The organism is Pseudomonas sp. ZY71, from assembly GCF_036542145.1.
Classification (GTDB): Bacteria; Pseudomonadota; Gammaproteobacteria; order Pseudomonadales; family Pseudomonadaceae; genus Aquipseudomonas; species Aquipseudomonas koreensis_A.
Genome location: NZ_CP144274.1, coordinates 5448281 through 5503879, shown reverse-complemented (window position 1 = coordinate 5503879; position 55599 = coordinate 5448281). Strand labels below are relative to the sequence as shown.

Annotated in this window: 59 protein-coding genes, 1 tRNA gene and 1 pseudogene (2 of these 61 only partly in view); 39 read left to right on the top strand and 22 right to left on the bottom strand. The window is 58.1% G+C overall.

All coding sequences use genetic code 11. From position 1 onward, the window contains the following. Both VY732_RS24340 and VY732_RS24335 read right to left on the bottom strand, forming a co-directional pair. Positions 1-1463: the beginning of a multidrug efflux RND transporter permease subunit gene (locus VY732_RS24340; protein ID WP_331692021.1), read on the bottom strand. Its footprint begins 1639 nt before the window's first position; the window shows 1463 of its 3102 coding nt (coding positions 1-1463); its start codon is at positions 1461-1463; its stop codon lies off the left edge, out of view. Next, a complete protein-coding gene (locus tag VY732_RS24335; protein WP_123595733.1) occupies positions 1460-2620 on the bottom strand; it encodes an efflux RND transporter periplasmic adaptor subunit in 1161 nt (386 codons plus the stop codon). Before VY732_RS24335 ends, VY732_RS24340 begins: the two co-directional genes overlap by 4 nt. Positions 2621-3796: 1176 nt before the next feature. Here VY732_RS24335 and VY732_RS24330 point away from each other — a divergent pair. The 3 genes from VY732_RS24330 to VY732_RS24320 all read left to right on the top strand — a co-directional run bounded on the left by VY732_RS24330 (position 3797) and on the right by VY732_RS24320 (position 5091). Then, positions 3797-4159: a DUF6124 family protein gene (locus VY732_RS24330; protein ID WP_123595730.1), complete on the top strand. Its 363-nt coding sequence runs from the start codon at positions 3797-3799 to the stop codon at positions 4157-4159. A 274-nt stretch (positions 4160-4433) separates the two neighbouring features. Continuing rightward, on the top strand, positions 4434-4739 hold the full coding sequence (locus tag VY732_RS24325) for a hypothetical protein (RefSeq protein ID WP_077574467.1): 306 nt from the start codon (positions 4434-4436) through the stop codon (positions 4737-4739). A 112-nt stretch (positions 4740-4851) separates the two neighbouring features. Further along, on the top strand, positions 4852-5091 hold the full coding sequence (locus tag VY732_RS24320) for a hypothetical protein (RefSeq protein ID WP_102901568.1): 240 nt from the start codon (positions 4852-4854) through the stop codon (positions 5089-5091). Positions 5092-5195: 104 nt separating this feature from the next. Here the strand turns inward: VY732_RS24320 and VY732_RS24315 are convergent, their stop codons facing one another. The 5 genes from VY732_RS24315 to norR all read right to left on the bottom strand — a co-directional run bounded on the left by VY732_RS24315 (position 5196) and on the right by norR (position 9765). After that, positions 5196-5945, bottom strand: a complete 750-nt coding sequence (locus tag VY732_RS24315) for a YkgJ family cysteine cluster protein (protein WP_077574466.1) — start codon at positions 5943-5945, stop codon at positions 5196-5198. Positions 5946-6028: 83 nt separating this feature from the next. After that, entirely contained in the window at positions 6029-6355 is a 327-nt protein-coding gene (locus VY732_RS24310; RefSeq protein WP_331692017.1) for a hypothetical protein, read from the bottom strand. Positions 6356-6504: 149 nt separating this feature from the next. Continuing rightward, positions 6505-6963 carry a GNAT family N-acetyltransferase gene (locus VY732_RS24305; RefSeq protein WP_077574464.1) on the bottom strand — a complete coding sequence of 153 codons (459 nt, stop codon included), beginning with the start codon at positions 6961-6963 and terminating at the stop codon, positions 6505-6507. A 27-nt stretch (positions 6964-6990) separates the two neighbouring features. Then, positions 6991-7893 carry a chemotaxis protein CheV gene (locus VY732_RS24300; RefSeq protein WP_034156080.1) on the bottom strand — a complete coding sequence of 301 codons (903 nt, stop codon included), beginning with the start codon at positions 7891-7893 and terminating at the stop codon, positions 6991-6993. Between the two features lie 312 nt (positions 7894-8205). Continuing rightward, the gene (gene norR, locus VY732_RS24295) at positions 8206-9765 is read right to left on the bottom strand and encodes a nitric oxide reductase transcriptional regulator NorR (RefSeq protein WP_331692015.1); all 1560 of its coding nucleotides are present in this window, start codon (positions 9763-9765) and stop codon (positions 8206-8208) included. Between the two features lie 164 nt (positions 9766-9929). Between norR and hmpA the strand changes: the two genes are divergently transcribed. From hmpA to VY732_RS24255, 8 genes are all read left to right on the top strand, one after another. Continuing rightward, the gene (gene hmpA / locus VY732_RS24290; RefSeq protein WP_331692013.1) at positions 9930-11111 is read left to right on the top strand and encodes an NO-inducible flavohemoprotein; all 1182 of its coding nucleotides are present in this window, start codon (positions 9930-9932) and stop codon (positions 11109-11111) included. 255 nt (positions 11112-11366) lie between these two features. Next, positions 11367-11876, top strand: coding sequence for a disulfide bond formation protein B (locus VY732_RS24285; protein WP_331692011.1), 510 nt, complete (start codon positions 11367-11369; stop codon positions 11874-11876). Positions 11877-12718: 842 nt separating this feature from the next. After that, positions 12719-13660 carry a ubiquinol oxidase subunit II gene (gene cyoA / locus VY732_RS24280; RefSeq protein WP_007916947.1) on the top strand — a complete coding sequence of 314 codons (942 nt, stop codon included), beginning with the start codon at positions 12719-12721 and terminating at the stop codon, positions 13658-13660. Positions 13661-13663: 3 nt separating this feature from the next. Continuing rightward, on the top strand, positions 13664-15694 hold the full coding sequence (gene cyoB / locus VY732_RS24275; protein ID WP_007916945.1) for a cytochrome o ubiquinol oxidase subunit I: 2031 nt from the start codon (positions 13664-13666) through the stop codon (positions 15692-15694). A 3-nt stretch (positions 15695-15697) separates the two neighbouring features. Beyond that, a complete protein-coding gene (gene cyoC / locus VY732_RS24270; protein WP_016985612.1) occupies positions 15698-16321 on the top strand; it encodes a cytochrome o ubiquinol oxidase subunit III in 624 nt (207 codons plus the stop codon). Continuing rightward, entirely contained in the window at positions 16321-16656 is a 336-nt protein-coding gene (cyoD, locus tag VY732_RS24265; protein ID WP_007916940.1) for a cytochrome o ubiquinol oxidase subunit IV, read from the top strand. The genes cyoC and cyoD overlap by 1 nt, the downstream gene beginning before the upstream one ends. 11 nt (positions 16657-16667) lie before the next feature. Then, entirely contained in the window at positions 16668-17555 is an 888-nt protein-coding gene (cyoE, locus tag VY732_RS24260; RefSeq protein WP_007916939.1) for a heme o synthase, read from the top strand. Between the two features lie 321 nt (positions 17556-17876). Beyond that, a complete protein-coding gene (locus VY732_RS24255) occupies positions 17877-18368 on the top strand; it encodes a RidA family protein (RefSeq protein WP_034156086.1) in 492 nt (163 codons plus the stop codon). Between the two features lie 287 nt (positions 18369-18655). On the opposite strand, the gene VY732_RS24250 is transcribed toward VY732_RS24255, so the two are convergent. The 5 genes and pseudogenes from VY732_RS24250 to VY732_RS24230 all read right to left on the bottom strand — a co-directional run bounded on the left by VY732_RS24250 (position 18656) and on the right by VY732_RS24230 (position 21621). Then, positions 18656-19357 (bottom strand): hypothetical protein, encoded by a 702-nt coding sequence (locus tag VY732_RS24250; protein WP_123595720.1) that lies wholly within the window; start codon positions 19355-19357, stop codon positions 18656-18658. A gap of 117 nt (positions 19358-19474) precedes the next feature. Then, a pseudogene (locus VY732_RS24245) lies at positions 19475-19639 on the bottom strand (ATP-binding protein); the annotation flags it as partial. A gap of 39 nt (positions 19640-19678) precedes the next feature. Then, positions 19679-20194, bottom strand: coding sequence for a hypothetical protein (locus tag VY732_RS24240; RefSeq protein WP_331695892.1), 516 nt, complete (start codon positions 20192-20194; stop codon positions 19679-19681). A 60-nt stretch (positions 20195-20254) separates the two neighbouring features. Then, positions 20255-20659 carry a GNAT family N-acetyltransferase gene (locus VY732_RS24235; RefSeq protein WP_077574458.1) on the bottom strand — a complete coding sequence of 135 codons (405 nt, stop codon included), beginning with the start codon at positions 20657-20659 and terminating at the stop codon, positions 20255-20257. 56 nt (positions 20660-20715) lie between these two features. Further along, a complete protein-coding gene (locus tag VY732_RS24230; RefSeq protein WP_137218395.1) occupies positions 20716-21621 on the bottom strand; it encodes a LysR family transcriptional regulator in 906 nt (301 codons plus the stop codon). A 102-nt stretch (positions 21622-21723) separates the two neighbouring features. Between VY732_RS24230 and VY732_RS24225 the strand changes: the two genes are divergently transcribed. After that, positions 21724-22905, top strand: coding sequence for an aspartate aminotransferase family protein (locus VY732_RS24225; RefSeq protein WP_331692004.1), 1182 nt, complete (start codon positions 21724-21726; stop codon positions 22903-22905). On the opposite strand, the gene VY732_RS24220 is transcribed toward VY732_RS24225, so the two are convergent. The 5 genes from VY732_RS24220 to VY732_RS24200 form a co-directional block, all read right to left on the bottom strand. Further along, the gene (locus VY732_RS24220; RefSeq protein WP_331692003.1) at positions 22883-23137 is read right to left on the bottom strand and encodes a Txe/YoeB family addiction module toxin; all 255 of its coding nucleotides are present in this window, start codon (positions 23135-23137) and stop codon (positions 22883-22885) included. The two genes, VY732_RS24225 and VY732_RS24220, sit on opposite strands and share 23 nt — an antisense overlap. After that, a complete protein-coding gene (locus tag VY732_RS24215; protein WP_086791676.1) occupies positions 23134-23388 on the bottom strand; it encodes a type II toxin-antitoxin system prevent-host-death family antitoxin in 255 nt (84 codons plus the stop codon). Before VY732_RS24215 ends, VY732_RS24220 begins: the two co-directional genes overlap by 4 nt. A 228-nt stretch (positions 23389-23616) precedes the next feature. Beyond that, positions 23617-25536: an alkaline phosphatase D family protein gene (locus VY732_RS24210; protein ID WP_331692002.1), complete on the bottom strand. Its 1920-nt coding sequence runs from the start codon at positions 25534-25536 to the stop codon at positions 23617-23619. A 72-nt stretch (positions 25537-25608) separates the two neighbouring features. After that, positions 25609-26346 carry a hypothetical protein gene (locus VY732_RS24205; RefSeq protein WP_331692001.1) on the bottom strand — a complete coding sequence of 246 codons (738 nt, stop codon included), beginning with the start codon at positions 26344-26346 and terminating at the stop codon, positions 25609-25611. 116 nt (positions 26347-26462) lie between these two features. Beyond that, the gene (locus VY732_RS24200; protein ID WP_331692000.1) at positions 26463-26921 is read right to left on the bottom strand and encodes a hypothetical protein; all 459 of its coding nucleotides are present in this window, start codon (positions 26919-26921) and stop codon (positions 26463-26465) included. A gap of 25 nt (positions 26922-26946) precedes the next feature. Here VY732_RS24200 and VY732_RS24195 point away from each other — a divergent pair, with 25 nt between their 5' ends. Further along, positions 26947-27693 carry a hypothetical protein gene (locus tag VY732_RS24195; RefSeq protein WP_331691999.1) on the top strand — a complete coding sequence of 249 codons (747 nt, stop codon included), beginning with the start codon at positions 26947-26949 and terminating at the stop codon, positions 27691-27693. 207 nt (positions 27694-27900) lie between these two features. On the opposite strand, the gene VY732_RS24190 is transcribed toward VY732_RS24195, so the two are convergent. The 4 genes from VY732_RS24190 to VY732_RS24175 form a co-directional block, all read right to left on the bottom strand. Further along, positions 27901-28521, bottom strand: coding sequence for a hypothetical protein (locus tag VY732_RS24190; protein ID WP_331691998.1), 621 nt, complete (start codon positions 28519-28521; stop codon positions 27901-27903). Next, positions 28514-29404 carry a hypothetical protein gene (locus VY732_RS24185; RefSeq protein WP_116031622.1) on the bottom strand — a complete coding sequence of 297 codons (891 nt, stop codon included), beginning with the start codon at positions 29402-29404 and terminating at the stop codon, positions 28514-28516. The genes VY732_RS24190 and VY732_RS24185 overlap by 8 nt, the downstream gene beginning before the upstream one ends. Positions 29405-29577: 173 nt before the next feature. Further along, entirely contained in the window at positions 29578-29907 is a 330-nt protein-coding gene (locus VY732_RS24180) for a hypothetical protein (RefSeq protein WP_331691996.1), read from the bottom strand. 136 nt (positions 29908-30043) lie between these two features. After that, positions 30044-30128: transfer RNA gene (locus VY732_RS24175), tRNA-Leu, on the bottom strand. Positions 30129-30235: 107 nt separating this feature from the next. Between VY732_RS24175 and queA the strand changes: the two genes are divergently transcribed. From queA to VY732_RS24145, 6 genes are all read left to right on the top strand, one after another. Further along, positions 30236-31300 (top strand): tRNA preQ1(34) S-adenosylmethionine ribosyltransferase-isomerase QueA, encoded by a 1065-nt coding sequence (queA, locus tag VY732_RS24170; protein WP_077574434.1) that lies wholly within the window; start codon positions 30236-30238, stop codon positions 31298-31300. 14 nt (positions 31301-31314) lie between these two features. Further along, positions 31315-32430 (top strand): tRNA guanosine(34) transglycosylase Tgt, encoded by a 1116-nt coding sequence (gene tgt, locus VY732_RS24165; protein WP_163004798.1) that lies wholly within the window; start codon positions 31315-31317, stop codon positions 32428-32430. Between the two features lie 43 nt (positions 32431-32473). Beyond that, entirely contained in the window at positions 32474-32812 is a 339-nt protein-coding gene (gene yajC / locus VY732_RS24160) for a preprotein translocase subunit YajC (protein ID WP_007916913.1), read from the top strand. 64 nt (positions 32813-32876) lie between these two features. Beyond that, positions 32877-34745 carry a protein translocase subunit SecD gene (gene secD / locus VY732_RS24155; protein ID WP_077574432.1) on the top strand — a complete coding sequence of 623 codons (1869 nt, stop codon included), beginning with the start codon at positions 32877-32879 and terminating at the stop codon, positions 34743-34745. Positions 34746-34754: 9 nt separating this feature from the next. After that, a complete protein-coding gene (secF, locus tag VY732_RS24150; RefSeq protein WP_038362953.1) occupies positions 34755-35669 on the top strand; it encodes a protein translocase subunit SecF in 915 nt (304 codons plus the stop codon). Between the two features lie 121 nt (positions 35670-35790). Then, complete coding sequence (locus VY732_RS24145; protein ID WP_007956693.1) at positions 35791-36339, top strand: glycine zipper 2TM domain-containing protein; 549 nt, start codon at positions 35791-35793, stop codon at positions 36337-36339. A 250-nt stretch (positions 36340-36589) separates the two neighbouring features. On the opposite strand, the gene suhB is transcribed toward VY732_RS24145, so the two are convergent. Continuing rightward, positions 36590-37408, bottom strand: a complete 819-nt coding sequence (suhB, locus tag VY732_RS24140) for a type III secretion system regulator SuhB (RefSeq protein WP_016984379.1) — start codon at positions 37406-37408, stop codon at positions 36590-36592. Between the two features lie 145 nt (positions 37409-37553). Here suhB and trmJ point away from each other — a divergent pair, with 145 nt between their 5' ends. The 20 genes from trmJ to VY732_RS24040 all read left to right on the top strand — a co-directional run. Further along, complete coding sequence (trmJ, locus tag VY732_RS24135; RefSeq protein ID WP_331691993.1) at positions 37554-38324, top strand: tRNA (cytosine(32)/uridine(32)-2'-O)-methyltransferase TrmJ; 771 nt, start codon at positions 37554-37556, stop codon at positions 38322-38324. A 3-nt stretch (positions 38325-38327) separates the two neighbouring features. Continuing rightward, positions 38328-39104 carry a serine O-acetyltransferase gene (gene cysE, locus VY732_RS24130; RefSeq protein ID WP_007916901.1) on the top strand — a complete coding sequence of 259 codons (777 nt, stop codon included), beginning with the start codon at positions 38328-38330 and terminating at the stop codon, positions 39102-39104. Positions 39105-39342: 238 nt separating this feature from the next. After that, positions 39343-39834, top strand: coding sequence for a Fe-S cluster assembly transcriptional regulator IscR (iscR, locus tag VY732_RS24125; RefSeq protein ID WP_003227911.1), 492 nt, complete (start codon positions 39343-39345; stop codon positions 39832-39834). Between the two features lie 47 nt (positions 39835-39881). Beyond that, positions 39882-41096, top strand: coding sequence for an IscS subfamily cysteine desulfurase (locus tag VY732_RS24120; protein ID WP_077574430.1), 1215 nt, complete (start codon positions 39882-39884; stop codon positions 41094-41096). Between the two features lie 101 nt (positions 41097-41197). Continuing rightward, on the top strand, positions 41198-41584 hold the full coding sequence (iscU, locus tag VY732_RS24115; protein ID WP_007916892.1) for a Fe-S cluster assembly scaffold IscU: 387 nt from the start codon (positions 41198-41200) through the stop codon (positions 41582-41584). Positions 41585-41618: 34 nt separating this feature from the next. Then, entirely contained in the window at positions 41619-41942 is a 324-nt protein-coding gene (gene iscA, locus VY732_RS24110; RefSeq protein WP_003227904.1) for an iron-sulfur cluster assembly protein IscA, read from the top strand. Between the two features lie 8 nt (positions 41943-41950). Then, positions 41951-42472: a co-chaperone HscB gene (hscB, locus tag VY732_RS24105; RefSeq protein ID WP_007916889.1), complete on the top strand. Its 522-nt coding sequence runs from the start codon at positions 41951-41953 to the stop codon at positions 42470-42472. 51 nt (positions 42473-42523) lie between these two features. Next, entirely contained in the window at positions 42524-44389 is a 1866-nt protein-coding gene (hscA, locus tag VY732_RS24100) for a Fe-S protein assembly chaperone HscA (protein WP_331691975.1), read from the top strand. Next, the gene (gene fdx / locus VY732_RS24095; RefSeq protein WP_007916885.1) at positions 44389-44730 is read left to right on the top strand and encodes an ISC system 2Fe-2S type ferredoxin; all 342 of its coding nucleotides are present in this window, start codon (positions 44389-44391) and stop codon (positions 44728-44730) included. Before hscA ends, fdx begins: the two co-directional genes overlap by 1 nt. Positions 44731-44744: 14 nt before the next feature. Continuing rightward, on the top strand, positions 44745-44945 hold the full coding sequence (gene iscX / locus VY732_RS24090; RefSeq protein ID WP_077574428.1) for a Fe-S cluster assembly protein IscX: 201 nt from the start codon (positions 44745-44747) through the stop codon (positions 44943-44945). An 87-nt stretch (positions 44946-45032) separates the two neighbouring features. Continuing rightward, on the top strand, positions 45033-45458 hold the full coding sequence (gene ndk / locus VY732_RS24085) for a nucleoside-diphosphate kinase (RefSeq protein ID WP_007916882.1): 426 nt from the start codon (positions 45033-45035) through the stop codon (positions 45456-45458). Between the two features lie 28 nt (positions 45459-45486). Then, positions 45487-46635, top strand: a complete 1149-nt coding sequence (rlmN, locus tag VY732_RS24080; RefSeq protein ID WP_077574427.1) for a 23S rRNA (adenine(2503)-C(2))-methyltransferase RlmN — start codon at positions 45487-45489, stop codon at positions 46633-46635. A gap of 12 nt (positions 46636-46647) precedes the next feature. Continuing rightward, positions 46648-47406, top strand: coding sequence for a type IV pilus biogenesis/stability protein PilW (pilW, locus tag VY732_RS24075; RefSeq protein WP_331691971.1), 759 nt, complete (start codon positions 46648-46650; stop codon positions 47404-47406). After that, positions 47406-48458: a RodZ family helix-turn-helix domain-containing protein gene (locus tag VY732_RS24070; RefSeq protein ID WP_331691970.1), complete on the top strand. Its 1053-nt coding sequence runs from the start codon at positions 47406-47408 to the stop codon at positions 48456-48458. The genes pilW and VY732_RS24070 overlap by 1 nt, the downstream gene beginning before the upstream one ends. 3 nt (positions 48459-48461) lie before the next feature. Then, positions 48462-49571 (top strand): flavodoxin-dependent (E)-4-hydroxy-3-methylbut-2-enyl-diphosphate synthase, encoded by a 1110-nt coding sequence (gene ispG / locus VY732_RS24065; protein WP_116033199.1) that lies wholly within the window; start codon positions 48462-48464, stop codon positions 49569-49571. Between the two features lie 23 nt (positions 49572-49594). Continuing rightward, entirely contained in the window at positions 49595-50884 is a 1290-nt protein-coding gene (hisS, locus tag VY732_RS24060) for a histidine--tRNA ligase (protein ID WP_016984369.1), read from the top strand. A gap of 41 nt (positions 50885-50925) precedes the next feature. Next, entirely contained in the window at positions 50926-51567 is a 642-nt protein-coding gene (locus VY732_RS24055; protein WP_007916865.1) for a YfgM family protein, read from the top strand. Next, a complete protein-coding gene (gene bamB, locus VY732_RS24050) occupies positions 51560-52711 on the top strand; it encodes an outer membrane protein assembly factor BamB (RefSeq protein ID WP_034156262.1) in 1152 nt (383 codons plus the stop codon). The genes VY732_RS24055 and bamB overlap by 8 nt, the downstream gene beginning before the upstream one ends. 237 nt (positions 52712-52948) lie before the next feature. Then, entirely contained in the window at positions 52949-54418 is a 1470-nt protein-coding gene (gene der / locus VY732_RS24045) for a ribosome biogenesis GTPase Der (RefSeq protein WP_331691968.1), read from the top strand. Between the two features lie 214 nt (positions 54419-54632). Next, on the top strand, positions 54633-55599 hold the 5' portion of the coding sequence (locus VY732_RS24040; RefSeq protein WP_212621113.1) for a pyridoxal phosphate-dependent aminotransferase. 182 nt of this gene lie beyond the right edge of the window; the window shows 967 of its 1149 coding nt (coding positions 1-967); it begins with the start codon at positions 54633-54635; its stop codon lies off the right edge, out of view.

Genomic DNA, 55599 nt, shown 5'->3' with positions numbered 1-55599 from the left:
GTCGGCGCCAGGGTCAGCGACACCACCACGGAAATCATGATGGTCGAGGTCGCGGTCAGGGCAAATTCCTTGAACAGGCGCCCAACCACGCCGCCCATGAACAGCAGCGGAATGAATGCCGCCACCAGCGAGAAACTGATCGAGACCACGGTGAAACCGATCTCGCCGGCACCTTTGATGGCCGCCTCGCGCATGTCGTCGCCGGCCTCCAGATGTCGGTGGATGTTCTCCACCACGACGATGGCATCGTCGACCACAAACCCCACGGCCACCACGATCGCCACCAGCGTCAGGTTGTTCAGACTGAAACCGAGGATATACATCAGGGCGAAACTGGCGATCAGCGACACGCCGAGTACCGCCGAGACAATCAGTGTCGCTGACAATTGGCGCAAGAACAGCGCCATCACCGCGACCACCAACATGATCGCAATCAACAGGGTGATCTCGACTTCATGCAGGGATGCACGAATGGTCTGCGTACGGTCGATCAGGGTTTTCACCTGCACCGACGCCGGCAGCATCGCTTCGAGGCCGGGCAGGGCGGCTTGAATACGGTCGACGGTTTCAACGATGTTGGCGCCGGGTTGGCGCGAGATCACCAGGTTCACACCGGGTTGATCACCGGCCCACGCTTGCACGTAGGCATCTTCCGAACCGTTGACGACTTTGGCGACATCGCGCAGGTGAACCGGCGCGCCGTCCTTGTAGGAAACGATGAGTTGGCTGTAGTCCTCGGGGTGGAACAACTGGTCGTTGGTCGACAGCGTCGAGATGCTCGATTCGCCGTACAGCGCACCTTTGGCGAGGTTGAGGCTGGTCTGCTGGATCGCCAGACGAATGTCGGCGAGGGTCAGGCCGATCGCCGCCAGTTTGTCTGCCGAGGCTTGCACGCGAATCGCCGGACGTTGCTGACCGGTGATGTTGATTTGGCCTACGCCGTCGATCTGACTGATCTGACGCGAGAGCAGGGTTTCCACCAGGTCGCTGAGTTCGGTGCCGGGCATTTGCGTCGAGCTGACGCTGAGGATCAGCACCGGGCTGTCGGCCGGGTTGACCTTCTTCCAGGTTGGCAGGGTTGGCATGTCCTTGGGCAGTTTGCCGGCGGCGGTGTTGATCGCCGCCTGGACTTCCTGCGCGGCAGTGTCGATGCTTTTATCGAGGGTGAATTGCAGGGTCAAAAGGCTGGAGCCCAAGGCGCTGCTGGAGGTCATCTGGGTCATGCCGGGGATGGCGCTGAATTGCACCTCCAGCGGCGTGGCCACGGACGAGGCCATGGTGTCGGGGCTGGCGCCGGGCAATTGCGCGGAGACCTGGATTGTAGGAAATTCCGCTTCCGGCAGTGGGGCGATTGGCAGACGCGGGAAGGCAATTGCGCCGACCAGTACCAGGGCGATGGTCAGCAGAATCGTCGCCACCGGGTGATCGATACACCATGTGGAGACGCCTTTGTGCGCCTTCATGGTTTCGGCTCCGCTTGCACCACCTGCGCCGGCTCGGTCATCACTTGTACGGTCGAGCCTGGCTTGAGCCGCGACTGGCCGTCGGTGACCAGCACGTCACCGGCCTTCACGCCTTTGATGATGTCCTGACCGCTGCCTTGGTAAACCATCTGCACTTGCACGGCTTCGACCTTGTCGCCGTTGACCCGGTAAACGAAGTGTTGGTCGAGACCACGTTGTACGACGGTGGGCGGGACCACCAGCGCATCTTTGTCGAGGGCTGTCTGAATTTTTACCGTGACCAGCAGGCCGGGCCAGAGTTTCTGGCTGGCGTTGGCGAATTCGGCCTTGGCGCGGATGGTGCCGGTGTTGGCGTTGATCTGGTTGTCGATCAGGGTCAGATGACCTTCGCCGAGCAGGTTGCCGGTTTCACCGTCGGTGTCGGCGCCGATGTACGCCTTGACCTGTGCGCGTTGCGGATCGTTGATCAGGCCTTGCAGGGTCGGCAGCATTTGCTGCGGCAGCGAGAACTCGACGGCAATCGGGTCGATCTGGGTGACGGTGAACAGGCCGGCGGTGTCGGTCATGCGCAGGAAGTTGCCTTCGTCGACTGTGCGAATACCGACGCGGCCGGTGACGGGGGAGCGGATCTGCGTGTAGGAAAGTTGTACTTGCGCGGCGTCGATCGAAGCCTGGTTGCCTTGGGCGGTGGCCTTCAGTTGGTTGACCAGGGCTTGTTGCTGGTCGTAGGTCTGCTTCGAGATGCCGTCGTCGACGGTGAGCAGTTTGTAGCGTTTGAGGTTGACCAGGGCGACTTGCAGTTGCGCCTGGCTTTCGCCCAGTTGGGCGCGGGTCTGGTCGAGGCTGGCGCGGATGGAGCGGTCGTCGATGGTGGCCAGCAGGTCGCCTGCTTTGACGAGTTGGCCTTCTTTGACGAGGATTTTGGTGAGGATACCGTCGATCTGGGGGCGCACGACGACGCTGTGTAATGAGAGTACGGAACCGATGCCGCTGGTGTAGCGGGGGACGTCTTTTTCGCTGACCGCTATGACTCGCACCGGGATGGCGGTGGGGGTGGCGAGTTTGGTCGGGGCGGGTTTCAGGGCGTACCACAGACCTGCGCCTGCGAGGACGATCAATAGGGTGGCGAGCAGGGCTTTGTTCTTTTGGATTCGCATGCGGGGTGGGCGCCGGACGGATTTTGGGCAGGGTTAGGGTCTTTATAAACTTGTTTGGGGGTCAGGAGGGTGACGGCTAGCTGTCGGCGCTGTCAGTTTCGCTGGGTGCATATCCGTTGCTGCGGTAACGGCGGCTTAGGGTTCCGCCCTTACGGCGGGTCACTTTTTCCAGACGCCGAAAAAGTAACCAAAAAGGCTTGCTCCTGCGTGCGGCCCGCTCGCTGGGGCTCGGGGTTCCTTCGCTGCGGGATCGATCCGGGCGCAGCGTCTACGGTTTGCTTCGCTGCACCTCCTCTCGCTGTGTTTGGCTGCGCCAAACGGTCGCTGCGCTCCCACGCCCGGATCAATCCCTCCACTCAGCCTTCCGACGTCGCCCTACAGATCAAGAGCTGCAGCCGAGCTAACGCTCATCCTGTTGAGTGGTGAAGAGCGGGGCGTGGTCGGCTTTGGATTTGTGGTGGATTTGCCCCTCACCCCAGCCCTCTCCCGAGGGAGAGGGGGCCGATTTGTGGTCTTTTCAAGGCTGGAGTTCAACGCGGTATCGCACGTCGGCGTAGTTCTACCAAACAACTAGGTCAGTCCCCTCTCCCTCCGGGAGAGGGCTAGGGTGAGGGGCTTTTGATCTGATTCAGAATCTGAGTCCGGCTCGGTATTTCACGTCGGCGTACTTCGCTCAAACACCCCGGTCAGTCCCCTCTCCCTCCGGGAGAGGGCTAGGGTGAGGGGCTTTTGATCTGTTTCAAAACCTGAGTTCAACACGGTATCGCACGTCGGCGTAGCTCTGCCAAACACCCCGGTCAGTTCCCTCTCCCTCTGGGAGAGGGCTAGGGTGAGGGTTGGCTTTTGGCTGTTTAAATTTGTGTCAAATAACCAGAACCTTCCCACAATGTTTTCAGGTTGTCCGTCGGACGTGCGCTCTCTAGTCTTGGGTTGTCGCCGAAAACTCGGTGATCGGGTGTGAGAACCCTGAAAAATTAGTGAATCAGTCCATCAGTCCGCATAATTGCCGGCGGCTTGTCCGCTGCTTGCAAATGCTTCATGGCGGCTGTGTGCGGGCAGACTTCGGTCTGGCCGGTTTCCTATTTTTCCGGTTTCTCACCCCGCACATAGCTGCCACCCACTTCGCCGCGTGAGAAACGGCAAGGGATGGCTCCCATTTGCAAAATAGGGTTTCCAATGACTAAGCCAGTTCCAGATCCACCCATCGATCCCACAACCCCACTCGAAGACGCCCTCCGCGCCGACGACCAGATCAAAACCCGCGAAGCCATCAAGCGCGCCCTCGATTTCTACCTCTGTCCCGAACCGGTCAAACCGCGTCAGCCCAGTACGATGTTCCTCATCCACCCGAACATCGACACCGAAAGCCTGCTCGCCCACGCCTGCGAATCGCTGGCTTCAGCCAATGTCATGGCCGGTGATCTGGCTGATCAGCTCAGTCGCCCGCAGCGCAGTACGGCGCTGGCGATCCAGCAGATCGTCATGCTTGCCGAGCTTGCGGTGAACCGGGCGCTGGATCGGGTTGATCCACAAACGTAATCCGTCTGAGCACCGCGTCATCGTTCTTCGCGAGCAGGCTCGCTCCCACCGTTTGAAACGCAGTCCCCCTGTGGAAGCGAGCCTGCTCGCGAAGACGTCTGATTGGGCACCCCATCGCTAACGGCCATTTTTTGTTAAGCAGTCCCAAAAAGGGACCGATCAGTCCCAATCAGGGACTTATTTGCCCACTACGCTTCTCAAGATCCGTCCCAGTACGCGGATAACATTGTGTAGCCCGGGTTCTCTGGGCCGCTCACCCCGGGAGTGTCTTGAAATGAAGCTGAAAACCGCTCTGCCGTCTGTGCTTCTCTTGCTTCCACTCACAGCCTTCGCCGCGCCGGCCAGTCAATCCGGCGAGATCCGCTTCACCGGGCAAATCGTTGATTCGGGCTGTCAGGTCGGACCGGTCGGGGCGTTTGCGTCTCGTGAGTCTCGCCAGATCGAAATCAAGCCCGGCGTGAGCGTCGATGTCGACACTGATCGCAACGCCTGCAGTCATCAGGCGCTGCCGATTTCCATGCGCTACGAAGCGCTGAAGACCACAACCGACAAAGGCATCGTCATCATCAGTTACCTGTAAACCGTTCGGCGTGCGCTGCAAAATCTTCAGGTGCCGAGTCAAGGCGCACAGGTATACTGCGCGCCTTCGCGGCTCACTGATCGGGCCCGACTTTTTGCTTTCCGGAGCTTTTATGACTTCCCCGACCCTGCCGCCGGTTGACGACGCCGTGAGCGATGTCCCGGCTGAACTGGCCGACACCAGCGATACCAAAGCCGATATCCCGGCGTTCAAGTTCCCGTTCAAGCCGGGCGAACTGGCTTCTGCCAAAGGCTCGAACCAGCCGTGGTACAAGAACGGCGCCAAGAATGGCCACACCAAGACCCCGGGCATGGCGCCGCCGGGCACCCGTCGTTCGATGGGCAAGCGCTGAGTTTTAATCCCGCCTGCGCTCAACGCGGCGATTGATACTGCCTGTGCCGGACCTTTCGCTGGCTTGCCAGCGATGAGGCCCGGGCGGACGCTAAAGAAACTGGATCAAGCCGCCCGCAGCGAAATGAACGCATACGTCTGCGCCGGTTCAGTCACCACCTGCGCCCCGGCCGCCACCACTTGCCCGGCTACATCATCCCCGGACACATGAAACACCCACTCACTCGGAGCAGTTGCCAGCGGTTGCGCGGTCACCTGATCAATCACCGAAGCAAAAGCGCTCATATTCGGCAAGTACGCAGTAAACCCGTCACCCTTCAGCGCCGTGGTACGAATGCCGAGCATCGCGCAAATCGCATCCTTGATGCCGATGTCATCCCGATCGGCCTGGCGCGAGCGTTGAATCAACTCCACCAGCTCCTGATCCACCAACTCACCACCGGCAATCAGCACCGGCCCCTGTTGCCAGGACTCCGGCGGACAATCCTTGGCGGCAGGGTTGAGCGGGATATGCGGATTGATTTCCGCCGGATAAATCCTGCACACCAGCGGCCGGCGCTCGTAGATCCGGCACAGCTTGTCTTCGTCAAGATTCCGACAGGGGCCGACATTGTACGCGGCGAAGGTGATCGCCACATGGGCGTCTGTCGCGCCGCTGCGAACGACCGCTGAACGCCGTTCGGCATGTTCACGCTGCTGCGCTGGCAAACCCAGGCCATTACCAAGAAAGGCCTCGACCAGCACGATCACCTGACCGCCATCCGCCGCCCACATGCGGGCTTCGGCCAGGGTCAGCGGGACATGGTGGTCGGTGCAGCATTTGCCGCAGCCTACGCAGGAAAACGTCGTATTCATTGAGCGATCTGTCTTCAATCAGGGTGTGAAACGGTGGCGGAAAACCACCGCACAGGCGCGGATCGAAGCAAGTTATGCGCCACTCACTGGGATTTGGCGGTCGGACGGATCGAGTCCCACTCGCTGACGAAGGCGGTTTTCGACTGTTTGTTGTACAGGCACAGCTCGGTGCCTTGCTGGCCTTTCATGTGTTTTTGCGGGTATTGGCCTTGCAGCAACACGGCGGTGTAGCCGACGCGGTCGTCGAATTGTGCGGGGGCGCCGACCGGTTTGGCGTTTTTCAGGCCACTGGCTTTGGTGCAACTGGCGAGCACGGTTTTGTCGTAAGCGGCCCAGGCATCGGGGCTGGAGGCGTGGGCCTGGGAGGCGAGGGCGGTGAGGCAGAGCAGGCTTGCGGTGATGGCTTTCATGGTGGGGCGTCCTTGGTTGTGGGTGGCCAAGGTTTGAGTCTGCCTGAGTGTTAGAAGTTGCCTGTGCCGGCCCTTTCGCGAGCAGGCTCGCTCCCACAGTTTGAAATGCATTCCAGGGTGGGAGCGAGCCTGCTCGCGAAGACGGTCTATCAGTCCGGCACCAGCTCGCGGCGGACCACATACATCCCGGCACTTTCATACAACCGCTGCGCCCGCCGGTTGTCTTCCAACACCTTCAGATCAACAAACCCTTCGCGCCGTTGCTGAAACACCTTGAATGCATTGAGCAACAACGCCCGGCCCAATCCGCGGCCCTGCATGCGCGGATGCACCACCAGATTCTTGATATAGGCGCTGGTCCAGCATTGCGCCACACCGACTACGCCTTCGGCATCACGGGCAATCAAACACAGGCTCGGATCATATTCAGGATCGGTTTCGAACTGCCGCTGCCAAGCGTCCAGCGCCGGCACTCGGCCGCCGCCTTCGCGATAACCGAGTTGCATCAAATGATGCACGTCCGCCGCCATTTCGACGGAGTACGTGCGCAGTTCAATGTCTTGTGGCCAAGGTGCATCCGGTGCGTCTTTGCCAAGATCGCGCCGCATCAAAAAACAATACGTCTCGGCCAAGACTCAGTGCCCTTGGGCGGCGACGTGTTTGGCCGCTTCGATCAGGCAGTGGGTCAGTTCCGGCGAGGAGAACTTGGTCAGTACGCCGTTCGCCCCGGCCAAACGCGCTTTCTCGCTGTTCATCGCGCTGTCGAGCGAGGTGTGCAGCAGCACGTACAGATGGGCGAAGTCCGGGGTTTCGCGCAGGGTGCGGGTGAAGGCGTAACCATCCATCTCGGACATCTCGATGTCGGAGACAATCAGGTTGATCTGCTGAGCCGTGCCTTGCAGGTCGAGCAGGCAGTCGATGGCCTCCTTGGCACTGCGCGCGGTGTGGCATTGCAGGCCGAGATTGCGCAGGGTGTGTACCGATTGCTGCAGCGCCACCTGGCTGTCGTCGACCACCAGAATCCGCGCGTTGCCGAGCACATCAGCGTCTTCCATGCTCAGGTCGGTCGGGGCCATTTCGATCTGTGCCGGGGCGATGCTGTGGATAACCTTTTCGATATCCAGCACCTGCACCAGTGTGCCGTCCACCGAGGTCACGCCAGTGATGTAGGCGCGCGAACCGCCGGAACCGAACGGCGGTGGTTTGATGTCGGTGGTCAGGCAATGAACGATTTTGCTCACCGCCTGCACGTGCAGGCCCTGCTTGGAGCGGCTGACGTCGGTGACGATCAGGCAGCCGCCGTTCGGGTCTTCCAGCGGGCGCTCGCCGATGGCGCGGCTGAGGTCGATGACCGACAACGAGGCGCCACGCAGGGTGGCGATGCCTTTCACGTGCGGGTGCGATTCCGGCAGTTTGGTCAGCGGCGGGCAGGGGATGATTTCACTGACTTTCAGCAGGTTGATCGCCATCAACTTGCCGCTGCGCAAGGTAAACAGCAGAAGCGAAAGTGAGTCTGCGCGGGCTTTGGTGGAGGACATATGAACCTTCTGTGGAAAGGTGGTGGGCGAGGGGGCAAATCGCCAGAAACTATTGATGCCGGGTTATCGGCGTTAAAGGGGTGGGCTTTAGGTTAGTTGTCGGGTGGCGTTTCAATCAAAAGCCAAAGCCCCTCACCCCAGCCCTCTCCCAGAGGGAGAGGGAGCCGATTGGGGGATATTGTAGTAATTCACTGACCTGAACCTGCTCTGCTGAATCCATAATCGACTCGATATTTCAGGTCGGCGTATGGCGAAAGACACATCGGTCAGTCCCCTCTCCCTCAGGGAGAGGGCTAGGGTGAGGGTGTGCTTTTAGCTCTTCATGCCTAGTCGTTTGGCCATGCGGCCGAGGTTGGCTCGGTCCAGCCCCAACTCCCGCGCCGCACTCGCCCAGTTATCCTGATTACGCTCCAGCGCCGCACTGATCAAACGCCGCTGATACTGCTCGGTCGCACTGCGCAAATCTCCAGTGATCAACGGCATCTCAGCCACGACACCGACACCAGCCTCAACCGAGTTATCCACAACCTCGCGCGGCAAATCCAGATCCGCCGCGCTCAAACTGAGAATCTTCGGCCGCACCTTGCAATTGCCCAGCGCCTTCAGCGCACTGCGGCCGATCAAGTGCTCCAGCTCGCGCACGTTGCCCGGCCAAGTGTAGGCGAGCAGTGCTTCCTGGGCGTCGCTGTTCAGGCGCAGGCTGTTTAGGCCCATGCGCGAGCGGTTCTGTTCGAGGAAGAAACCACTGAGCAACAACACATCGCGACCACGATCACGCAGCGCCGGCACGCGCAGGGGGTACACACTGAGGCGATGATAGAAGTCGGCACGATAGCGACCGCAGCGCACTTCTTCGGCGAGGTCGCGGTTGGTCGCGGCAATCAGGCGCACATCGACCTGATGCTCCTTGTCCGAGCCCAACCGTTGCAACTGGCCGCTCTGCAAGACGCGCAGCAATTTCGCCTGCACGGTCAGCGACAACTCGCCGACTTCGTCGAGGAACAGCGTGCCGCCATTGGCCAGTTCGAACTTGCCGCGACGGTCGCTGGTGGCGCCGGTGAAGGCGCCGCGCACGTGGCCGAACAGTTCACTTTCGACCAGCGTATCCGGCAGCGCGGCGCAGTTGAGGCTGATGATCGGTTTATCGGCGCGGGGAGAAGCGGCGTGAATGGCCTGGGCGACCAGCTCTTTGCCGACGCCGGTTTCGCCGGTGATCAACACGGTCAGATCGCTGCCGCCGACCAGATTGATTTCCTCCACCAGTTTCTTCAGCGCCTTGCTCTGGCCGATCATCTCGCGGTTCTGCTGGCCGCTGGCCTGGCGATAAACCTCGGCGCGCTGGTGTTCGTCCTCCGCGCGATTGGCCAAGCGCTGGATGCGTTCGGCGGCGTTGACCGTGGCCGAGGCGAGGCTGGCGAAGGCTTGCAGGGCGTCCAGTTCGATCGGTTCGAAACGCTCGGGGTCGAGGGCGTCGAGGGTGATCAGGCCCCAGAGTTTTTCATCGACAAACAAAGGACAGCCGAGGCAATCGTGAACTTCGAGGTGTTCGTCGAGGCCATCGACCAAGCCGTCATAAGGATCGGGCAAGTCGCTGTCGGCGGCGAATCGCGTGGGTCCGGCACCGCTGAGGAGTATTTCGAAGCGCGGATGCTCGCTGACCTTGAAGCGGCGGCCGAGGGTGTCGGTGCTTAAACCGTCCACCGCCAGCGGCACCAGCGCTTCGCCGTCGAGGCGCAACAATGCAGCGGCATCGCAGGGCAGCAGCGCGCGCATGGCTTCAAGCAAGCGTCGATAACGCTCGCCCTCGGGCAATTCGCGGGACAGGTCGGAGACGAGTGGCAGTAGGGCGGTGAGCAGGGATTTGGCGGTCATGGTCTTGTAGTCAAAGAGACAAGATGTAGTCGGGATGACTATAAAGGTCTTTGAGTCTTTATGACTACGATATTTTCAAGCTATTGATTTATATGGATAAATAAGTTGGCACGGAACCTGATAGCCCTAAGGTAACTTTTCAAGAAAGCTCAGGAGTCATTCTTATGCTTAGCGACCAGGATCGTGCCATCGTCAAATCCACCGTGCCTCTGCTGGAAAGCGGCGGTGAGGCGTTGATCACTCACTTCTATCGCATGATGCTCTCTGAATACCCGGAAGTTCGGCCTCTGTTCAACCAGGCGCACCAGGCCAGCGGTGACCAGCCTCGCGCCTTGGCTAACGGCGTGTTGATGTATGCGCGGCACATCGATCAGCTCGACCAGTTGGGCGATCTGGTGGCGAAGATCATCAACAAGCACGTGGCCCTGCAGATCCTCCCGGAACACTACCCGATTGTCGGTGCCTGTCTGCTGCGGGCGATTTCCGAAGTGCTCGGCGAAGAAATCGCCACACCGGAAGTGATGAGCGCCTGGGGTGCGGCGTATGGGCAACTGGCGGACATTCTGATCGGCGCCGAAACGGCGATCTACGACCAGAAAGAACACGCCGTTGGCGGCTGGCGCGGGGCGCGTGAGTTCATCGTTGCGGCCAAAGTCGAGGAGAGCGCGGAGATCGTTTCGTTCTACTTCGAACCAGCAGACAAAGGCCCGATCCTCGCGGCCGAGCCGGGTCAGTACATCGGCATGAAGCTGATCCTCGATGGTGAAGAAATCCGCCGCAACTACTCGCTGTCGGCACTGGCGAACAACGGTCAGTACCGCATCAGCGTCAAGCGCGAACCGGGTGGTCGGGCGTCCAACCACTTGCACGATCAACTGCAGGTTGGCGCGAGCATTCAGCTGTTTCCGCCATCGGGGGAGTTCACCTTGACTGCAAGCGACAAGCCATTGGTGCTGATCAGCGGCGGCGTCGGCATCACGCCGACTCTGGCGATGCTTGAAGCGGCGCTGGAAACCGAGCGGCCGGTGCACTTTATTCACTGCGCGCGCAACGGCAGCGTGCATGCGTTTCGTGACTGGATTGATGATTTGGCGGCGCGTCATCCGCAACTCAAGCGTTTTTACTGCTATGCCGAAGATGACGGTGTGAGTCCGGCGGCGGACAAGGTCGGGATGTTGAGTCAGGAGTTGCTGGGCGAGTGGTTGCCGGCTCAGCGTGATGTCGACGCCTACTTCCTTGGACCGAAGGGTTTCATGGGCGCGATCAAGCGTCATCTGAAGGCGCTGGGTGTGCCGGAGAAGCAGAGTCGTTATGAGTTCTTCGGACCGGCTTCGGCTCTGGAATAATCCTTAAGACTGAGTCGCCTTCATCGCGAGCAGGCTCACTCCTACAGGGGCTGTGGCGTACATGAGAATGGTGTACGACGCAGATCCCTTGTAGGAGTGAGCCTGCTCGCGATGGCCGTTACACGATTCAGATTCTTGAAAAGTGTTTAAAGGTTAATCGTTTCTTAACCGCTTTATCGTTTATTCCCCCGGTGTAGACTTGCGACAACCTTCAGCCGCAAGCCAGCTGAACCATGGACATATAAGGGAAACGCGATGAGCGAGGAAACGATTCGGTTGGGCCGTGAGCGGCGCTTTCTGGTGTTGCTGGGCATCATCTGCCTGGCACTGATCGGCGGTGCGCTGTACATGCAGATCGTGCTCGGCGAAGCACCGTGCCCACTGTGCATTTTGCAGCGCTATGCGTTGCTGCTGATCGCGCTGTTTGCGTTCATCGGCGCAGCGATGCGCAGCCGTCGCAGCATCACCGTGTTCGAAGTGCTGGTGGTGGTTTGTGCGATTGCCGGGGCCGGTGTGGCCGGGCATCACGTGTACACCCAGTTCTATCCGGCGGTCAGTTGCGGCATCGATGTGCTGCAGCCGATTGTCGATGATCTGCCATTGGCGAAGATCTTCCCGCTGGGCTTCCAGGTCGACGGTTTCTGCTCGACGCCGTACCCGCCGATCCTCGGTCTGTCGCTGGCACAGTGGGCGCTGGTAGCGTTCGTGCTGGTGGTGATCCTGGTGCCGCTGCTGACCTCGCGTAATCGAAAAGCACTGCGCTGAGTCAACTATTCGGCTGTCTGGCCGATACAGAAAACGCCTCGATTTGCGTATCAGCATATCGGGGCGTTTTGCATTTCAGAGTGTTGGTGAAAACACCGTGACGGACGGCAAGGGAGGGTGTGGCGAGTGTGCGACATGTTGTCACACGCGCCGTGTCGCAGGGCTCTTGAGTGACGCGGAATCGGCCGTTGTTACAAAAAAGGATTGGTCTGTTTCGGGGTTTTTCGGCTTTAGCACGTGAGTGCCATAGCAGGCAGTTTTAACAAGCGCTGGCATATGGCCAAAAGCCTTGGGTTATCGGGCTTTGCGCTGTTCGAACCTTCGGAAAAAGCCTTCAGAGCTGTCTGAACTGACGCGGGTACACCTACAATTTTTGGTGTTTTTGTTGAGAAATGTTTTCGATAACATGCGGAACTTTTGCAAAAATGGCGATGGATTGTTGCTCGAATCGATAAAAATTATTTCGGGATAAGACATGGTGTATAGGGCGCTACCTATCTACAATCGCCCGCACTGAATTCCCGGCACTGTTCAGCCTTTATTAAGGAACGCTTTTTATTAAGGCGCTGCGCAGAAAGTCGGGTGTCGAGTGAGTCGCAAGGCTTCCAAGACACCCAGGTGTCGGTGCCTTCCAACTTTCCGCACCAAATGGAATTGGTCTGTAACAAGGCCTTTGACCACGAATTCGAATAAGAACTGACCGCTGTCCCAGGTTTTGTCGAGCGTCTGACGCGCGACGGGCGGCCCTTATTCAATCCAAAGAAAATGCCAACCCTTGGCAGGGTGAAGTGTTGGCGATCAAAACCCAACTGCATTGCGCAAGCTGCTTTAGAGGTCGTGAGATGAGTAAAAACAGGTACCCCAGATTACTAGGCCTAGTGCCGCTGCTCGGCACGTTGTTGCTGGGAGGCTGCAACATGACCTTGCTCAATCCAACGGGCCAGGTTGGCCTGGAACAGCGAAACCTGATCATCACCGCGACCCTGCTGATGCTGTTGGTCGTCGTGCCGGTTATCGTCATGACCTTCCTGTTCGCCTGGAAGTACCGCGCGTCGAACAAGAACGCCGTCTACACCCCGAAATGGTCGCACTCGACCAAAATCGAAGTGGCAGTCTGGACCATCCCGGTCCTGATCATCATTGCCCTGGGTTACATCACCTACATTTCGACCCACGAACTGGACCCGTATCGTCCGATCCAGTCCGACGTCAAGCCTGTGACCATCGAAGTGGTCGCGCTGGACTGGAAGTGGCTGTTCATCTACCCGGAACAAGGCATTGCCACGGTCAACAAGATCGTGTTCCCGGCGCACACGCCAATCAACTTCAAGATCACCTCTGACGCTGTGATGAACTCGTTCTTCATCCCGGGTCTGGGCGGCCAGATCTACGCGATGGCGGGCATGCAGACCAAGCTGCACCTGATCGCTGACCGTAACGCTGAAATGGACGGTATCTCCGCCAACTACAGCGGCGCGGGTTTCACCGGTATGAAATTCAAGGCTATCTCCACCACTCAGGAAGATTTCGACGCCTGGGTAAGTGAAGTCAAGAAGTCACCTAAACAGCTTGATCAAGCTGAATACGCGGCCCTTGCCAAACCGAGCCAGAACAACCCAGTCGAGCTCTACTCCTCGGTCACGCCGAACCAGTTCCAGATCATCGTCGACAAGTACGAAGGTATGAAGCCGGGCAAGCCGCTGAAGCACGAGAAGAAAGAGAAAGAAGTGGCGGCCACGGAAATTGACTCGAGTTCGCATTCAGCTGCCGGGGCAGAGGAGTAAACGATGTTTGGTAAATTAAGTTGGGAAGCAGTCCCATTCCACGAGCCGATCGTGATGGTGACCATCGCCATGATCGCCCTCGGTGGTCTGGCGCTGTTCGCTGCAATCACCTACTTCAAGAAGTGGACCTACTTGTGGACCGAGTGGTTGACCTCGGTTGACCACAAGAAAATCGGCGTGATGTACATCATCGTCGCCATGGTCATGCTGCTGCGCGGTTTTGCCGACGCCATCATGATGCGTACCCAGTTGGCCATGGCCACCGAGGGTTCGCCTGGCTACCTGCCACCTGAACACTATGACCAGATCTTCACCGCTCACGGTGTGATCATGATCATCTTCATGGCGATGCCATTCTTCACCGGCCTGATGAACCTTGCAGTGCCGCTGCAGATCGGCGCGCGTGACGTTGCGTTCCCGTTCCTGAACTCCCTGAGCTTCTGGCTGCTGGTATCCGGCGTAGTACTGATCAACCTGTCCCTGGGCGTCGGCGAATTCGCCAAGACCGGTTGGGTTGCCTATCCACCATTGTCGGGTCTGCAATACAGCCCTGGCGTGGGTATGGACTACTACATCTGGGCGCTACAGCTATCCGGGTTAGGTACGACGTTAACGGGGGTTAACTTCCTCGCGACCGTACTGAAAATGCGTACCCCTGGCATGAAACTGATGGACATGCCGATCTTCACCTGGACCTGCACCTGGGCAAACGTTCTGATCGTGGCTTCGTTCCCGATCCTGACCGCTACCCTGGCACTGCTGACCCTTGACCGTTACATGGATTTCCACATTTTCACCAATGAACTTGGTGGCAATCCAATGATGTACGTCAACCTGTTCTGGGCGTGGGGCCACCCTGAGGTTTACATCCTGATCCTGCCGGCATTCGGCATCTTCTCGGAAGTGATCTCGGCGTTCACCGGCAAGAAACTGTTCGGCCACCACTCGATGATCTACGCTTCGGGCGCGATCTCGGTACTGGGCTTCATGGTTTGGCTGCACCACTTCTTCACCATGGGTTCGGGTGCCAGCGTCAACGCCTTCTTCGGTCTGGCGACGATGCTGATTTCCATCCCGACGGGTGTGAAACTATTCAACTGGCTGTTCACCATCTACCAGGGCCGTCTGCGCTTCACCAGCCAGGTTCTGTGGACTCTGGGCTTCATGGTGACCTTCGCCATCGGCGGCATGACCGGCGTACTGCTGGCCATCCCGGGTGCTGACTTCGTTCTGCACAACAGCCTGTTCGTGATCGCGCACTTCCACAACGTGATCATCGGCGGTGCGGTATTCGGTTACATCGCAGGTTTCGCGTTCTACTTCCCGAAAGCGTTCGGCTTCAAGCTGCACGAAGGCTGGGGTAAAGCAGCGTTCTGGTTCTGGATCTCGGGCTTCTTCGTCGCGTTCATGCCGCTCTATGCACTGGGCTTCATGGGCATGACCCGTCGTCTGAACGCCACCACCAACCCTGAGTGGGTACCGTACCTGTACGTTGCCATGTTCGGTGCGGTGATGATCGCTGTCGGTATCGCCTGCCAGCTGATCCAGCTCTATGTGAGCGTGCGTGACCGTAACAAGCCAGAGAACGTTTGCGATCACGGTGACCCGTGGAATGCACACACCCTGGAATGGTCGACCTCGTCGCCACCGCCGTTCTACAACTTTGCCGTGCTGCCTAAGGCTGACTGCATCGACCCGTTCACTGAAGCCAAGGAAAACGGTACTGCGTACCAGCGTCCGGCCAAGTACGAGCCGATCCACATGCCGAACAACACCGCCACTGGCGTGGTGATGGGCGCACTGTTGACCGTCTTCGGTTTCGCGATGATCTGGCACATCTGGTGGTTGGCGATCGCCAGCCTGGCCGGCACCGTCATCTACTTCGTGATCCACGCTGCACGTGACGACCAGGGCTATATGGTTCCGGTTGAAACGATCGAGCGTATCGAAGCCGAGCAGCACAAGCGTCTGGTTGCGGCAGGGAAAATCCCGGCCGGTGCCACCCGTGTTGAAACCTCGTTGGAACAGGCTTAAACCATGTCGAACTTAGTGACCAATGTTGGACACGCCCATGGTGACCATGGGCACGATGACCATCACCACGACTCGGGCGAGATGACCGTATACGGTTTCTGGCTCTACCTGATGACCGACTGCATTCTGTTTGCGTCGATCTTCGCGGTGTACGCAGTACTGGTAAACAACGTAGCCGGTGGCCCAGCGGGCCACGACATCTTCGAACTGCCATACGTGCTGGGCGAAACCGCTCTGCTGTTGTTCAGTTCGATCACCTACGGCTTCGCCATGCTGGCGTTGTTCAAAGGCAAGAAGCAGCAGGTTCTGGGTTGGTTGTTCATGACCTTCCTGCTCGGCGCAGGCTTTATCGCCATGGAGATCAACGAGTTCCACCTGCTGATCTCCGAGGGCTTCGGTCCTAGCCGTTCGGGCTTCCTGTCCGCGTTCTTCACCCTGGTCGGTACCCACGGTCTGCACGTATCTGCGGGTCTGATCTGGATGGGCATCATGATGTACCAGGTCAACAAGCACGGCCTGACGGCGACCAACAAGACCCGTCTGAGCTGCCTGAGCCTGTTCTGGCACTTCCTGGACGTGGTGTGGATCTGCGTATTCACCGTTGTTTACCTGATGGGGACTCTGTAATGGCTAATGCACACTCCCATGACAGCCATGATGCTGGCCACGGCAGCGTAAAGTCGTACGCCATTGGCTTCATCCTGTCGGTGATCCTGACCGTCATCCCATTCGGTCTGGTGATGTACCCGAGCCTGCCGAAGGCCACCACGCTGGCAATCGTTCTGCTGTTCGCAGTGATCCAGGTGATCGTTCACCTGTATTACTTCCTGCACCTGGACCGTTCCATTGCTCAGCGTAACAACGTGATTGCATTCGTCTTTACGGCGATCGTGATCGTGCTGCTGGTTGGCCTGTCGTTGTGGATCATGTTCAGCATCCACACCTACATGATGGCGAAGTGAGGTAAGACCCGATGTCGCTCAAGCACTTTATCCAAATCACCAAACCGGGGATCATTTTCGGTAACGTGCTTTCTGTGGCAGGCGGGTTCTTCCTGGCCTCGAAAGGGCATGTGGATCTGGCGGTGTTTCTGGCTGCCATGATCGGTACATCCCTGGTTGTTGCCTCCGGTTGCGTGTTCAACAACTGCATCGACCGCGACATCGACCTGAAGATGGAACGCACTAAAAACCGGGTGCTGGTGCAGGGCTTGATCTCCCTGAAACTGGCCCTGGTCTACGCGACCATCCTTGGTGTTCTCGGCGTTGCATTGTTGTACAAGGTGGCCAACCCGTTGGCCGCTTTGTTCGCGGTGATCGGCTTCATCATCTACGTCGGCTTCTACAGCCTGTACCTCAAGCGCAAGTCGGTTCACGGCACGCTGGTGGGCAGTCTGTCGGGCGCCATGCCGCCAGTGATCGGTTACGTTGCCGTAACCAACAGCTTCGACATGGCCGCGCTGACGTTGCTGGTGATGTTCAGCCTGTGGCAGATGCCGCATTCCTACGCCATCGCGATCTTCCGCTTCAACGATTACCTGGCCGCATCGATTCCGGTGCTGCCAGTGAAGCGCGGGATTCAAGTGGCCAAGAAGCACATCCTGCTCTACATCCTGGCGTTCCTCGTAGCGACCTTGATGCTGACCTTCAGCGGTTACGCCGGCATGAGCTACCTCGCCGTCGCCGCGGCCATGGGCATGTACTGGTTGTACATGGCCTGGACCGGCTACAAAGCGGTGGATGACACGGTCTGGGCACGCAAGCTGTTCGTGTTCTCGATCTTCACCATCACTGCGTTGAGCGTCATGATGTCTCTGGACTTCAAGGTGCCCGCAGAGCTGCTGCTGACGTACGCGCCGTAAGGCTCAAAGGCTTGAAGAAAAACCCCGTACATTGAGAGATGTGCGGGGTTTTTTGTTGGGTGGATTATGCTGATTTGATGTGCTGCCATTCGCGAGCAGGCTCGCTCCCACATTGGATCTGCGTCGATCACATATCCCCTGTGGGAGCGAGCCTGCTCGCGAATCCCAACGTCACTGAATTTGCTGGGTTGCTGGTTGCAGACTTCCGGTAAACCCCCTAGATTTGGATCCAACCATGACAGTGGTAGCGCCTTGCCATTGGCCGCTGCCTGGCTGTCTTAACCTGCGGTTCTTCATGTACTGATCATAAGGCTGGGCGAAATGACTGAGAGGATGACCTGCGACGAGCGTTTTATTGCCCTGGCTCAAGAGCTGAACTACGACATCTATGGTGAGAACACCGCCGGCGGCAATTACGCGCCGCTGATCCGTCATCATGATGAGCTGTACATCAGCGGTATGGTGCCGCGCACCCACGGCAAGATTCAGTATCCCGGTCGGGTTGGGCTGGAGTTGACCCTCAAGGATGCCCAGGCCGCCGCCAGCATCAGTGCAATGCGTTGCCTGGCGTTGATCGTTGACGCGGTGGGTTCGCTGGACAAGATCAAGGCGTTGTTGCGGGTGACAGTGTATGTGAAGTCGACGCCGGACTTCGTTGACCTGAGTGAAGTGGCCAACGGTGCGTCGGACGTGTTCAGTCATGTGCTCGGCGATGCCGGACGGCACACGCGCACCACGGTCGGTGTGTATCAGTTGCCGAAGAACGCAGCGATTGAAGTGGACATGATTGTAGCGTTGCATCCTTCGGCTTGAGGTGGTTTGGCGGCTTGCCCTCACCCTAACCCTCTCCCAGAGGGAGAGGGGACCGACCGAGGTGTCTTGCGCTATACATCGACCTGAGAGACCGAGGCGATTGTGGATTCGGCGCAGCACTTTCATTTCGGTGCATCTCTTGAATATCTCCCGATCGGCTCCCTCTCCCTCGGGAGAGGGCTGGGGTGAGGGGCTGGGATTTACGCCATTCCGCTAATCCCAAGCCGAAAACCAAAAAGCCCCGCCTGAATCTCAGTGCGGGGCTTTTTCGTACAGCGGCTGCGCTATTACTGCGCGGCGATGCTGTAACCATCAAACGCAGTCTGCTGTTGCAGTGCGGTGATGATGTTCTTGCGGTTTACCGCCTGCTCGGTACCCGCGTTGTCGACGAAGACTTCGCTTTCCAGCTCCGCTTCTTCGCCTTCACCGACGAAGGTGAAACCGAGGAACTCCAGCGCTGCACGGTCTACGTTCAGACGCGAGCGTGGCGTGCGCAGCGGCAAGGTCACGCTGATGCCGTCCTTGCTGATGGTGAAGATTTCGACGTCTTTCTTCTTCGCAGCCTTGCTCTTGCCGCCGCTCGGATTGCTGATCGCCTGATGGGTCTGGTTCAGCACTTTCAGCGCGAGGCCGTAAACGATTTCCTGGAACGCCGGATCGTCCTTGAAGCTGGACAGGATGCGGCCGATCGAGAACTTGCTGCTGAGGTCTTCAAGGGCGGCGAGGTCCGCCGCTTCAGCGTCTTTCAGCGCCTTGAGTTCGCCCATCAGCTCGTAGGCCTTGTCGTCATCGAAGCTATCGTGAGCCTGACGGATCGCCGCGCGCAGCTCGCGGATCTGGTCGCTTTCGCGGGTCGACTGGAACGCGTCCAGGACCATCTCGCTGATGATTTTGGCTTGTGGCAGGTGTTGTGAAAGATTGATGGAGTTTTCGTATTCCGCTTTGGACGATTCGGTGACTACGGATTCAGCGGTGTTGAAATCGGACATTGAAATTTCACTACTTTTTAACTTGAGTGGAGATGAGAAAACCGAGGGCTTTTTCAGGCCGACTAATTTAGGGGAGCGGGGCGGCGTTGTCACGGAGCAACGGGCCGGCGGTCTCAACTATTTGCCCTGGCTGTGCAAATTCATTGAACGCATCATCCATTGTTCGGCGCTTTGCTGATCTGTTGATCGCGAGAAGCGGAACGTCGCGCCACGCCCGCTCATGCCCAGTAACTGTATATCGCGCCCGTGTAATTGCAGGATACGGTGCACGATACGCAGCCCCTCAGGAAAAACCGGTGTTGGTGAAAAGCGGTTCTTGAATCATTGGGCGCCCAATGGCGGACGTTGAGCCTGAAGGGTGCGCAGCAAACGGTAATATTTCAGTGAGCGAGCGCTAATCAGACCACTGATAAGGCCTGATGCTGCGGCTTTGAACAGCAACATATCCGGGGCGGCAGCGCGCTCTGGGTGCGCGTCATCCTGATAACCGAAGTAGTAGTTCACTGCAAAAAAAAGCAGGAGCAGAATCAGCGCTTTCCAAGTGCCCGGCACGATCAACCCGGTTTCCGGATCATCAAGATTTATCCCCTTGTTGGGGAAAATCAGCGATGCCGATAGAGCGCCCAGTAACAAAGCAATGAGCCAGCCGCTGAGGCTCAAGCCTGGATCAACCGTCAGGTTCAACGACAACAGCGACCAGCCCAACAACACCAGCGGGGTCGACAGCAGGGAAAACCGGCTTTCATGTTGGGGTTTTCGGGCCTTGAGGCCGAAATACACCAGAACCAGAAAAACCACATAAACCCACAAGGGAGTATTTTGAAGAGTGACGAGCATCGCGCAGCGTCCATGCTGGAAAGAGAAGCTGATCATAGCCGTTGCCAGAGCGCCCGCCCGTTATTTCAATCGCGGTCGCTCCATGGCAATCACCGACGTCTCAAAACCCAGGCGGGCAAAAAAGGCTTCGGCGCCTTCTCGTCCTGCACGCAGTACCCAGGTGATATCGGGGTTATCGCCCATGACATGCTCAACCAGTCTGCGGCCAATGCCTGTGCGTCGATACTCGCCATCGACCACGACCATCGACAGGTAACCGTTGGACAAGCCATCGGTTATGCCCCGGGCAAAGCCAACGATCTGCGCGCCGAGCAGGGCAATCGCCGTGCGTTGCGAGTGTTCGATGAGTTGCGCGAAATGTTCGCTGGAACCGGTACGGTGCCCCCAGCCATGTTGGCCGAGGAACAGCCGTACCGACTCCACTTCGTCAGATAGCAGGTCGCGTACGGTCAGGTTGTTGTTCATCTTCGCTTCGACTCCTTGTCAGTAATTCTTCGAGACAATGTCCAGGTCGCTCGTTTTCAGGATCTGCCCCATGTCTGCATCGCGAATTCGACGAAGCGGCGCAGCTTCGGCAAACGATAGCGATCCGGAGCATAAAGCAAATGCAGGGGGCGGCTTGGAGGTTGATAGTCGGGAACGACGGTCACCAGTTTGCCGTCGCGCAGATCCTGTTCCACCAGCGCATCGGGCAGCATCACGATGCCCATGCCGGTGCGTGCGGCCTGGTGCAACCCTGCGGAAGTGTTCATCAGCATCGGTCCGCTGACGTCGACGAGAATTTCTCCCTCCGGGCCGCTGAGGCGCCAGCGTTTTTCCACTGATTGCCAATCGTCGCCGGCAGGGTAGGCGAACGACAGGCAGTCGTGTTGTTGCAAATCTTCAGGGGTTTGCGGCATGCCTCGCCGGGCCACGTATTGCGGGGACGCGCACACAGTCAGTGTGTAATCGATCAGGGGGCGGGCGATCAGATTCGACTCGTCGAAATGCCCCAACCGAAACGCCACGTCCAGACCACTTTCCAGCAGGTCGGGGCGGCTGTTGGTCAGCACCACGTCCATTTTGACCTGTGGATATTGCAGGGAAAACTCGCTGAGCGCTGGCGCCAGGCGTTCTACGCCAAAAGTCAGTGGCGCGGTAATGCGCAGCAGGCCACGCGGCTCATCGAGTGCTTGTTCCGCCAAGCGTTCGGAGTCGGCCACCAGTCCCAAGACATCCAGACAACGCTGGTAGTAGACGCTGCCAAATTCAGTCAGCCGCTGTCGCCGTGTCGTGCGTTGTAGCAATTGCACTCCGAGCCGCTGTTCCAGCGCACGCAGGTGATTGCCGACCATGGTCGTCGACATATCGCACTGCAACGCGGCCGCCGTCATGCTCCCGGCTTCGACGACTTTGACGTACACGCTCATCGACTGGAACAGGTCCATTATCAAGCCCTGCTTTTAAATGAATGAAGTTTTGCCGAGTTTATCCAGTTTAGCTGGCTAACCATACTGCCAGCACACCGACCTGCACTGGAGTTTGAAGTCATGACCGCCGCCCTGATGAACACCTACCAACCACTGGCCTTGAGCTTCACCAAGGGCCTGGGCACTCGCCTGTGGGATCAGGCCGGCCGCGAGTATCTGGATGCGGTGGCCGGTGTCGCGGTGACCAACGTCGGCCACTCGCACCCGCGGATTGTTTCGGCGATCAGCGAGCAGGCCGGGTTGTTGCTGCACACCTCGAATCTGTACAGCATCGATTGGCAGCAACAACTGGCTAAACGGCTGACCGAACTGTCGGGGATGGAGCGTGCGTTCTTCAATAACTCGGGTGCCGAGGCCAATGAAACGGCGCTGAAGCTGGCGCGTTTGTACGGCTGGCGCAAGGGTATCGAACAGCCGCTGGTGGTGGTCATGGCCAACGCGTTCCATGGCCGCACACTCGGTACCTTGTCGGCCAGTGATGGTCCGGCGGTGCGCTTGGGTTTCAACGAATTGCCGGGGGATTTCCTCAAAGTGCCATTTGGTGATCTCGCTGCGCTCGAGCAGGCGCAGAAAAAGCACGGCGAGCGCATTGTGGCGATTCTGGTCGAGCCGATTCAGGGCGAAAGCGGCGTGCAGCTCGCGCCCTCTGGTTATTTGAAAGCCCTGCGGGAACTGTGCAATCGCCATGCGTGGTTACTGATGCTCGATGAAATCCAGACCGGCATCGGCCGCACCGGGCGTTGGTTCGCGTTTCAACATGAAGGCATCGTCCCGGATGTCATGACCCTGGCAAAAGGGCTGGGCAACGGCGTGCCAATCGGCGCGTGCCTGGCCCGGGGCAGGGCGGCGGATCTGTTTACGCCCGGCAGCCATGGCAGCACCTTCGGCGGCAATCCGCTGGCGTGTCGGGTCGGTTGCACGGTGCTGGACATCATCGAAGAACAGGGCCTGTTGGAAAACGCCCGGATTCAGGGGGAACGGCTATTAACTCGCCTGCGCGCAGAGCTGGCGGACAATCCCAATGTGCTGGCGATTCGTGGTCAGGGTTTGATGATCGGTATCGAGCTGAAACAACCGGTGCGTGATCTGACCCTGATCGCCGCGCGGGATCATGGGCTGTTGATCAACGTCACGCGTGGCAAGACGATACGGCTGCTGCCACCGTTGACGATTGATGAGCGGGAGGTGGAGATGATTGTCAGAGGTGTGGGGCATACCATCAGTAGTGATATTTGCAGCTAATAACGCAAATCTCACCACCTTCAATGCTGTAGACCAAACGATGCTCACCCGATACTCGTCTGGACCAAAAGCCGCTCATGTTGTGTTTGAGCGGCTCAGGTTTGCCGATACCTTCAAACGGTACACGCTGGATTGCTTTGATCAACAGATTGATACGTTTGAGTCCGGCCTTATCGTTCTGTTGAAACCACAAATAGTCTTCCCAACCTGATGGCGTGAACTCGATTTTCATTCTTCGATCAATTGCCTCACTTTGGCTTTGCCGGCACGCATTTCGCCAATCGATTTGATCAACCGCTCGGCATTGGCGGGAGAGCGCAGTAGGTAGGCTGTTTCTTCGAGTGCGTTGTACTCAGCCAGAGACATCATCACGACGGGCTCACCTTTTTGGCGTGTGACCAGTAGGGGAGCACGGTCCTCGTTAACGCGGTCCATTGTTTCGGCCAAATGCGCACGGGCGGTGGTGTAGTTGATGGTTTGCATGAAGTAGTCCTCGCTATTAGCAAAGAACGTACAGAAATGAGTACATGATGACAAGGTGATACCTATCAGTGGTTGTTTCGCAGAAGGCTTGCTGCGAGCACGCTCAGTATCACTTAAGAACTCTGGAGACGTTTCTGAGAAGGCTGTAATCCTTGTCCACTGCCTCGGGCAGCGAGAAACCGCCGCGTTGTCGGCATTCGGCATTCCCGGTGTAGGAAAAAACTATGGCTAGTCCGGATAATCCGCCAGATCCGGCGCCAGCATCCGCGTCTTCGCCTTGCCATTCGAATTGTGCTGAATGATCTCGCGCGGCTGCCCCTGCTCATTGAAAAACACCTGACCGATCCCCGCCGAATTCCATAAGCGTTCGCCAGCCTCAGCATGTTCCGGCGTATACGGCACGATGCGCATGCGTCGGCGTTTGGTAAACCAGTTCAGCGGTGAGCGTGGCGAGTAGAGCCAGCGGTTGAGGCGGTCGAACCATTCCAGCAGGCTTTTCGGAAACTCGTTCTTGATCCCGCTGCTGGTGATCTGCCAGATTCGCGGCCCGGCCTTGCGGTGTCGGATAAGTACTTCGTAGACGAAGGAATAATGCACATCGCCCGACAGCACCACGTAGTTACCCGGTGTGCGCGAGTGGCGGAAAATATTCAGGATCACCTGCGCCGCACCACGATGGGCCATCCAGTTTTCCGCGTCGACCAGCAGCGGGTAACCGCACCAGCTGAAGACTTTTTGTACGGTTTCAATCAGCTTCACGCCGAAGATCGGCGCCGGGGAAACGATGATCGCTGACGGATGATCAAGCAGCTCCTGTTGCAGTTCGCTCAGCGCCTCCCAATCGAGCAGGCCCGACGGTTGCTTGAGCGCCATCTCACTGCGCCAGCGCCGTGTGCGCGTGTCGATAACCACCAGCGCGGGGCTGGTGGGCAGGACGAAATGCCAATGCTGAAAGCGCAGCAGGTCATCGATCAAGTCGTCCTGCACCGGGCTATCGAGGTACTGATCATCACCACTGGCGCTCAGCCCCAGAGTTTTCGCCAGTACATCCTTGAATACATCGGGATTATTTCCCCAGCCCTGACACAACATATAAGCGATCAACGCGTTGCCGATGATGCGTTTGGAGAACGGATGGCCGTAGGCCGTTTCCTCCCATTGCGCAGACAGGTTCCAGTCATCGGTGATGTCGTGATCATCGAAAATCATCAGGCTCGGCAGATGTGCCAGCGCGCGGGCGACCCTGCCTAATGCAGTCTTGAAGGCATCGATGCGAGTCTGTTCGAGGGCGTAGCGCTTGAGGCGTTCAGGCGTCAGTTCGGGAGCTTGCGGATCGATCAGCAACCAGGCCGTTGGCGACCACACCAGCAGGTACATCGCCATGACTTCGGCGAACGTCACCAAGTGATTATCGGCGCTGCTGCTGGTGAAAATCGGCTTACGCGCACCGCCGAAAAATCGCTCGCGCAATGTCTCGTTGCTCTCCAGCGCCGGTAACAAATCCGCACGGTGGTAGTAACTGGCCGGATGTTCGTAGAGCTTGGCGCTGTCGCTGACGACGGCGCCTTCGAGGTGTTCGTCGAACAGGCCGAGACGTTCGATCAAGGCATGAATCGCCCGCAACATCGGGCCGGCCACGTCGTCGGCGTAGACCTGATCGCCGCTCATCATCAACAGGGCGGGGCGTTGTTGCGGATCGGTTTCCGTCGCCAGCAATTGGTCGACGCACAGCAAACCATCCGTCGCCGGGTGATGCGGCTTGCGGCAAGAGCCGTGCAGCAGTTGATCGATCCGCGAGCGCAGGACGAAGTTCGGACTGGTTGCATCGCCGTACAGCAAATGCGCCGCCCAGTCGGCGATGCCCGTCGCGTTGTCGATCAGCAGGTCATAGTCGATACGCGTATCGCAGGGCAGGGCGCTGTCGAGAGAAACATCGATGAGATGAACAAACGCCTGACGACCTACGGGAATGACTGTGCATTTCTCCGCGTCGAGAGGAATGTCTCCTACACCTTGCAGGCGCAATGTCAGCGACAGCTGGCGCGTACCGATCAACCACAGCACCAACCGCTTCGGCTCCAGCCTGCGCAGCAGTGGGCCGGCCAACACGGCAGGCAACGAAGAGGGATCAGTGAGGTGTCGGGACATCGGAGGGCAAAGCTCAAGGCGCACAGGCCGGCGATGATAGCGCAGCCGGCGCCTTGAACCCTTAAATCAGCCTTAAGAGTCGGCTTTTTGCAGTTTCAGCGCCAACAAACGCCATTGCGCAGGCATCGCGTCAACTCGCGGCTGCTCTTGCACGGAGCAATCGAAACGGTAGGTGACATCGTCGCCGTTCATGTTGCGCGCCGTGACGGTGTTGTTGAAGGAGTAGACCTGATCCTTGAAGCGGTGGCTGACCAGTGCCTTGCTGTCAGCAAACCGCGCCGAAGCGGGGAAGCGCAACGTGCTGGTCACAAACGGGCTGCACATGACATACGCGATCATCGACTTGTCGGCCTGTGCGTCGCCACGCAATTTCTTGTTCAGCGCTGCCAGGGCCATGCGACCGTCATAGTCGCTTTGATCCAGCACGGTCTGTAGCCCGATTGATTTCGGCGCCCGGCCGGCGTAGTTCGGCAACAATGCGGAGTCGGCGGGAGAGGGCTTGTCGTCCGGCTCGATGGCAGCAAAAACCGGCGCATCCTTCAGATCGGCCGCGGGTGTGACCGCCTCGGCTTCAGGCAATAGAGAGGTTGGCTCGGTGACTTGCGTGTTTTCAGCCTGCGCCGGTTCGTAGTCATGCGACGAAGGAAACAACGACAACGTGATCGACAGCACCACCATCGCCACAATGAAGCCGCCCGCTGCGCCAACGATATTGCCGTAGAAAATATTCCAGCTGCCACGGTTCTGCACCACCCAGCGCCACATGAACCCCCAAACCGCAACAATCGCCAGAAAACGCAAAAACTCCATTTGATCCTTTCCTTAAACCTTCAAAACCCTGAAATCAACGCACGCCCACAGTGAACGCTGACGATGGGCGGCAAGATAACAAAACACACGTGTAATACCAGTGACGAGCGCGCTGCTCAGTGAAAGTTGATCGCGAAAAACACCAACGTCGTCACACCAGCAGCGAGCCCACAGATACCGGCGAAAAGTTGCCGGGCCAACGGATGCTCTGGCTTCGGACGCCTGACCAGCCACATCCAGACGCCCGCCAGCACGCCGAACGTTGTCATCACTTGCAGCACGCTACTGGCCAGATTCTCGGGTGAGGGAGGCACGTGCGCCGGGAAAAGGCCCGAACAGACCACTGAAAAAATCATTGCGACGATGAAACCGCTGGCGGCACCCGCCAGGTTGGCGAGGATCAGGTTCCAGGCACCACGGGTCTGCACGACCCAAGCCCAAACGGCTGCCCAGACGAAAAAGTACAACACGGCCATCAAGGTGTTTCTCCCTCTGAAAATTGACTCCATCGAGGCGTTGGCGACCTCGTTACTGGCAGTGGACGGCAAGATAGCAAAATAGTAGCGTCGCGCCACTGCCCATCTCCGTAACGGATTACCTATGCTCGTCAGTACCCACTCTTTGCGCCTGCTCTGCGCAATCACCCTCGCCGGTGTAATCCCCCCAGCATTCGCCGCCGTGCAAGAGCATCCGGAAAACAGCTGGAAGTATTACGCCGGCAACTGCCAGCGCGTGCAGGAAAAAATGGCCGACGTGCAGAGCGGTCGCACCACCGCCTACGACGTGATGTTTGCCCTGGAAAGCAACCTGCAGACCATGAATGAACAGCGCTCGAACCTGACACCCAATCACCTCGGCTCCCGAGAATTTGCACAATGCGAAAACGTCGCGGGTCAGGCTGAAGCGATGATCGCCCAAGGCAAAGCCGAGTTCGCCGCGAAAATGCAAGGTGCTGCGGAGGAAGGCCGCATCGCCCACCAGAACTCCCCCGCCTACCAACGCGCCCGCGCTCTCGGCTACAGCGACGTCGGCGACATCTCCTTCCTCAAGCTGCACGAAGACACCGACGGCGAAGCGCGCCTGAAAACCATGCTGATCACCGTCGACGAAATCTGCGGCCAATACTTCCGCGCCACGCAATACGTGAAACCGTATGTGATCTATACGGTTCGGTCTTCTGACGGCGGCTGTGGCGAAGTGAAACGCGTCGCGGTGGTTGGTGGCCGATCGGTGGAGAAGGGCGATTACATTGATGAGAAGGGCGAGTTTCAGTATCTGGGCTGGAAAAAACTTGTTGGCGCTGATGGGTTTCCGACCGATATCCGCGTGCTGAAAGCCCGTCGTTAATGTATGGAGTTAACTGAGAGTTCCTATGCTGATGGGCGCGATATAACACCCGGAATCCCGATATATATTGATCGGGAGGAGTCGATCCGCTGTGTTGGTATTGCCAGAGGATTTACTGTTATCTGGTTTTTAGCGTTATTTAAGGTGCTGAATTTTTGGGGTGAGTAGTAGTGATTTTAAGGGGGGCTAAAGAAAGTATCTCAAAATTTAAAGTTTGCTGAATAACTCATCTAGCGATTCTTGTGTAATTTCTGGTGTGGAGTTTATTATTAGCGGTAAGATTCGAGCGATTAGATATTTTGCTGAAGTGTGGATTGACCAAATAATTTGTGTGATTGCGAAAGCGCCGAGTATTGCTGATAATAAAAGGTCTTTGTCGTGCAAGGCTGTTAACGATGTTGCGATTATTAGTATGGATGTTGTGCAGTGTGCATTGCTCGAAGTGCGATACTTGCTGAGTACCTCTGTTTCTAAGGTGGTATTTTTTTCTTTCGTTATTTTTATTTTTGAAATGTATTGCTTTAAGATTGTTAAGTAGAGTAGGTCAAAATATTCTGATTTGAGTAAGGTGATAATTTTATTGAAGAAGAAGGTTGTGATTGTTGCGTAAAAGATTTCTTTTATTTTTATTTTTAATAAAATGCTTTTGTCGCCAACAAGGTCGGATATTTCTGTCTGAAGAATAGCGTTTAATATCTGTTCGGAGTGAGTTTGGTTGAAGTTTATAAAAGCTGTGCAAATCATTATTGACAAAATACTAAAGATCGAGACGCCTTTTGTCGCATCCTTTAACGCATCCTCTAATCGACTTTTTAGTATGTCAATCATGTAAGAGAGCCTTCAGGAAGACGACATCTCCTGCCTTGATGTCGTAAGATTCGAATTCGACAATAGGGGCGCCAATGAATGTTATTGGTTTGGCCATGTTGGCTTCTAAATAGTCCTTTGCGCTTTCGAAAGATTCTTTGTCCGGGAAAACTAGATTGCAAGACTTTTCTGAGCTTTTGTTTTCGAATTGTCCTTTTAAAAGTTTTGCATTCAATTCAACTATTTTTCCTTCATAGATTATAGGTTGGCCTACAGATCTTCTAGATACCTGTGCGTGGAATTGATCACTTTTTATTGCCCCAAACATAAAGTCATGGCTACTGGATGCGATCATTGTTAGTTCAATTTGACTATCTCCAGCGCTCTTGGATCTGATTATGCTAAGTAGTTGGTCTATCTCTTTTGCTATAGAGCGTTCTGCATAATCGCGCTTAACGAATGGGTCGTCTTCATCTTTAGCGTCGTCGTAGAATCTGGCGGATATCCCACCCGCTTCCAGAGTCGCAAGTCTTAGTTTTGCTTGATTTTGAATTGAACCCTCGCCAGTGGCACCCTTCATATCGTTGCTGTATATTTTACTTATGACGTGTGAGACTTTATCAAGACATCTACGACCCGCGGAGGTTTGCGCGAAGAAACGAATTATATAGCCACCAGGTTCGGGTGGTTGTACTAAGAATTCGGAGTCGGGGTAGTCTTTTGAGTGCATCGTTGCATTTTTAGTTAGGCCTCCTCGCTTTTCATCTATATAAGCTCTGTCTATCGCATTTTGCGTATGTTTTAGGGCTTTCCCAAGAGTTCTAAGGCTGACTTGGTGGTTTTTTGTAATGTCCCCGTGAAAGTGTATTTCTAAACTTCCGAAGTTTTTTGTTGTGTCATCCATTACATGATTTCCTAGTCTACAGCGTAATTTTTATGGACAAGTCTCTTTAGGAAGATAGCCTAGTGCCACCTTTTCGTCCACTGTATGTTTCTGAGGAAGGAGGCGCTGATGATTTCTAAGTAAAAGGGGGCCGAACAGAGGCGATATTTTATGGCGTAAACGACGCAAGGCTGTCACTGGCTATCTTTTAGATAATCTAAGATTAAGAGCAGCGGGTTTTTAAGCTGGTCAATGGATCGGGCTTGGCGGAAATCTTCTGATAGCTTTTGCAACTCACGTCCGAGCGGCTTCTCGACACCGCCCAAGGCGTCCATCGCCAAACCCAGGCATTCATTCATCTTGAACTGAATGGTCTCGACATCCCCGCGCCGCACTAATAGTTCGAAAATGTCTTTCTGGTAATCACCCATGACCATGTCGTCCCGCAGAATCGGGCTCAGGCCTTCTTCCTCGTAAGCGAGCTTGAGGGAGAAAAGGGCGACTGTTTCCAGTGACGTTTCCATGGGGTGGGTCCTTGGGTTTTCGGTTGACCAAGAAGCGGTGGATCAAAAGATCGCAGCCTGCGGCAGCTCCTACAACAGCAGCCACTTTCCGGCAGACGAAAAAAAAGGCCTTGCTAAGCAAGACCTTTCTTAATTTTGGTGCCCCGAGGGAGACTCGAACTCCCACTCCTTTCGAAAACGGATTTTGAATCCGCCGCGTCTACCAATTCCGCCATCAGGGCTCAATGGCGGCGAAGTATAGAGATGAGATTACCGTCGGTCAATCAGGTACATAGAGAATTTTCGATATTTCCGCTAGACTTTCCGGCCCTGCTAGACGAACCCCATCATGCGCGTTGCTGACTTTACTTTCGAGCTCCCTGATTCGCTGATCGCCCGCCACCCTTTGGCCGAGCGTCGCGGTAGTCGCCTGCTGACCCTTGACGGGCCGAGCGGCGCCCTCGCACACCGTCAATTCACTGATTTGCTTGAGCACTTGCGCCCGGGCGATTTGATGGTGTTCAACAATACCCGGGTGATTCCGGCGCGGCTGTTCGGGCAGAAAGCGTCCGGCGGCAAGCTGGAAATCCTTGTTGAGCGGGTGCTCGATACGCACCGCGTGCTGGCCCATGTGCGTTCCAGCAAGTCGCCGAAGCCGGGTTCGAAGATTCTTATCGACGGTGGTGGCGAAGCCGAAATGCTTGCGCGTCACGATGCGTTGTTCGAGCTGGGCTTTGCTGAAGAAGTGTTGCCGCTGCTTGATCGCGTCGGGCACATGCCGTTGCCTCCTTATATAGACCGCCCGGACGAAGGCTCGGATCGCGAGCGTTATCAGACCGTGTACGCCGAGAAACTCGGTGCGGTGGCGGCGCCGACGGCCGGGCTCCATTTCGATCAGTCGCTGATGGAAGCGATTGCGGCCAAGGGCGTTGAGACCACATTCGTTACGTTGCACGTGGGCGCGGGGACGTTCCAGCCGGTGCGCGTCGAGAAGCTTGAAGATCACCACATGCACACTGAGTGGTTGGAAGTCGGCCAGGACGTGGTCGATGCGGTCGCGGCGTGCCGTGCGCGCGGTGGTCGGGTGATTGCGGTCGGTACCACCAGCGTGCGTTCGCTGGAAAGTGCCGCGCGCGATGGCGTGCTCAAGCCGTTCAGTGGCGACACCGATATCTTTATCTTCCCGGGCCGGCCGTTCCATGTGGTCGACGCCCTGGTGACCAATTTCCATTTGCCGGAATCGACGCTGTTGATGCTGGTTTCGGCATTTGCCGGTTATCCCGAGACCATGGCCGCCTACAAGGCCGCCGTCGACAACGGTTACCGCTTTTTCAGCTACGGTGATGCAATGTTCATCACCCGTAATCCCGCACCGACTGCCCCTGAACAAACAGGCCCAGAGGAAACAGAATGAGTCGCGAATGTCGCATGTCCTTTGAACTTCTGGCCACCGATGGCAAGGCCCGGCGTGGTCGCCTGACCTTCCCGCGTGGCACCGTCGAGACCCCGGCGTTCATGCCGGTGGGCACTTACGGCACGGTCAAGGGCATGTTGCCGCGTGACATCGTTGCCACCGGCGCAGAAATCATTCTCGGCAACACCTTCCACCTGTGGCTGCGTCCTGGCACCCAAGTGATCAAGGAACACGGCGACCTGCACGATTTCATGCAGTGGAAAGGCCCGATCCTGACTGACTCCGGTGGTTTCCAGGTGTTCAGCCTGGGCGCGATGCGCAAGATCAAGGAGGAGGGCGTGACCTTCGCCTCCCCGGTCGACGGCGCGAAAGTGTTCATGGGCCCGGAAGAATCGATGCAGGTGCAGCGCGATCTCGGCTCCGACATCGTGATGATCTTCGACGAATGCACCCCGTACCCGGCTGACGAAGACGTTGCTCGCGTTTCGATGGAATTGTCGCTGCGCTGGGCCCAGCGCTCGAAAAATGCCCACGGTGAAAACACCGCGGCGCTGTTCGGCATCGTTCAGGGCGGCATGCACCAGGATCTGCGCATGCGCTCGCTCGAAGGCCTCGACAAGATCGGCTTCGATGGCCTGGCCATTGGCGGTCTGTCGGTGGGCGAGCCGAAGCACGAGATGATCAAAGTATTGGATTATCTGCCGGGCATGATGCCGGCTGACAAACCTCGTTACCTTATGGGCGTTGGCAAACCGGAAGATCTGGTTGAGGGTGTGCGCCGCGGTGTGGACATGTTCGATTGCGTGATGCCAACCCGTAATGCCCGCAATGGGCATCTGTTCATTGATACCGGCGTGCTGAAGATCCGTAACGCGTTCCATCGCCATGATGAATCGCCGCTGGATCCGACCTGCGATTGCTATACCTGCCAGAACTTCTCCCGCGCTTATCTGCATCACCTGGACAAGTGCGGCGAAATGCTGGGAAGCATGCTCAATACCATCCATAACTTGCGCCATTATCAGGTGCTGATGGCTGGTTTGCGCGAGGCTATTCAACAGGGTACATTGGCCGCCTTTGTCGATGCCTTCTACGCCAAACGCGGGCTCCCCGTTCCGCCTTTGGACTGAGTTTTCTGACCCCAAGATTCAACATTTGCAACTGGAGTGCTAAATGAGCTTTTTTATCTCTAACGCCATGGCTGACGCGGCTGCACCGGCTGCTGCCGGCCCAATGGGCGGCGGTTTCGAGTGGATTTTCCTGGTCGGTTTCCTGGTCATCTTCTACCTGATGATCTGGCGTCCACAGGCCAAGCGCGCCAAAGAGCAGAAGAACCTGCTGAGCAGCCTGCAGAAAGGCGACGAAGTTGTGACCACCGGCGGCATCGCTGGCAAGATCACCAAAGTGGCCGATGACTTCGTGGTTCTGGAAGTTTCCGACACCGTGGAAATGAAGTTCCAGAAAGGCGCCATCGCCGCCACGCTGCCAAAAGGCACGCTGAAAGCGATCTGAAGCAACAACTTCTACTCAATCGACGGGGCGCGCAAGGCGCCCCGCGTTCATAACGGGCGGCGTGATGCTGAACAAATATCCTCTGTGGAAATACATTCTGATCCTGGCGGTGCTGGCGATCGGTCTGATTTATTCCGCTCCGAATCTATACCCCGATGACCCGGCCATTCAGGTCAGCGGTGCAAGCACTGCGCTGCAAGTCAATCAGGCTGATCTGGATCGTGTGAGCACTGCGCTCAAGGAGTCCGGGATCAACGTCAAGGCAGCCACGCTGGCCGCCAACGGCAAGGGCGGTCTGATCCGTCTGAGCAAGGCTGAAGACCAGCTGCCGGCCAAAGACGTTGTGCGCAAGGCATTGGGTGATGACTACGTCGTCGCGCTGAACCTGGCACAGACCACCCCGCAATGGCTGCGCAATCTGGGCGCGCACCCGATGAAGCTGGGTCTGGACTTGTCCGGTGGTGTGCACTTCCTGCTGGAAGTGGACATGGACAAAGCCCTCGATGCACGCCTGAAAGTCTACGAAGGCGACGTCAAGAGCCTGCTGCGTAAAGAGAAGCTGCGCTATCGCAGTCTGCCGCAACTGGGCGGTGCCATTCAGTTGGGCTTCAGCGATGAAGATTCCCGCGAACAGGCCCGTGCACTGATCCGCAAGAACTTCAACGATTTCGACATTGTTCCGGCCGACCTCAATGGTCAACCGGTGCTGCGTCTGGCGATGACCCCGGCAAAGCTGGCGGAAATCCGTGAATACTCCATCAAGCAGAACTTGACCACGGTACGTAACCGCGTCAACGAGCTGGGTGTTGCCGAACCGATCGTTCAGCGTCAGGGCGCCAACCGCATCGTGGTTGAGCTGCCGGGCGTGCAGGACACTGCCGAAGCCAAGCGTATTCTCGGCAAGACGGCCAACCTTGAGTTCCGTCTGGCTGCAGAGCCGGGTGCTTCGAAAGCCACTTCCGAAACGTTCGAGTTCCGTGAAGGCAATCGTCCGCCAGCACAGATCGAGCGTGGTCTGATCATCACCGGTGACCAGGTTACCGACGCCAAGGCCGGTTTCGGCGAGCACGGCACCCCGGAAGTGAACATCCGTCTGGATGGTCACGGTGGTGAGCTGATGAGCCGCGCTACTCGTTCGAACGTTGGTCGCAGCATGGCGGTGATCTTCATCGAACAGCGTCCGATCACCACTTACACCAAGCAAGTGGTCGATGGCGTCGAGAAAGACGTTGCGGTGCAAACGTTCAAGGAAGAGAAGAAAATCATCAGCCTGGCGACCATTCAGTCGCCGCTGGGTGCTCAGTTCCGCATCACTGGCCTGAACGGTCAGGGCGAGTCGTCCGAGCTGGCGCTGCTGCTGCGTGCCGGTGGTCTGGCCGCACCGATGTACTTCGCTGAAGAGCGCACCATCGGCCCGAGCCTGGGTGCTGACAACATCACCAAAGGTATCGATGCGTCGCTGTGGGGCATGCTGTTCGTGTCGCTGTTCATCATCGCCATCTACCGCTTCTTCGGCATCATCGCCACCGTCGCTTTGGCGGTGAACATGGTGCTGCTGCTGGCCTTGATGTCGCTGCTGGGTGCAACGCTGACCCTGCCGGGTATCGCCGGTATCGTTCTGACCATGGGTATGGCGGTCGACGCCAACGTGCTGATCTTCTCGCGAATTCGTGAGGAGATCGCCGCCGGCATGACGGTGCAGCGTGCAATCAACGAAGGCTTCGGCCGGGCATTCACCGCGATTCTCGACGCCAACCTGACTACCTTGTTGGTCGGCGGGATTCTCTTTGCCATGGGCACCGGCCCGGTCAAAGGTTTCGCAGTGACCATGTCCCTCGGGATCTTTACCTCGATGTTCACGGCCATCATGGTGACCCGCGCAATGGTCAACCTGATCTTCGGCGGACGTGACTTCAAGAAGTTGTGGATTTAAGGGGCTGCCATGTTACGTACAATCAACTTCATGGGCGTTCGCAACTTCGCGTTCGGCGTCACAGTGTTTCTCACGTTGCTGGCTATGTTCAGTGTCGTGACCAAGGGTATGAACTGGGGCCTGGACTTCACTGGCGGTACGCTCATCGAGCTGACCTACGAGCGTCCGGCGGATGTCACCAAGGTGCGTGAAGAGCTGGTGACTTCGGGTTATCACGAAGCCATCGTGCAGAGCTTTGGTGCAACCACCGATCTGCTGGTGCGCATGCCGGGTGAAGACCCGCAGTTGGGCCACCAGGTCGCGCAAGCGCTGCAGAAACTCGGCGGTGACAACCCGGCGACGGTCAAGCGTGTCGAGTTCGTCGGCCCACAGGTCGGTGAAGAGCTGCGCGACCAGGGCGGCCTCGGCATGCTGCTGGCGCTCGGCGGCATCCTGATCTACCTGGCTTTCCGCTTTCAGTGGAAGTTCGCGGTCGGCGCCATCGTTTCGCTGATTCACGACGTGATCGTGACCATTGGTATCCTGTCGTACTTCCAGATCACTTTCGATCTGACCGTGCTGGCGGCGGTGCTGGCGATCATCGGTTACTCGCTGAACGACACCATCGTGGTATTCGACCGGGTTCGTGAGAACTTCCGTGTCCTGCGCAAGGCAACGCTGATCGAGAACATCAACATCTCGACCACGCAGACCCTGCTGCGCACCATGGCGACGTCGATCTCGACTTTGCTGGCGATCGCGGCACTGCTGTTCTTCGGCGGTGACAACCTGTTCGGCTTCTCGATCGCGCTGTTTATCGGTGTACTGGCGGGTACCTACTCGTCGATCTACATCGCTAACGTGGTACTGATCTGGCTGAACCTGACCACCGAGGATCTGATTCCTCCGGCCAACACCGAGAAGGAAGTCGACGACCGTCCATAACGGCCATCGTTTTCCCGGCTGTCAGCCCAAGAAAGGCGCGAGTTGAACTCGCGCCTTTTTTTATGCTCCAAGGCTGGGAGAAGCGCGGGCGCGTCCCGTATGTGATGGTCAGGAGGTTCATGTGAACAAGTCGTTGCTGGTTGGTGCGGTATTGGGTGCTGTCGGTGTGACTGCCGGGGGTGCTGTTGCCACCTACAGCCTGGTTAAAAGCGGCCCTGAGTATGCGCAAGTATTGGCCGTTGAACCGGTTAAAACACAGATCAAGACTCCACGTGAAGTGTGCAAGGACGTGACAGTGACGCGTCAGGCACCGGTAAAGGATCAGCATCAGATTGCCGGTACCGTCGTCGGTGCGCTGGCAGGTGGTTTGCTGGGTAATCAGATTGGCGGCGGCACCGGCAAGAAGATTGCCACGGTCGCCGGTGCGGTCGGTGGCGGTTATGCGGGTAACAAGGTGCAGGAAGGCATGCAAGAGCGTGACACCTACACCACCACGCAAACCCGCTGCAACACGGTCAATGACATCAGCGACAAGGTCGTCGGTTACGACGTGCGTTACTCGCTCGATGGCAAGGAAGGCAAAGTGCGGATGGATCGCGATCCGGGCAACCAGATTCCGGTCGACAAGGAAGGCAAGCTGATTCTGTCGCAGAATGAGCCGGGTCAGTAATTACTGGCTGTTTTACAAAGAAGCACCCTGCGGGGTGCTTTTTTTGTGCCCTCCATTTAAGCAGCACAGCAAATCCCCTGTAGGAGTGAGCCTGCTCGCGATAGCTATTTATCATTCAATACAGGTGGTGGCTGATACACCGCTATCGCGAGCAGGCTCACTCCTACATTGGTCCGGTGGTGTGGCGGGTGACGAATTCCAGGCATAAAAAAAGCACCCCGAAGGGTGCTTTTTTCGTCTCGCCGGAAGCTTAGCGCTTCAGCGAGGCCGGCAGGTGCGGCTGGATCGCCGTCAGAACTGCCTTGAAGCATTTGGTGTTGCCGGCAACGATGTGGCCTTTTTCAAGGAAGTCGTGACCGCCGGTGAAGTCGCTCACCAGGCCGCCAGCTTCTTGAATCAGCAGGGCGCCTGCAGCCATGTCCCACTCGGACAGACCCGATTCCCAGAACGCGTCGAAACGACCGGCAGCCACATAAGCCAGGTCCAGGCTGGCGGAACCGGCGCGGCGGATGCCGGCAGTCTGGCCAACCAGAGCGCGGAACATGCCCAGGTAGTTGTCGAGGTTGTCCATCTGGTCATCGCGGAACGGGAAGCCGGTACCCAGCAGGGCGCCGTCGAGGCTGGTGCGACCGCTGACGCGCAGACGACGACCGTTCAGTTGGGCGCCGCGACCACGGCTGGCGGTGAATTCTTCCTGGCGAACCGGGTCCAGAACCACTGCGTGTTCCAGGCGACCGCGGTATTTGCAGGCGATGCTGACAGCGAAGTGAGGAATGCCGCGCAGGAAGTTGGTGGTGCCGTCCAGTGGATCGATGATCCACAGGTACTCTTCGCCTTCGATGCCGGTACCGGCGTGCAGGCCAGTCTCTTCACCGCGGATGGAGTGGTTCGGGTAAGCCTTGCGCAGGGCGTCGATGATTTTCTGTTCAGCGGCGCGATCGACCTCGGATACATAATCCTTGGCGTCTTTTTCGTCGACCTTGATGGTATCCAGGCGCTCGATGGAGCGGAAGATCAGTTCACTGGCGCTGCGGGCGGCGCGCAGCGCGATATTCAGCATGGGCTGCATGGATGTGTCACCTAAGGTTGTTAAAGAAAGCCGCGCATTCTATCAGAACTTTTCTTCAGGTGAAGGACGCTGTTCGCTTTCATAGCTTAACGGTAGGCTGTTCTGTAAGATTTGCACCCCTTTCCTGTGTCCGAGAGCGCCTCCCTTGCTGCAGAACATTCGTGTTGTCCTGGTCAATACCAGCCACCCCGGCAATATCGGCGGGGCCGCGCGCGCCATGAAAAACATGGGTCTGTCGCGACTGGTGCTGGTCGAACCGCGCCTGTTTCCGCATCACGAGGCCGATGCTCGCGCCTCCGGTGCCGGTGACGTCCTTGAAAACGCGCAAGTCGTCGCCACCTTGGAAGATGCCTTGGTCGGCTGCAATCTGGTGCTTGGCACCAGCGCCCGTGACCGTCGAATCCCCTGGCCGCTGCTGGATCCTCGCGAATGCGGGACCAAAGTGGTCGAGGAGGCCGGGCAGGGTGCTGAAATCGCCTTGGTGTTCGGTCGTGAAGATTCCGGCCTGACCAATGACGAGCTGCAGCGATGTCACTTTCACGTGCACATTCCCTCCGACCCTGAGTTCAGTTCGCTGAACCTCGGCGCGGCGGTGCAGGTATTGAGCTACGAAGTTCGCATGGCCTGGCTGGCGGCACAAGGTCAGCCGAGCAAGATCGAGAAAGAAGAAGTGGCCTCGGTGAAAAGCGCCGAGCTGGCGACCATGGATGAGCTGGAGCGCTTTTATGAGCATCTGGAGCAGACGCTGGTCGCCATCGAATTCCTCGATCCCGAGAAACCCCGGCACTTGATGGCGCGCCTGCGCCGGTTGTACGGACGCAGCTCGGTCAGCCGGGCGGAAATGAATATTTTGCGTGGCATCCTCACGGAAACCCAGAAAGCGGCCCGTGGTGAGCTTCTTAAGCGGAAGGACTAAATGATGTTTGAGCGTTTGCGTGAAGATATCCAGAGCGTGTTCCATCGAGACCCGGCGGCGCGTAACGCTTTTGAAGTCCTGACCTGCTACCCCGGCATGCATGCGATCTGGATTCATCGATTGGCCGGCATGCTGTGGCGCAACGAACTGAAGTGGCTGGCACGGCTGGTTTCGAATTTCGGCCGCTGGTTGACCGGGATCGAGATTCACCCGGGCGCCAAGGTCGGTCGTCGTTTCTTTATCGACCACGGCATGGGCATCGTCATCGGTGAAACCGCTGAGATTGGCGATGACGTGACCATTTATCAGGGCGTGACCCTGGGTGGCACCAGCTGGAATAAAGGCAAGCGCCACCCGACGTTGGGTGATGGCGTGGTTGTTGGTGCGGGCGCCAAGGTGCTTGGCCCGTTCACGGTTGGCGCCGGTGCCAAGGTCGGCTCCAATGCTGTGGTGACCAAAGAAGTGCCGCCGGGCGCCACTGTTGTCGGTATTCCTGGACGAATCATCGTCAAGTCCGATGAGGAGCAGGACGCCAAGCGCAAGGCCATGGCGGAGAAGATCGGTTTCGATGCCTACGGCGTCAGCGAAGACATGCCCGACCCGGTGGCGCGCGCCATTGGTCAGTTGCTCGATCACCTGCAAGCAGTGGACGGGCGGCTGGAAGGGATGTGCGGCGCGCTGAAGGATCTGGGCAGTAATTACTGTGCGAAAGATCTGCCTGAGCTGCGTGAAGAAGACTTCGCCTGCGTCAAAGGCAAAGACGAGTCGAAAGCCAGCTAAACCGCAGCGCGTCCTTCGCGAGCAAGCTCGCTCCCACATTGGAATGCATATCCCTTGTGGGAGCGAGCCTGCTCGCGAAGAACGATAACGCGGTACCGCTGGCTGCATGCCGCCAGCCTTTGCTATGATGCGCGCGCTCTTTTGCGGGTAATCCTGACTAAAGTACTAGGTCTTAAAGTTGACTTAAATACTCGGGAATTGCATACTCGCCCCATTCTGAACTCCGTGGTAACTGTCCATGCGACTGACTACAAAAGGCCGATACGCCGTGACCGCCATGCTTGACCTGGCGTTGCACGCGCAGCACGGGCCCGTGTCCCTGGCCGATATCTCCGAGCGCCAAGGCATCTCCCTGTCCTACCTCGAACAGCTGTTCGCCAAGCTGCGCCGCAGCAACCTGGTTTCCAGTGTTCGCGGCCCGGGTGGTGGCTACCAGTTGTCCCGCGACATGCAGGGCATTCAGGTCGCTCAGGTGATCGATGCGGTAAACGAATCGGTCGATGCCACCAAATGCCAGGGCCAGGGCGATTGCCATTCCGGCGACACCTGCCTGACCCATCATCTGTGGTGCGACTTGAGCCTGCAGATTCACGAATTTCTAAGTGGTATCAGCTTGGCTGATCTTGTGACTCGCCGTGAGGTGCAAGAAGTAGCCCAGCGTCAGGACCAGCGCCGTTGCAACAGCAAGGCGCCACGCCTGGACAAGATTGAAGCGTCCGCCGTCGAATGACAGCCAGAGAGCTAGCGGCACGCCAGCCCTGATTTAGGAGATAGTCCATGAAATTGCCGATTTACCTTGATTACTCTGCGACCACCCCGGTTGATCCGCGTGTTGCGCAAAAGATGAGTGAATGCTTGCTGGTCGACGGAAACTTCGGTAACCCGGCGTCCCGTTCCCACGTGTTCGGCTGGAAGGCTGAAGAGTCCGTCGAAAACGCCCGTCGTCAGGTGGCCGATCTGGTCAACGCTGATCCGCGCGAAATCGTCTGGACCTCCGGTGCCACCGAATCCGACAACCTGGCAATCAAGGGTGCGGCGCATTTCTACGGCTCCAAGGGCAAGCACCTGATCACCTCCAAGATCGAGCACAAGGCTGTCCTCGACACCATGCGCCAACTGGAGCGTGAAGGTTTCGAGGTTACTTACCTCGAGCCGACCGAAGACGGTCTGATCACCCCGGCCATGATTGAAGCTGCATTGCGCGAAGACACCATCCTGGTCTCCGTGATGCACGTGAACAACGAAATCGGCACCGTCAACGACATCGCAGCGATCGGCGAACTGCTGCGCGCCAAGGGTGTTCTGTTCCACGTCGACGCCGCTCAGTCCACTGGCAAGGTCGACATCGACCTGCAGAAGCTGAAAGTCGACATGATGTCGTTCTCCGCTCACAAAACCTACGGCCCTAAAGGCATCGGCGCGCTGTACGTCAGCCGCAAGCCGCGTGTGCGCATCGAAGCGACCATGCACGGCGGCGGTCACGAGCGTGGCATGCGTTCCGGCACCCTGGCGACCCACCAGATCGTCGGCATGGGCGAAGCGTTCCGCGTAGCCAAAGAAGACATGGCTGCCGAAAACGTCCGTATCAAAGCCTTGAGCGACCGCTTCTACAAGCAGGTCGAGCACCTGGAAGAGCTGTACGTCAACGGCAGCCTGACCGCCCGCGTTCCGCACAACCTGAACCTGAGCTTCAACTACGTTGAAGGCGAGTCGCTGATCATGGCGCTCAAGGATCTGGCGGTATCGTCCGGTTCGGCGTGCACCTCGGCGTCGCTGGAGCCTTCGTACGTACTGCGCGCCCTGGGCCGCAACGACGAACTGGCACACAGCTCGATCCGCTTCACCTTCGGCCGCTTCACCACCGAAGAAGAAATCGACTACGCCGCGCAGAAAGTCTGCGAGGCCGTTACCAAGCTGCGCGCTCTGTCGCCGCTGTGGGACATGTACAAAGACGGCGTCGATATCTCGAAAATCGAGTGGGCGGCACACTAAATATAGAAGCCGCCAGATACAGATCCTGTAGCGACGCGGCGGTTTACGCAGCGCAGTTGCAGGGTCTCAAGAGCGGCCCTGATGAGTGAGGATTGAGAATCATGGCTTACAGCGAAAAGGTCATCGACCACTACGAAAACCCGCGCAACGTCGGCAAGATGAACGCGGAAGATCCTGATGTCGGCACCGGCATGGTCGGCGCTCCGGCGTGCGGCGACGTGATGCGTCTGCAAATCAAGGTCAACGACGCTGGCATCATCGAAGATGCCAAGTTCAAGACCTACGGCTGCGGTTCGGCTATCGCTTCCAGCTCCCTCGCTACCGAGTGGATGAAGGGCAAGACCCTGGACGAAGCAGAAACCATCAAGAACACTCAGCTGGCCGAAGAACTGGCCCTGCCGCCAGTGAAGATTCACTGCTCGGTACTGGCTGAAGACGCTATCAAAGCGGCTGTTCGCGATTACAAGCAGAAGAAAGGCTTGATCTGACTTTCTGGATTTGGCGACGAGTAAGGAGTCACCGATGGCTATCAGCATGACAGAAGCGGCTGCTCGACACGTGCGGCGCTCCCTCGACGGGCGCGGCAAAGGTGAAGGGATTCGTCTGGGTGTTCGCACCACAGGCTGTTCCGGCCTTGCCTACGTGCTGGAGTTTGTCGACGAGGTGGTTGCAGAGGATCAGGTGTTCGAGAGTCACGGCGAAAAAGTGATCATCGACCCGAAAAGCCTCGCCTACCTGGACGGCACCGAGCTCGATTTCGTCAAGGAAGGGTTGAACGAAGGCTTCAAGTTCAACAACCCCAACGTACGCGGTGAATGTGGCTGCGGCGAAAGCTTCAACATCTGAGGCTTGTCGTGGGTATTCCTTGTCATTTCGCTTTATTCGAGCTGCAACCGGGTTTCCGTCTGGATCTCGAGCAGTTGGCCACGCGCTATCGTGAGTTGGCGCGCGGCGTTCATCCTGACCGCTTTGCCGACGCTTCCGAGCGTGAGCAGCGGTCGGCACTCGAGCAGTCTGCGCGGCTCAACGACGCCTATCAGACGCTCAAGAGTCCGGCCCAGCGCGCACGCTACCTGCTGACCATCAGCGGGCATGAAGTGCCGATGGAAGTCACGGTCCATGACCCCGAGTTTCTTCTGCAGCAGATGCAATGGCGCGAAGAGCTCGAAGACCTCCAGGACAGTGCCGACCTTGACGGTGTCGCGGTGTTCAAGCGGCGCTTGAAAGTGGCTCAGGAAGAACTCAATGAAAGCTTCGCAGCCTGTTGGGATGATGCGGCGCAACGCGAACAGGCCGAACGCCTGATGCGGCGCATGCAGTTCCTCGACAAGCTCACCTACGAAGTGCGCCAGTTAGAAGAGCGCCTCGACGATTAACCCAGTGCCGCTCCGGTCGCACGCCTGATATACAGATAAGTCCTGATCACGATGGCCCTACTGCAGATCGCCGAACCCGGCCAAAGTCCTCAACCGCACCAGCGTCGTCTGGCTGTGGGGATCGACTTGGGCACTACCAATTCGCTGGTCGCTGCGTTGCGCAGTGGTCTTTCCGAGCCGTTGGCCGACGCAAACGGGCAGGTCATCCTGCCGTCTGCTGTGCGTTACCACGCCGATCGCGTCGAAGTCGGCGAGTCGGCCAAACTGGCTGCCGCTTCCGATCCTTTGAACACCGTGCTGTCGGTCAAGCGCTTGATGGGTCGTGGTCTGTCCGACGTCAAGCAATTGGGCGAGCAACTGCCATACCGCTTTGTCGGTGGCGAGTCGCACATGCCGTTCATCGACACCGTGCAGGGCCCGAAAAGCCCGGTCGAAGTCTCCGCCGATATCCTCAAGGTGCTGCGTCAGCGCGCTGAAGCGACGTTGGGCGGCGAACTGGTGGGGGCGGTGATCACCGTTCCTGCGTATTTCGATGATGCCCAGCGTCAAGCGACCAAGGATGCGGCCAAATTGGCGGGTCTGAACGTGCTGCGCCTGCTCAATGAGCCGACTGCGGCCGCTGTGGCGTACGGTCTGGATCAGCATGCCGAAGGCCTGGTCGCGATTTATGACCTGGGCGGCGGTACTTTCGATATTTCGATTCTGCGTCTGACTGGCGGTGTTTTTGAAGTGCTGGCCACTGGCGGCGACAGCGCGCTGGGCGGCGATGACTTCGATCACGCGATTGCTGGCTGGATCATCGAGAGCGCGGGCCTGTCCGCCGATCTCGATCCGGGCGCGCAACGTAATCTGCTGCAAACCGCTTGTGCGGCCAAAGAATCCCTGACCGACTCGGCCAGCGTTGAAGTGGCCTATGGCGACTGGAAGGCACCGCTGACCCGCGAAGCCTTCGATGCGCTGATCGAGCCAATGGTCGCGCGCAGCCTGAAAGCCTGCCGCCGTGCCGTTCGCGACTCCGGCATCGAGTTGGAAGACGTGCACGCGGTGGTCATGGTCGGCGGTTCGACCCGCGTGCCGCGTGTTCGTGAAGCCGTTGCCGAAGCCTTCGGTCGTCAGCCTCTGACTGAAATCGACCCGGATCAAGTGGTGGCCATCGGTGCTGCGATCCAGGCGGATACGCTGGCGGGCAACAAGCGCGATGGCGGCGAACTGCTGCTGCTCGACGTGATTCCGCTGTCCCTGGGGCTGGAAACCATGGGCGGCCTGATGGAGAAGGTGATTCCGCGCAACACCACCATCCCCGTCGCTCGCGCACAGGATTTCACTACTTATAAAGATGGCCAGTCGGCCATGGCGATCCACGTCCTGCAGGGTGAGCGCGAGCTGATCAGCGACTGCCGTTCGCTGGCGCGCTTCGAATTGCGTGGTATTCCGGCGATGGTCGCCGGTGCAGCGAAGATTCGCGTGACCTTCCAGGTCGATGCCGACGGTCTGCTCAGCGTTTCCGCCCGAGAATTGGGTTCAGGTGTTGAGGCGAGCATTCAGGTCAAACCGTCCTACGGTCTGACCGACGGCGAAATCGCCAAAATGCTGAAAGATTCGTTCCAGCACGCCAATGACGACAAAGTCGCCCGTGTTCTGCGTGAGCAGCAAGTCGATGCCCAGCGCCTGATCGAAGCGGTGCAGGGCGCTCTTGAGGTTGATGGCGAGCGTTTGCTCGACGCCGAAGAGCGCATGGTCATCGATCTGCAGTTGCAGGAACTGGCCGAACTGATGAAAGGTACCGATGGTTACGCCATCGAGCAGCAGACCAAGCGTCTGTCGCAAGTGACCGATGCTTTTGCTGCCCGCCGCATGGATCTGACGGTGAAAGCCGCTCTGTCGGGGCGCAATCTGAATGAAATCGAGGATATCTGATGCCGCAGGTCATTTTTCTGCCCCACGAGAAGTTCTGCCCTGAAGGCATGGTGGTCGAGGCAGCGCCCGGCACATCGATTCTCGAGTTGGCCCACGAACACCACATCGAGATGGAAAGCGCCTGCGGTGGCGTGTGTGCTTGCACCACCTGCCACTGCATCATCCGCGAGGGTTTCGACTCGATGGAAGAGGCTGACGAGCTGGAAGAAGACTTCCTCGATCGTGCCTGGGGTCTGGAAGCGCAATCGCGTCTGGCTTGCCAGGCTATCGTTGGTGAAGAAGACATCACCGTCGAAATTCCGAAATATTCGCTTAACCATGCGGCTGAAGCGCCGCACTGACTGGTAAGACTGTCATGAGCTACGGTTGGAATGATGTTCAACGTATTGCAGAAGAGCTGGCCGAGGCCCATGCCGGCGTCGATCCGTATTCTGTAGGTTTTGTCCGTCTGCAGCAGATGATCCTGGATCTGCCTGACTTCGATAGCACTTCTGGCCGTGTCGGCGAGAAGGTGCTGGAAGCGGTTCAGGAGCTCTGGGCCAAAGAATTGGACTGATCGTCTCGCAGGTTAGGCAATACCCAAGAACCCGCGTATAATTCGCGGGTTTAATTTTTCGCAAATTACCGTTTCTGGAGTTACACCATGGCTGTTCAACGCACTTTCTCCATCATCAAGCCTGACGCTGTTGCAAAAAACGTCATCGGCGAAATCACCACTCGTTTCGAAAAAGCCGGCCTGCGCGTTGTAGCTTCGAAACTGAAGCAACTGTCCAAAGCTGAAGCTGAAGGCTTCTACGCTGAGCACAGCGCTCGTGGTTTCTTCGGCGACCTGGTTGCTTTCATGATCTCCGGTCCTGTTGTTGTTCAGGTTCTGGAAGGCGAAAACGCTATCGCTCTGAACCGTGAGCTGATGGGCGCTACCAACCCTAAAGAAGCTGCTGCCGGCACCATCCGCGCTGACTTCGCTGATTCCATCGACGCCAACGCTGTTCACGGTTCGGACTCCGAAGCCGCAGCTGCTCGTGAAATCTCGTACTTCTTCGCAGCTACTGAAGTAACCACTCGCTAAGCATTGGCTTAAGAGTGAAGGTGAATCCATGACTACATCGACTGTAAAAACCAACCTGCTGGGTCTGACTCAACAGGAAATGGAAAAATTCTTCGACTCAATCGGGGAGAAGCGTTTCCGTGCCGGTCAGGTAATGAAATGGATTCACCACTTTGGCGTCGATGATTTCGACGCCATGACGAACGTCAGCAAGGCCTTGCGCGACAAGCTCAAGGCTATTGCTGAGGTCCGTGGTCCGGAAGTGGTCAGCGAGGACATCTCCAGCGACGGCACCCGTAAGTGGGTGGTGCGCGTGGCGTCCGGCAGCTGCGTCGAGACCGTGTACATTCCCCAGGGCAAACGCGGCACTCTGTGCGTTTCGTCCCAGGCAGGCTGTGCCCTGGATTGCAGTTTCTGCTCCACCGGCAAGCAAGGCTTCAATAGCAACCTCACCGCCGCCGAAGTCATCGGTCAGGTGTGGATTGCCAACAAATCTTTCGGCAGTGTCCCGGCTACCGTCGACCGTGCCATCACCAACGTGGTGATGATGGGCATGGGTGAGCCATTGCTGAACTTCGACAACGTCGTCGCCGCCATGCATCTGATGATGGATGACCTCGGCTACGGGATCTCCAAGCGCCGCGTGACCCTGTCCACCTCGGGTGTGGTGCCGATGATCGATGAGCTGGCCAAGCACATCGACGTGTCCCTGGCGTTGTCGTTGCACGCACCAAATGACGCATTGCGTAACCAATTGGTGCCGATCAACAAGAAATATCCGCTTAAGATGCTGCTCGAGTCGTGCCAGCGCTACATGTCGTCCCTGGGCGAGAAGCGTGTGCTGACCATCGAGTACACCTTGCTCAAGGACATCAATGACAAGGTTGAGCACGCCGTCGAGATGATCGAGCTGCTGAAGAACATTCCGTGCAAGATCAACCTGATTCCGTTCAACCCGTTCCCGCATTCCGGGTACGAGCGGCCGAGCAACAACGCGATCCGTCGTTTCCAGGATCAGTTGCATCAGGCCGGTTTCAACGTCACTGTCCGCACCACCCGTGGTGAAGACATCGACGCTGCATGTGGTCAATTGGTAGGGCAGGTGCTGGATCGCACCCGTCGCAGCGAACGTTACATCGCCGTGCGCGAGTTGAGCGCCGACAGCGATCTGGCACAGAACGCCGCGAACACAAATTAAGAGAGGATCTCTATGTCCCTGCGCTTTGCGCTGCTGTTGCTGTTGACCAGCCTGTGTGCTGGTTGTGTCCTGTCGGGTGACTACAACCCGATGAAGACCAGCAAGGGCCGCGATGAAGCGCGGGCTGCCTACGTGCAGTTGGGGCTGGGATACTTGCAGCAAGGCATGACCGAGCGGGCCAAGGTGCCGCTGAAAAAAGCGCTGGAGATCGACGGTTCCGATCCTGATGCCAATGCTGCTCTCGGCTTGGTGTTCCAGTCCGAAATGGAGCCGGACCTGGCCGACGAACACTTCCGCAAGGCTTTGTCCTCCCGTCCTGCCGATGCGCGCATCCTCAACAACTACGGCAGTTTTCTCTACGAACAACAGCGTTATAAAGAAGCCTACGAGCGTTTTGAACAGGCCGCCGCCGATACCCTGTATCCTGAGCGTTCGCGTGTGTTCGAGAACCTCGGCATGACGGCGGCGAAGCTCGGTCAGCGTGATCTGGCGCAGCAGCAGCTGGAAAAGGCGCTGCGTTTGAACCGCCAACAGCCACGCGCATTGCTGGAAATGGCTGAGTTGTCCTTCGAAGACAGGCATTATGTGCCCGCGCGTGACTATTACGACCGTTTCAGCCTGCTGACCGAACAAAATGCACGTAGTCTATTGCTCGGCGTTCGGCTGGCAAAAGTGTATGAAGATCGCGACAAGGCCGCCAGTTATGGCCTGCAATTAAAACGACTCTATCCCGGTACGCCGGAATATCAGCAATACCTGTCGGAGCAATGATGAAAGCGGCGCATCCCGAAGTTGTAGCAGCGAATCGCGTTAACCCCGGTGAGACCCTGCGCCAGGCCCGCGAAAGCAATGGCTGGTCGCTGGCCGAAGTGGCCCTCAAGCTCAACCTCACCGTGACCTCCCTGAGCAACCTTGAAGCCGGCGCTTTCGACAAGCTGCCGGGGCATACCTTCGCTCGCGGTTACATTCGCGCTTATGCCAAATTGCTCGGCATGGACCAGACCGTTCTGGTTCAGCAATTCGACCAGTCCACCGGCACCGACTCCCAGGGCAGCAACGTTCATGCCCTCGGCCGTATCGAAGAGCCGGTGCGGGTTTCCCACACCATTTTGCGTATTGTCAGCCTGCTGTTGCTGATCGCGGTCATCGGCGGCGGTTTCGTCTGGTGGCAGGATCAGACGTCGCTGCGCAGCAAGGATGTGGCTTCTTTGGCGCCTGAGCACGTTGAAGTCGAAGGTGCTGACGGCACCACCCAGATTCACCCGATTGACGAGCCGGAAGACCAGGCTGTCGAGGAGAACCAGGTCGATACTTCGACAGCGCTGGCGCTGCCTCAGTCTGAAACCACCGCTGAATCGACCGGTGCCGAAGCTACCACCCCGGCAACCACTCCGGCCGCACCGGCCGCACCGGTTGCGCCGGCTGCACCGACGACCGCCCCGGCTCATACGCCAGCGCCAGTTGTCGCAACCCCGGCAACCCCGGCACCAAACGTTCCCGCGACTCCAGCACCGACCACCACTGCGCCGGTTGCTCCTGCTACTGCCGCACCAACCGCAGAAGCGGCCGCGCCGGTTGCAGGCGACGGCCAGGTACAACTGCAGTTCAGCGCCGATTGCTGGGCGCAGGTTACCGATGGCCGTGGCAAAGTGCTGTTCAGCGGTCTGAAGCATAAAGGCGATAATGTGACCGTCAGCGGCAAGCCGCCGCTTGCCGTGCGTCTGGGCGTTGCCCGTGCTGCACAGGTCAGCTACAACGGCCAGCCGGTCGATATCGCTCCGTTCACCAGTGGCGAGACTGCTCGCCTGAAGTTGGGTCAATAAGTCATGCACGGCGAATCTCCAATCAAACGTCGCGTTTCGCGCAAGATCTGGGTCGGCAACGTACCGGTGGGCGGCGATGCGCCGATCGCTGTGCAGAGCATGACCAACAGCGACACCAATGACGTCGCCGCCACTGTTGCGCAGATCAACCGTCTGGAAGCCGCTGGCGTCGATATCGTCCGCATCTCGGTGCCGGACATGGACGCCGCCGAGGCGTTCGGCAAGATCAAACAACTGGTCAAGGTGCCGCTGGTTGCCGACATCCACTTCGACTACAAGATCGCTCTGCGCGTAGCCGAATTGGGCGTGGATTGCCTGCGCATCAACCCGGGCAACATCGGTCGTGAAGACCGTGTTCGCGCAGTGGTCGATGCCGCCCGTGATCGCGGGATTCCGATCCGCATCGGCGTGAACGCCGGCTCCCTGGAAAAAGACCTGCAGAAGAAATACGGCGAGCCGACGCCAGCCGCGCTGGTTGAGTCCGCTCTGCGCCACGTTGAACACCTCGAGCGCCTGAACTTCCAGGATTTCAAGGTCAGCGTGAAGGCCTCCGACGTGTTCATGGCCGTCGAAGCCTACCGCTTGCTGGCGAAGGAAATCGTCCAGCCGCTGCACCTGGGCATCACCGAAGCCGGTGGATTGCGTTCGGGCACAGTGAAATCCGCCGTGGGCCTAGGTATGCTGCTCGCCGAGGGGATTGGCGATACTATCCGCATCTCGCTGGCGGCCGACCCGGTCGAGGAAGTGAAGGTCGGTTACGACATTCTCAAGTCTTTGCATCTGCGTTCCCGTGGCATCAACTTCATCGCCTGCCCGAGCTGCTCGCGGCAGAACTTCGATGTGGTGAAAACCATGAACGAGCTGGAAGGGCGCCTTGAAGACCTGCTGGTGCCGCTGGATGTCGCGGTGATCGGTTGTGTGGTCAACGGCCCCGGCGAAGCCAAGGAAGCCCATATCGGCCTGACCGGCGGCACGCCAAACCTGATTTACATCGACGGCAAGCCGTCGCAGAAACTGACGAATGACAATCTGGTGGACGAGCTGGAAAAGCTGATCCGCCAGAAAGCGGCCGAAAAGGTCGAAGCTGACGCTGCGGTTATCGCGCGCGGCTGATCGAACGAATTTAAGGATTTAAAGTGAGCAAGTCTCTGCAAGCCATTCGTGGCATGAACGACATCCTGCCCGAACAGACCCCGCTGTGGCGTTATTTCGAGGGCACCGTTGCGCGTCTGCTGGATAACTACGGTTACAAGCAGATCCGCATGCCGATCGTCGAGTTCACCGAGCTGTTCAAGCGCTCGATCGGTGAAGTGACCGACATCGTCGAAAAAGAGATGTACACCTTCGAAGACCGCAACGGCGACTCCCTGACCCTGCGTCCGGAAGGCACTGCGGCGTGCGTGCGTGCTGTGCTCGAACACGGCATCACCGGTGGTGGCCAGGTGCAGAAACTCTGGTACATCGGCCCGATGTTCCGCCACGAGCGTCCGCAGAAAGGCCGTTATCGCCAGTTCCACCAGATCGGTCTGGAAGTGTTCAACCTCGACGGTCCGGACATCGACGCCGAGCTGATCACCATGACCTGGCGCCTGTGGGGTGAGCTGGGTATTCGTGATGCGGTCAAACTCGAACTCAACAGCCTCGGCACCAGCGAGTCCCGTGGTCGTTATCGTGAAGCGCTGGTCGAGTACCTCTCGGCGCACCACGACAAGCTCGACGAAGACAGCCAGCGTCGCCTGAAAACCAACCCGCTGCGCGTGCTCGACACGAAAAATGCCGACACTCAAGCGGTGCTGGTCGATGCGCCGAAGATGGCCGACTACCTCGATGACGAGTCCCGTGCGCACTTCGAAGGTTTGAAAGCGCGTCTGGATGCCGTCGGCATTCCTTACGTGCTCAACCCGAAACTGGTGCGCGGCCTCGATTACTACAGCAAAACCGTTTTCGAATGGGTCACCGACAAGCTCGGCGCCCAGGGCACTGTCTGCGCGGGCGGCCGTTACGACGGTCTGGTCGAGCAGATGGGCGGCAAGCCAACCACCGGCGTCGGTTTCGCCATGGGCATCGAGCGTCTGGTGTTGATGCTGGAAACGCTGGAACAGATCCCGGAAGAAATCTCCCGTCAGGTTGATGTCTACCTCTGCGCCTTCGGTGAAGAAGCGGAGCTGGCCGGTCTGGCCCTGGCTGAACGTGTTCGTGATCAACTTCCAAACCTGCGCCTGCAAGTCAATGCCGGCGCCGGCAGCTTCAAAAGCCAGTTCAAGAAAGCCGACAAGAGCGGTGCGCTGTACGCACTGATCCTCGGTGACGACGAAATGGCCCAGCAAGTGGTAGGTTTCAAACCCCTGCGTGGCCAGGGCGAACAACAAAGCATTGCCTGGGATGCGCTCGCCGCTCACCTGGCCACCTGCGTCGTGCAGGGTTGAAGCTGTCCAAACAGCCGATTTAGCGATTAAGGAGTATTGGGGTGTCGAGTACCGAAGACGAACAATTGGCGGATTTGAAGGACTGGTGGACACGCAACGGCAAACCTCTGGTCACCGGCGGCCTGTTGGCGCTGGTCATCGTGTTCGGCTGGCAGGCTTATCACAAGTATCAGAGCAACCAGTCGCAAGGCGCCTCGGTGCTCTATCAGCAACTGCTGGAAACCACGCTGACGCCTGACGGCAAGCCTGATGCTGCCCGCGTTGCGGATCTGGCCGGCAAGCTCAACAGCGAGTTCGGCGGTTCTGCCTACGCGCAGTACGGCAGCCTGTTCGTGGCCAAAGTGGCGGTCGACAGCGGCAAGCTGGATGACGCCGCGACCGAGCTGAAAGCCATCGTCGACAAACCGGCCAACCCGGCGCTGGGCGAAATCGCCCGTCAGCGTCTGGCGCAGGTGCTTGGCGCGCAGAACAAGGCTGAAGACGGCCTGAAACTGCTCGACGGCGACGCCGACAAAGCGTTCCTGGCCACTCGCGAAGAACTCAAGGGCGACCTGCTGGTGCAGCTGGGCCGTACCGATGACGCGAACAAGGCGTATCAAAAAGCCAAGGCGGCACTGTCGGATGAAGCGGCGGTTGGTGGCCTTCAAATCAAGCTCGACGACCTGGCCAAAGGGGATGCGTGACGTGATCCGTTGGAAGCATGCAGCATTGCTGGCTCTGGCCCTTCTGGCCGCGGGTTGCAGCAGCAACAGCAAGAAAGAATTGCCACCGGCTGAACTGACCGACTTCAAAGAAGAAGTGGTTCTGCACAAGCAGTGGAGTCGTTCGATCGGTGACGGTCAGGGCGAAACCTACAACATGCTGGTGCCGGCGATCGACGGTGACACCATCTACGCCGCTGATGTAACCGGCGTGGTGATGGCCATGGATCGCGGCAATGGCGACGTGAAATGGAAGCAGGATCTTGATCTGCCTGTCTCCGGCGCTGTCGGCGTTGGTTATGGTCTGGTGCTGATTGGCACCCTGCGTGGCGAAGTGGTCGCTCTGGACACCAGCAACGGTGAAGAGAAGTGGCGTGCTCGCGTCAACAGCGAAGTCCTCGCGCCGCCGGCTAACAACGGTGACGTGGTCGTGGTGCAGACTCAGGACGATCGTCTGATCGGTCTGGATGCCTCCACCGGTACCCAACGCTGGGTGTATGACAGCACGCCGGCGGTACTGACCCTGCGTGGCACCAGTGCCCCGCTGGTCACCAACCGCCTCGCGGTGGCTGGCCTGTCGACCGGTAAAGTGGTCGCTCTGGATATTTCCAACGGCGTGCCGGTCTGGGAACAACGGATCGCGATTCCACAAGGTCGTTCGGAACTGGAGCGCGTGGTCGACATCGACGGCGGTCTGCTGCTGTCCGGTGGAACGCTGTACGTCGCCAGCTATCAGGGTCGCGTGGCGGCACTGGATCTGGAAAGCGGTCGTCAACTCTGGCAGCGCGACGCGTCGAGCTACGCCGGTATCGCTCAGGGTTTCGGCAGCGTTTACGTGAGCCTGTCCTCGGGCACGGTTGAAGGCGTCGACGAACGTTCCACCACAGCATTGTGGAGCAACGATTCGCTGGCTCGCCGTCAACTGTCGGCACCGGAAGTGTTCTCCAGCTATGTTGCAGTGGGTGACCTGGAAGGTTATCTGCACCTGCTGAGTCAGGTTGACGGCCGTTTCGTCGGCCGTGAGCGCATCGACAGCGACGGCCTGCGTGCCCGTCCGCTGGTGGTGGGTGACACGATTTATGTATATGGCAACAGCGGCAAACTGGAAGCCCTGACCATCAAGTAACAACTATGCTTGGGGTTAACACCCCCAGGCAGCTTCACTTGTGAGTATGAATGTGGGAGCGAGCCTGCTCGCGATGGGCGTCAACGATTACGCAGATGGCCTGAATAAACGCGGTGCCTTGGCGTTTTTCGCGAGCAGGCTCGCTCCCACAAAGAACACCCACAGTGTTGCCCCGAGCACCAGCCGCTGCCTCGCAGCGGCTTTTGTATTTTCTGAAATAACGAAGTGGAGAGCCGCATGGTTCCCGTAATCGCCCTGGTGGGCCGACCGAACGTCGGCAAGTCCACCTTGTTCAACCGCCTGACCAGGACTCGTGACGCCATCGTCGGCGACTTGTCCGGTCTGACCCGTGATCGCCAGTACGGTGAGGCCAAGTGGCAAGGGCGTTCCTACATTCTGGTCGACACCGGTGGTATCTCCGGTGACGAGCACGGTATGGACGAAAAAATGGCCGAGCAGTCGCTGCTGGCCATTGAAGAAGCAGATGTTGTGCTGTTCCTGGTAGATGCCAAGGCCGGTTTCACCGCCGCCGACCAGATGATCGCCGAACACCTGCGCAAACGTAACAAGCGTTCCTACGTGGTGGCCAACAAGGTCGACAACATCGACCCGGAAATGGCCCGCGCTGAGTTCGCTCCGTTGGGTATGGGTCACGCGATCCCGATCGCCGGTGCCCACGGCCGTGGCATCACCCAGATGCTGGAAATCGCCCTCGGTGATTTCCCCAAAGACGCAGAAGAGCCGGAAGACGGCGAAGAAGAGATCGTTGCCGAAGGCGAGGAAGCCAAGCGCATTCCTGGCCCGAGCGAAAAAGACGGGATCAAGATCGCCATCATCGGTCGTCCGAACGTCGGCAAGTCGACCTTGGTCAACCGCATGCTCGGTGAAGACCGGGTAATCGTTTATGACCAACCCGGCACCACCCGCGACAGTATCTACATTCCGTTCGAACGCAATGAAGAGAAGTACACGCTGATCGACACCGCCGGTGTGCGCAAGCGCGGCAAGATCCACGAAGAAGTCGAAAAATTCTCCGTGGTCAAAACTCTGCAGGCGATCAAAGACGCCAACGTGGTGATCTTCGTGATGGACGCCCGCGAAGGTGTGGTCGATCACGACCTCAACCTGCTCGGTTTTGCCATCGAGTCGGGTCGTGCGCTGGTCATCGCGATCAACAAGTGGGACGGCATGACGCCGAGCGAGCGCGACTTCGTCAAGGTCGAGCTGCAGCGTCGTCTGTTCTTCGTTGATTACGCCGACATCCACTTCATCTCGGCCCTGCACGGGACTGGCGTGGGTAACCTCTACGCGTCCGTACAGAACTCGTTCAAGTCGGCGGTCACCCGCTGGCCGACCAACCGTCTGACCCAGATTCTCGAAGACGCGGTTGGCGAGCACGCGCCGCCGATGGTCAACAACCGCCGGATCAAGCTGCGTTATGCCCACTTGGGTGGTGCCAACCCGCCGATCATCGTGATCCACGGTAACCAGATCGAGAAAGTGCCGAAGTCGTATGTGCGCTATCTGGAGAACACTTACCGTCGTGTACTGAAGCTGGTCGGTACGCCGATCCGCATCGAGTTCAAGGGCGGCGAGAACCCGTACGAAGGCAACAAAAATACGCTGACCGACCGCCAGGTCAACAGGAAGCGTCGAATGATGTCGCACAGCAAGAAAGCCGACAAAAAGCGCCGCGACAAGAAGTGATTTATCACTTCGTGTAGGAGCTGCCGCAGGCTGCGATCTTTTGATTTTGCTTCAAAGACAAGATCAAAGGATCGCAGCCTTCGGCAGCTCCTACATGGGTTCGGCGATAAGAAGGGCGCTCACCAGAGCGCCCTTTTTTTATGGGCGCCGGATGGGCTATCCTCGGGCTCTCCCGCGCCGTCGTCAGAGCCGGGTGTTGAGCAGGGAACCCCCGATGATCACCAGTAAGCTGCCGAATGTCGGCATCACTATTTTCACGCAGATGTCTCAGCTCGCCGCGCAAACCGGCGCGATCAACCTGTCTCAGGGTTTTCCTGATTTTGACGGCCCGCAGGCGTTGCGCGATGCGGTCGGTCGGCACATTGCCAGTGGTCATAACCAGTATTCGCCGATGACCGGATTGCCGGCCTTGCGCGAGCAGATTGCGGCGAAAATCGCTCGCAGCTATGGCGTGCAGGTCAATGCCGACAGCGAAGTGACCGTGACGCCGGGCGCGACCCAGGCGATCTTCTGTGCGATTCAAGCGGTTATCCACAGCGGCGATGAAGTCATCGTGTTCGATCCGTGCTACGACAGCTACGAGCCGGCCACGGAGTTGGCGGGTGGTCGCTGCGTGCATGTGCAGTTGAACCCGGACGATTTCTCCATCGATTTCGACCAGCTCGCCGCGGCCCTGAGCCCGCGCACGAAAATGATCGTCATCAATACCCCGCATAACCCGAGCGGTGCACTGATCAGCCGTGCGGAGCTGGATCAACTGGCGGCGCTGATCCGTGATCGCGACATCTACCTGATCAGCGACGAAGTCTATGAACACCTGGTGTTCGACGGTGTGCCGCACGTCAGCGTGCTCGCTCATGAAGAGCTGTATCAGCGCGCCTTCGTGGTCAGCTCGTTCGGTAAGACTTACCACGTTACCGGCTGGAAAACCGGTTACGTCGTTGCACCGCCGGCGCTGACCGCCGAGCTGCGCAAGGTGCACCAATACGTCAGTTTCTGCGGCGTCACACCGCTGCAATACGCGCTGGCCGATTACATGGCCGAGCATCCGGAACACGTCGAAGAGCTGCCTGCTTTCTATCAGGCCAAGCGCGATCTGTTCTGCGATCTGCTGGCGCCGTCGCGCTTCACTTTCAGGCGTGTCGCCGGCACTTATTTCCAGTTGGTGGATTACTCGCAGA

Excerpts from the sequence above, each read along its gene's own strand:
- VY732_RS24335 (WP_123595733.1), bottom strand. The coding sequence starts at position 2,620 with ATGCGAATCCAAAAGAACAAAGCCCTGCTCGCCACCCTATTGATCGTC.
- VY732_RS24330 (WP_123595730.1), top strand. The coding sequence starts at position 3,797 with ATGACTAAGCCAGTTCCAGATCCACCCATCGATCCCACAACCCCACTC.
- VY732_RS24325 (WP_077574467.1), top strand. The coding sequence starts at position 4,434 with ATGAAGCTGAAAACCGCTCTGCCGTCTGTGCTTCTCTTGCTTCCACTC.
- VY732_RS24320 (WP_102901568.1), top strand. The coding sequence starts at position 4,852 with ATGACTTCCCCGACCCTGCCGCCGGTTGACGACGCCGTGAGCGATGTC.
- VY732_RS24315 (WP_077574466.1), bottom strand. The coding sequence starts at position 5,945 with ATGAATACGACGTTTTCCTGCGTAGGCTGCGGCAAATGCTGCACCGAC.
- VY732_RS24310 (WP_331692017.1), bottom strand. The coding sequence starts at position 6,355 with ATGAAAGCCATCACCGCAAGCCTGCTCTGCCTCACCGCCCTCGCCTCC.
- VY732_RS24305 (WP_077574464.1), bottom strand. The coding sequence starts at position 6,963 with ATGCGGCGCGATCTTGGCAAAGACGCACCGGATGCACCTTGGCCACAA.
- VY732_RS24300 (WP_034156080.1), bottom strand. The coding sequence starts at position 7,893 with ATGTCCTCCACCAAAGCCCGCGCAGACTCACTTTCGCTTCTGCTGTTT.
- norR (WP_331692015.1), bottom strand. The coding sequence starts at position 9,765 with ATGACCGCCAAATCCCTGCTCACCGCCCTACTGCCACTCGTCTCCGAC.
- hmpA (WP_331692013.1), top strand. The coding sequence starts at position 9,930 with ATGCTTAGCGACCAGGATCGTGCCATCGTCAAATCCACCGTGCCTCTG.
- VY732_RS24285 (WP_331692011.1), top strand. The coding sequence starts at position 11,367 with ATGAGCGAGGAAACGATTCGGTTGGGCCGTGAGCGGCGCTTTCTGGTG.
- cyoA (WP_007916947.1), top strand. The coding sequence starts at position 12,719 with ATGAGTAAAAACAGGTACCCCAGATTACTAGGCCTAGTGCCGCTGCTC.
- cyoB (WP_007916945.1), top strand. The coding sequence starts at position 13,664 with ATGTTTGGTAAATTAAGTTGGGAAGCAGTCCCATTCCACGAGCCGATC.
- cyoC (WP_016985612.1), top strand. The coding sequence starts at position 15,698 with ATGTCGAACTTAGTGACCAATGTTGGACACGCCCATGGTGACCATGGG.
- cyoD (WP_007916940.1), top strand. The coding sequence starts at position 16,321 with ATGGCTAATGCACACTCCCATGACAGCCATGATGCTGGCCACGGCAGC.
- cyoE (WP_007916939.1), top strand. The coding sequence starts at position 16,668 with ATGTCGCTCAAGCACTTTATCCAAATCACCAAACCGGGGATCATTTTC.
- VY732_RS24255 (WP_034156086.1), top strand. The coding sequence starts at position 17,877 with ATGACTGAGAGGATGACCTGCGACGAGCGTTTTATTGCCCTGGCTCAA.
- VY732_RS24250 (WP_123595720.1), bottom strand. The coding sequence starts at position 19,357 with ATGTCCGATTTCAACACCGCTGAATCCGTAGTCACCGAATCGTCCAAA.
- VY732_RS24240 (WP_331695892.1), bottom strand. The coding sequence starts at position 20,194 with ATGCTCGTCACTCTTCAAAATACTCCCTTGTGGGTTTATGTGGTTTTT.
- VY732_RS24235 (WP_077574458.1), bottom strand. The coding sequence starts at position 20,659 with ATGAACAACAACCTGACCGTACGCGACCTGCTATCTGACGAAGTGGAG.
- VY732_RS24230 (WP_137218395.1), bottom strand. The coding sequence starts at position 21,621 with ATGGACCTGTTCCAGTCGATGAGCGTGTACGTCAAAGTCGTCGAAGCC.
- VY732_RS24225 (WP_331692004.1), top strand. The coding sequence starts at position 21,724 with ATGACCGCCGCCCTGATGAACACCTACCAACCACTGGCCTTGAGCTTC.
- VY732_RS24220 (WP_331692003.1), bottom strand. The coding sequence starts at position 23,137 with ATGAAAATCGAGTTCACGCCATCAGGTTGGGAAGACTATTTGTGGTTT.
- VY732_RS24215 (WP_086791676.1), bottom strand. The coding sequence starts at position 23,388 with ATGCAAACCATCAACTACACCACCGCCCGTGCGCATTTGGCCGAAACA.
- VY732_RS24210 (WP_331692002.1), bottom strand. The coding sequence starts at position 25,536 with ATGTCCCGACACCTCACTGATCCCTCTTCGTTGCCTGCCGTGTTGGCC.
- VY732_RS24205 (WP_331692001.1), bottom strand. The coding sequence starts at position 26,346 with ATGGAGTTTTTGCGTTTTCTGGCGATTGTTGCGGTTTGGGGGTTCATG.
- VY732_RS24195 (WP_331691999.1), top strand. The coding sequence starts at position 26,947 with ATGCTCGTCAGTACCCACTCTTTGCGCCTGCTCTGCGCAATCACCCTC.
- VY732_RS24190 (WP_331691998.1), bottom strand. The coding sequence starts at position 28,521 with ATGATTGACATACTAAAAAGTCGATTAGAGGATGCGTTAAAGGATGCG.
- VY732_RS24185 (WP_116031622.1), bottom strand. The coding sequence starts at position 29,404 with ATGGATGACACAACAAAAAACTTCGGAAGTTTAGAAATACACTTTCAC.
- VY732_RS24180 (WP_331691996.1), bottom strand. The coding sequence starts at position 29,907 with ATGGAAACGTCACTGGAAACAGTCGCCCTTTTCTCCCTCAAGCTCGCT.
- queA (WP_077574434.1), top strand. The coding sequence starts at position 30,236 with ATGCGCGTTGCTGACTTTACTTTCGAGCTCCCTGATTCGCTGATCGCC.
- tgt (WP_163004798.1), top strand. The coding sequence starts at position 31,315 with ATGTCCTTTGAACTTCTGGCCACCGATGGCAAGGCCCGGCGTGGTCGC.
- yajC (WP_007916913.1), top strand. The coding sequence starts at position 32,474 with ATGAGCTTTTTTATCTCTAACGCCATGGCTGACGCGGCTGCACCGGCT.
- secD (WP_077574432.1), top strand. The coding sequence starts at position 32,877 with ATGCTGAACAAATATCCTCTGTGGAAATACATTCTGATCCTGGCGGTG.
- secF (WP_038362953.1), top strand. The coding sequence starts at position 34,755 with ATGTTACGTACAATCAACTTCATGGGCGTTCGCAACTTCGCGTTCGGC.
- suhB (WP_016984379.1), bottom strand. The coding sequence starts at position 37,408 with ATGCAGCCCATGCTGAATATCGCGCTGCGCGCCGCCCGCAGCGCCAGT.
- cysE (WP_007916901.1), top strand. The coding sequence starts at position 38,328 with ATGTTTGAGCGTTTGCGTGAAGATATCCAGAGCGTGTTCCATCGAGAC.
- iscR (WP_003227911.1), top strand. The coding sequence starts at position 39,343 with ATGCGACTGACTACAAAAGGCCGATACGCCGTGACCGCCATGCTTGAC.
- VY732_RS24120 (WP_077574430.1), top strand. The coding sequence starts at position 39,882 with ATGAAATTGCCGATTTACCTTGATTACTCTGCGACCACCCCGGTTGAT.
- iscU (WP_007916892.1), top strand. The coding sequence starts at position 41,198 with ATGGCTTACAGCGAAAAGGTCATCGACCACTACGAAAACCCGCGCAAC.
- iscA (WP_003227904.1), top strand. The coding sequence starts at position 41,619 with ATGGCTATCAGCATGACAGAAGCGGCTGCTCGACACGTGCGGCGCTCC.
- hscA (WP_331691975.1), top strand. The coding sequence starts at position 42,524 with ATGGCCCTACTGCAGATCGCCGAACCCGGCCAAAGTCCTCAACCGCAC.
- fdx (WP_007916885.1), top strand. The coding sequence starts at position 44,389 with ATGCCGCAGGTCATTTTTCTGCCCCACGAGAAGTTCTGCCCTGAAGGC.
- iscX (WP_077574428.1), top strand. The coding sequence starts at position 44,745 with ATGAGCTACGGTTGGAATGATGTTCAACGTATTGCAGAAGAGCTGGCC.
- ndk (WP_007916882.1), top strand. The coding sequence starts at position 45,033 with ATGGCTGTTCAACGCACTTTCTCCATCATCAAGCCTGACGCTGTTGCA.
- rlmN (WP_077574427.1), top strand. The coding sequence starts at position 45,487 with ATGACTACATCGACTGTAAAAACCAACCTGCTGGGTCTGACTCAACAG.
- pilW (WP_331691971.1), top strand. The coding sequence starts at position 46,648 with ATGTCCCTGCGCTTTGCGCTGCTGTTGCTGTTGACCAGCCTGTGTGCT.
- VY732_RS24070 (WP_331691970.1), top strand. The coding sequence starts at position 47,406 with ATGAAAGCGGCGCATCCCGAAGTTGTAGCAGCGAATCGCGTTAACCCC.
- ispG (WP_116033199.1), top strand. The coding sequence starts at position 48,462 with ATGCACGGCGAATCTCCAATCAAACGTCGCGTTTCGCGCAAGATCTGG.
- bamB (WP_034156262.1), top strand. The coding sequence starts at position 51,560 with ATGCGTGACGTGATCCGTTGGAAGCATGCAGCATTGCTGGCTCTGGCC.
- der (WP_331691968.1), top strand. The coding sequence starts at position 52,949 with ATGGTTCCCGTAATCGCCCTGGTGGGCCGACCGAACGTCGGCAAGTCC.